This window comes from uncultured Gilvimarinus sp., assembly GCF_963975215.1.
Lineage (GTDB): Bacteria > Pseudomonadota > Gammaproteobacteria > Pseudomonadales > Cellvibrionaceae > Gilvimarinus.
The window spans coordinates 114,690-172,360 of sequence record NZ_CAXBFW010000001.1; the positions used below are offsets into that span (position 1 = coordinate 114,690).

At 53.4% G+C, this 57,671-nt stretch carries 33 protein-coding genes (1 of these 33 only partly in view); 29 read left to right on the plus strand and 4 right to left on the minus strand.

Annotated features, from left to right (window positions below; translation table 11 throughout):
* Positions 1–326 precede the first annotated feature (326 nt).
* The 16 genes from rimP to AAC019_RS00580 all read left to right on the plus strand — a co-directional run bounded on the left by rimP (position 327) and on the right by AAC019_RS00580 (position 37,789).
* A complete protein-coding gene (rimP, locus tag AAC019_RS00505) occupies positions 327–782 on the plus strand; it encodes a ribosome maturation factor RimP (protein ID WP_339896580.1) in 456 nt (151 codons plus the stop codon).
* A 42-nt stretch (positions 783–824) separates the two neighbouring features.
* Positions 825–2,306: a transcription termination factor NusA gene (gene nusA, locus AAC019_RS00510; protein ID WP_339896581.1), complete on the plus strand. Its 1,482-nt coding sequence runs from the start codon at positions 825–827 to the stop codon at positions 2,304–2,306.
* Positions 2,307–2,360: 54 nt separating this feature from the next.
* Positions 2,361–5,060 carry a translation initiation factor IF-2 gene (gene infB, locus AAC019_RS00515; protein WP_339896582.1) on the plus strand — a complete coding sequence of 900 codons (2,700 nt, stop codon included), beginning with the start codon at positions 2,361–2,363 and terminating at the stop codon, positions 5,058–5,060.
* Positions 5,061–5,216: 156 nt separating this feature from the next.
* Positions 5,217–5,600: a 30S ribosome-binding factor RbfA gene (gene rbfA, locus AAC019_RS00520; protein WP_339896583.1), complete on the plus strand. Its 384-nt coding sequence runs from the start codon at positions 5,217–5,219 to the stop codon at positions 5,598–5,600.
* On the plus strand, positions 5,600–6,547 hold the full coding sequence (truB, locus tag AAC019_RS00525; RefSeq protein WP_339896584.1) for a tRNA pseudouridine(55) synthase TruB: 948 nt from the start codon (positions 5,600–5,602) through the stop codon (positions 6,545–6,547). Before rbfA ends, truB begins: the two co-directional genes overlap by 1 nt.
* Before the next feature lie 164 nt (positions 6,548–6,711).
* Complete coding sequence (gene rpsO / locus AAC019_RS00530) at positions 6,712–6,981, plus strand: 30S ribosomal protein S15 (RefSeq protein WP_339896585.1); 270 nt, start codon at positions 6,712–6,714, stop codon at positions 6,979–6,981.
* 263 nt (positions 6,982–7,244) lie between these two features.
* On the plus strand, positions 7,245–9,392 hold the full coding sequence (gene pnp, locus AAC019_RS00535; protein ID WP_339896586.1) for a polyribonucleotide nucleotidyltransferase: 2,148 nt from the start codon (positions 7,245–7,247) through the stop codon (positions 9,390–9,392).
* Positions 9,393–9,703: 311 nt separating this feature from the next.
* Positions 9,704–11,050, plus strand: coding sequence for a sugar MFS transporter (locus AAC019_RS00540; protein WP_339896587.1), 1,347 nt, complete (start codon positions 9,704–9,706; stop codon positions 11,048–11,050).
* A gap of 271 nt (positions 11,051–11,321) precedes the next feature.
* The gene (locus AAC019_RS00545) at positions 11,322–13,046 is read left to right on the plus strand and encodes a ShlB/FhaC/HecB family hemolysin secretion/activation protein (RefSeq protein WP_339896588.1); all 1,725 of its coding nucleotides are present in this window, start codon (positions 11,322–11,324) and stop codon (positions 13,044–13,046) included.
* 11 nt (positions 13,047–13,057) lie between these two features.
* Positions 13,058–30,427, plus strand: coding sequence for a hemagglutinin repeat-containing protein (locus tag AAC019_RS00550; protein WP_339896589.1), 17,370 nt, complete (start codon positions 13,058–13,060; stop codon positions 30,425–30,427).
* 457 nt (positions 30,428–30,884) lie between these two features.
* A complete protein-coding gene (locus AAC019_RS00555) occupies positions 30,885–31,367 on the plus strand; it encodes a hypothetical protein (protein WP_339896590.1) in 483 nt (160 codons plus the stop codon).
* Positions 31,357–32,199, plus strand: coding sequence for a hypothetical protein (locus AAC019_RS00560; protein WP_339896591.1), 843 nt, complete (start codon positions 31,357–31,359; stop codon positions 32,197–32,199). The genes AAC019_RS00555 and AAC019_RS00560 overlap by 11 nt, the downstream gene beginning before the upstream one ends.
* Positions 32,200–32,403: 204 nt before the next feature.
* Positions 32,404–33,750 carry a hypothetical protein gene (locus tag AAC019_RS00565; RefSeq protein WP_339896592.1) on the plus strand — a complete coding sequence of 449 codons (1,347 nt, stop codon included), beginning with the start codon at positions 32,404–32,406 and terminating at the stop codon, positions 33,748–33,750.
* 316 nt (positions 33,751–34,066) lie between these two features.
* Positions 34,067–34,666 (plus strand): exopolysaccharide biosynthesis protein, encoded by a 600-nt coding sequence (locus AAC019_RS00570; RefSeq protein ID WP_339896593.1) that lies wholly within the window; start codon positions 34,067–34,069, stop codon positions 34,664–34,666.
* A 212-nt stretch (positions 34,667–34,878) separates the two neighbouring features.
* Positions 34,879–35,505 carry a biliverdin-producing heme oxygenase gene (locus AAC019_RS00575; RefSeq protein WP_339896594.1) on the plus strand — a complete coding sequence of 209 codons (627 nt, stop codon included), beginning with the start codon at positions 34,879–34,881 and terminating at the stop codon, positions 35,503–35,505.
* Positions 35,477–37,789 (plus strand): ATP-binding protein, encoded by a 2,313-nt coding sequence (locus AAC019_RS00580; protein ID WP_339896595.1) that lies wholly within the window; start codon positions 35,477–35,479, stop codon positions 37,787–37,789. The genes AAC019_RS00575 and AAC019_RS00580 overlap by 29 nt, the downstream gene beginning before the upstream one ends.
* Before the next feature lie 8 nt (positions 37,790–37,797).
* Here the strand turns inward: AAC019_RS00580 and AAC019_RS00585 are convergent, their stop codons facing one another.
* Positions 37,798–38,484, minus strand: coding sequence for a LexA family transcriptional regulator (locus AAC019_RS00585; protein WP_339896596.1), 687 nt, complete (start codon positions 38,482–38,484; stop codon positions 37,798–37,800).
* A gap of 218 nt (positions 38,485–38,702) precedes the next feature.
* Here AAC019_RS00585 and AAC019_RS00590 point away from each other — a divergent pair, with 218 nt between their 5' ends.
* The 3 genes from AAC019_RS00590 to AAC019_RS00600 all read left to right on the plus strand — a co-directional run bounded on the left by AAC019_RS00590 (position 38,703) and on the right by AAC019_RS00600 (position 42,323).
* On the plus strand, positions 38,703–39,143 hold the full coding sequence (locus AAC019_RS00590; RefSeq protein WP_339896597.1) for a response regulator: 441 nt from the start codon (positions 38,703–38,705) through the stop codon (positions 39,141–39,143).
* Positions 39,144–39,486: 343 nt separating this feature from the next.
* On the plus strand, positions 39,487–40,035 hold the full coding sequence (locus tag AAC019_RS00595) for a hypothetical protein (protein WP_339896598.1): 549 nt from the start codon (positions 39,487–39,489) through the stop codon (positions 40,033–40,035).
* 293 nt (positions 40,036–40,328) lie between these two features.
* Positions 40,329–42,323 carry a hypothetical protein gene (locus AAC019_RS00600; protein ID WP_339896599.1) on the plus strand — a complete coding sequence of 665 codons (1,995 nt, stop codon included), beginning with the start codon at positions 40,329–40,331 and terminating at the stop codon, positions 42,321–42,323.
* A gap of 71 nt (positions 42,324–42,394) precedes the next feature.
* On the opposite strand, the gene AAC019_RS00605 is transcribed toward AAC019_RS00600, so the two are convergent.
* Entirely contained in the window at positions 42,395–43,420 is a 1,026-nt protein-coding gene (locus AAC019_RS00605; protein ID WP_339896600.1) for a sulfite exporter TauE/SafE family protein, read from the minus strand.
* Positions 43,421–43,739: 319 nt separating this feature from the next.
* On the opposite strand from AAC019_RS00605, the gene doeB2 reads away from it, so the two are divergent.
* The 8 genes from doeB2 to AAC019_RS00645 all read left to right on the plus strand — a co-directional run bounded on the left by doeB2 (position 43,740) and on the right by AAC019_RS00645 (position 53,830).
* A complete protein-coding gene (gene doeB2 / locus AAC019_RS00610) occupies positions 43,740–44,906 on the plus strand; it encodes a N(2)-acetyl-L-2,4-diaminobutanoate deacetylase DoeB2 (protein WP_339896601.1) in 1,167 nt (388 codons plus the stop codon).
* Positions 44,907–44,971: 65 nt separating this feature from the next.
* Positions 44,972–46,246: an aspartate aminotransferase family protein gene (locus AAC019_RS00615; protein ID WP_339896602.1), complete on the plus strand. Its 1,275-nt coding sequence runs from the start codon at positions 44,972–44,974 to the stop codon at positions 46,244–46,246.
* Positions 46,243–47,538, plus strand: coding sequence for an ectoine hydrolase (gene doeA / locus AAC019_RS00620; RefSeq protein ID WP_339896603.1), 1,296 nt, complete (start codon positions 46,243–46,245; stop codon positions 47,536–47,538). The genes AAC019_RS00615 and doeA overlap by 4 nt, the downstream gene beginning before the upstream one ends.
* A 7-nt stretch (positions 47,539–47,545) precedes the next feature.
* On the plus strand, positions 47,546–48,907 hold the full coding sequence (locus tag AAC019_RS00625) for an NAD-dependent succinate-semialdehyde dehydrogenase (protein ID WP_339896604.1): 1,362 nt from the start codon (positions 47,546–47,548) through the stop codon (positions 48,905–48,907).
* Between the two features lie 81 nt (positions 48,908–48,988).
* On the plus strand, positions 48,989–50,431 hold the full coding sequence (locus AAC019_RS00630) for a diguanylate cyclase (protein WP_339896605.1): 1,443 nt from the start codon (positions 48,989–48,991) through the stop codon (positions 50,429–50,431).
* Between the two features lie 97 nt (positions 50,432–50,528).
* The gene (locus AAC019_RS00635) at positions 50,529–52,019 is read left to right on the plus strand and encodes a cellulase family glycosylhydrolase (protein WP_339896606.1); all 1,491 of its coding nucleotides are present in this window, start codon (positions 50,529–50,531) and stop codon (positions 52,017–52,019) included.
* Between the two features lie 71 nt (positions 52,020–52,090).
* Positions 52,091–52,570 carry a hypothetical protein gene (locus tag AAC019_RS00640; RefSeq protein WP_339896607.1) on the plus strand — a complete coding sequence of 160 codons (480 nt, stop codon included), beginning with the start codon at positions 52,091–52,093 and terminating at the stop codon, positions 52,568–52,570.
* A gap of 63 nt (positions 52,571–52,633) precedes the next feature.
* A complete protein-coding gene (locus AAC019_RS00645; RefSeq protein ID WP_339896608.1) occupies positions 52,634–53,830 on the plus strand; it encodes a class I SAM-dependent rRNA methyltransferase in 1,197 nt (398 codons plus the stop codon).
* Here the strand turns inward: AAC019_RS00645 and AAC019_RS00650 are convergent.
* Together AAC019_RS00650 and AAC019_RS00655 are read right to left on the minus strand one after the other, a co-directional pair.
* Positions 53,814–54,896: an imelysin family protein gene (locus tag AAC019_RS00650; RefSeq protein WP_339896609.1), complete on the minus strand. Its 1,083-nt coding sequence runs from the start codon at positions 54,894–54,896 to the stop codon at positions 53,814–53,816. The two genes, AAC019_RS00645 and AAC019_RS00650, sit on opposite strands and share 17 nt — an antisense overlap.
* Positions 54,893–55,555 (minus strand): HAD family hydrolase, encoded by a 663-nt coding sequence (locus AAC019_RS00655; RefSeq protein WP_339896610.1) that lies wholly within the window; start codon positions 55,553–55,555, stop codon positions 54,893–54,895. Before AAC019_RS00655 ends, AAC019_RS00650 begins: the two co-directional genes overlap by 4 nt.
* Before the next feature lie 214 nt (positions 55,556–55,769).
* Between AAC019_RS00655 and AAC019_RS00660 the strand changes: the two genes are divergently transcribed.
* Positions 55,770–56,267, plus strand: a complete 498-nt coding sequence (locus AAC019_RS00660) for an RNA pyrophosphohydrolase (RefSeq protein ID WP_339896611.1) — start codon at positions 55,770–55,772, stop codon at positions 56,265–56,267.
* Positions 56,268–56,352: 85 nt separating this feature from the next.
* On the plus strand, positions 56,353–57,671 hold the 5' portion of the coding sequence (gene ptsP / locus AAC019_RS00665) for a phosphoenolpyruvate--protein phosphotransferase (RefSeq protein WP_339896860.1). It continues 946 nt past the right edge of the window; the window shows 1,319 of its 2,265 coding nt (coding positions 1–1,319); the start codon lies at positions 56,353–56,355; the stop codon falls past the right edge of the window.

The following is a 57,671-nucleotide window of genomic DNA, read 5'->3' on the forward strand; positions in this document are numbered from 1 at the left end:
GGTTTGTCAGTTCTGCGATAAACGCCCAATAATCATTGCGCGAAGTGTGCGCAATCCTAAAAGCCCCTGTTTGGGGCTTTTTTGTACCTAAAAATCAGTGGCGTGCCACTGCCACTTTTTCGGTGGTGTAGATGTCAAGGTGGGCCTAGGGCCCATTTTTTGTTTCTGGGCTAAGTGCTCTCCGGCCATTATTGCCGGCGTTGATCGGTCCGGTTGGTCTACGCCTCCCGACTTGCGGGGTTGGCCCGCTGCCATTTGGGCGTCGTAGTTTGCACGCCTTGTTCATTTAAATCGTTTTGCGCAATCAGTTTTATCGGGGGCAGTGTATGGCGTCGAAAGAAGAGCAGTTGTTTGCGATGTTTGCTCCCGTGGTTGCCGCGTTGGAGTGTGAGCTCTGGGGTGTCGAGTATATGACCGGCACGCCTACTAAAGTGCTGCGAGTCTACATCGATAAAGAAGACGGTGTAGCCTTGGAAGACTGTGAAAAAGTCAGCCGCCAAATTAGCAGTTTAATGGATGTGGAAGACCCGATTGCGGGTGAGTACAACCTGGAGGTTTCTTCGCCGGGTATGGATCGTCCGCTTTACACGCTTGAGCAGTTTCAGCGTTATATTGGCGAAGTGATTGCGGTTCGTTTGCGTGTGCCCTTTGACGGGCGGCGCAAATTTAAAGGAAAAATGATCGGCATCGAAGATGAAGATGTCGTGGTGGTAGTGGATAATGAAGAGTATCTGCTGCCGGTAGACTCGATTGAAAAAGCGAATATTGTCCCCCAGTTCTAATCAGACGGTTTGATTAGCCCAGGAGTTGAACGAGGCAAACTCATGAACAAAGAAATTTTGCTTGTCGCCGACGCGGTATCTAACGAGAAAGGCGTAGAAAAGGATGTAATTTTTGAGGCGATCGAAAGCGCATTGGCTATGGCCACTAAAAAGCGCTTCGATGAGGACTCAACTATTGAAGTAAATATCGACCGCGCCACTGGGGACTACGAAACTTACCGTAGCTGGGAAGTGGTTGCCGACGATGTGTTGGCCGAGTTGGGTACCCAATTAACCACGCAAGAGGCGGCCGAGGCCGACCCCGAGCTGCAAGTGGGCGACATTCACCGCGAGAAAATCGAGAACGTTGAGTTTGGCCGTATTGCCGCGCAAATTGCCAAGCAAGTGATCGTGCAAAAAGTTCGCGAAGCCGAGCGCGCCCAAATGGTCGATGAGTATCGCGACCGTGTAGGCGAGCTGGTAAGCGGCACCGTTAAAAAAGTAACCCGCGATAGCATTATTGTCGATTTGGGCAATAACGCCGAGGCCTTGTTGCCTCGCGATCAGTTAGTGGGCCGCGAGATCTTCCGCATGGGTGATCGGGTTCGCGCTCTGCTGCAAGACGTGCGCTCTGAAGCGCGCGGGCCGCAGCTGTTTTTAAGCCGCTCGTGCTCGGAGATGCTGGTTGAGCTGTTTAAAATTGAAGTGCCCGAAATTTCGGAAGGCATTATCGAAATGAAAGGCGCCGCACGCGATCCAGGCCTTCGCGCTAAAATCGCGGTTAACACCAACGACGGTCGTATCGACCCGGTGGGTGCGTGCGTGGGTATGCGCGGTTCGCGCGTACAAGCGGTATCGAACGAGCTTGGCAATGAGCGTGTTGATATTGTGCTGTGGGACGACAACCCGGCGCAGTTTGTGATTAACGCCATGTCGCCGGCCGAGATTGAGTCTATTGTTGTTGACGAAGATGCCAACTCGATGGACGTAGCCGTTGCCGAAGAAAACTTAGCAATGGCCATTGGCCGCGGCGGTCAGAATGTGCGTTTGGCGTGCGAGCTGACCCAGTGGAACATCAATGTGATGAGCATTGCCGAGTGGGAAGAAAAACAGCAAGCCGAAACCGGCGGATACATTCAAGTGTTTATGAACGCGCTGGATGTGGATGAAGATGTGGCCGAGGTGTTGGTAGAAGAAGGCTTTACCACCATCGAAGAAGTCGCCTATGTACCACTGGAAGAAATTGCCTCGATTGAAGGCTTTGATGAAGACGTAGCTGAAGAGCTGCGGGCGCGCGCAAAAGACGCGCTGCTGACTCAAGCGCTGGCATCGGAAGAGCAACTCGAAGGAGCTGCCCCGGCCGATGACTTGCTGAACATGGAAGGCATGGATAAAGAACTGGCTGTAGTGTTAGCCAGCCGCGGCATCGTTACTATGGAAGATCTCGCCGAGCAGGCGATTGATGATCTTCTGGGTATAGAAGGGTTAGACGAAGAGCGTGCTGCGGCTTTGATTATGAAAGCCCGAGAGCCCTGGTTTGCCTAAGCGCCAGTAGCAATGAATGGTGTTGTGGGCAATATACGAAACTGAGGATACGTAATGGCAGAAGTAAAAGTTAGCGAACTCGCCAAATCAGTGGGTACTCCCGTTGAGCGACTGCTGAAGCAAATGCAGGAAGCCGGGCTGAAGCATACCGCTGAGGATGCATTGGTCTCTGATGAAGAAAAACAGCAGTTGTTGGCCTATTTAAAGACCAGCCACGGCGAATCGGCGTCAGAAGAGCCGAGCAAAATTACTCTCAAGCGTAAAACCACCACAACCCTCAAAACGGGCAGTGGCAGTGGGCGTAAGACGGTAAATGTTGAGGTGCGTAAAAAGCGCACTTACGTTAAGCGCAAGCCCGCCGACTTGCTTGAAGACGAGCAGGCCGAAGAAGTGGTAGACGCGCCGGTAGAAGCACCGGAAGCGGTCGCTGAGCCCGAGCCCGTGGTTGCCGCACCGGAGCCAGAAGTGGTGCCCGAGCCAGAGCCTGCGCCGGAACCCGCTCCCGAGCCTGAGCCGGCCCCCGCGCCTGCCTCCGAGCCGCCAGCGCGCCGATCGTTTGTCGATGATATTGAAGAAAAACGTCTGGCCGCGCTCGAGCGTCGCCGCGCCGAAGAGGCCGCGCGTGAAGCGCAGCTGCGCGCCATCGAAGACGCTAAAGCAGCCGAGAAGGCCGCCGCCGAAGCTAAGCCTGCGGCCACAAAGCCCGCGGCTAAGCCCAGCGCTCCAGAGGCCCCAGAGCCCCCGGGTGCCGGCAAGCCCGACACTAAGCACGGGCGTAAAAAGAACGAGCGCCGAGGCAACTTTGAAGACGACGAAGCGCCACGCGCCAAGCGCGCCGGTAAAGCTGGCAAGAAAGGCATGGGACCGAAAAAGTCATCCAAAGCCGATCTGTACGAGCTGGCCGATGACGATGTCGATCAGGCGTTTATGGCACGCCGTAAAGCCGGACGTGCGGCGCATAAAGCGTCCAACAAACACGGCTTTAAGAGGCCCACGCACAAAATGACTCATGAGGTAGAAGTACCCGAAACCATCATCGTCTCTGACCTTGCTCAGCGCATGAATGTTAAAGCGGGCGACGTAATCAAGCAGCTGATGAAGCTGGGCGTTATGGCTACCATCAACCAGCCGCTGGATCAAGAAACAGGCCAGTTGGTTGTTGAAGAAATGGGCCACAGCGCCAAGCTTGTGAGCGAAAACGACATCGAGATCCACCTGGAAGAAAAAATTAAGGTGGAGGGCGAAGAGCTCCCCCGCGCGCCGGTGGTTACCGTTATGGGTCACGTTGACCACGGTAAAACCTCGCTGCTCGATTACATTCGTAAAGCCAAAGTCGCCTCGGGCGAAGCCGGTGGTATTACCCAGCACATTGGTGCTTACCGGGTGCAAACCAGTCAGGGCGAAATCGCCTTTTTGGATACCCCCGGGCACGCCGCGTTTACCGCCATGCGGGCACGCGGTGCACAGTGTACCGACGTGGTAATTTTGGTTGTGGCCGCCGACGATGGCGTTATGCCGCAAACTGAAGAAGCGATTAACCACGCCCAAGCCGCTGGTGTGCCGCTGGTTGTTGCTATCAACAAATGCGACAAAGAGAGCGCCGACCCGGATCGCGTTAAAAACGAGCTGGTAGCCAAGGGCGTTGTGCCGGAAGACTGGGGTGGCGACACGCAGTTTATCCAGGTGTCTGCGCACACTGGTGCCGGTATCGATGAATTGCTAGAGGCAATTTCGCTGCAGGCCGAGCTGTTAGAGCTTAAAGCCGTTGTCGATGCTCCCGCACGTGGTGTGGTGGTTGAATCGCGGGTTGATAAAGGCCGCGGTGTGGTTGCCACCTTGTTGGTGCAGCAGGGCACCCTGAAGCACGGTGATTTAGTGCTGGCGGGGCAAAGCTATGGCCGCGTGCGCGCCGCTACTAACGAGCTGGGTCAGCAGGTAAAAGAAATCGGGCCCTCATCGCCGGTAGAGATTCTTGGCCTGGATGCCGCGCCAAGTGCCGGTGACGACTTTGTGGTACTGGACGACGAGCGCAAAGCGCGCGAAGTGGCCGAGTTCCGCGCCGAGAAAGAGCGCTCCGATCGCATGCAGCGCCAGCAAGCGGCCAAGCTTGAAAACATGTTTGCCGGTATGGACGGCGGCGAGAAGAAAGTCTTGCCAGTGGTTGTTAAAACCGATGTGCGCGGCTCGCTTGAAGCTATCCTGGCCTCATTGGCCGATATCGGTAACGATGAAGTTGAAGTGCAGGTGGTTTCGTCCGGTGTGGGTGGTATTACCGATAGCGACATCAACCTGGCGCTAACGGCCAACGCCATTGTGCTGGGCTTTAATGTTCGTGCCGGCAGCGCCACGCGCCGTATGGCCGAGCAAGAGAGTGTCGAGATTCGCTACTACAGCATTATTTACCAATTGCTGGATGAAGTGAAAAGCGCCCTGTCTGGCATGCTCGACCCAGAGCGTGTGGAAGAAATCATTGGTATTGCCGATGTACGCGAAGTGTTTAGTTCACCTAAGTTTGGCCAGGTGGCCGGCTGTATGGTGACCGAGGGCACCGTGTACCGCAACAAGCCCATCCGTGTACTGCGCGATAACGTGGTGATCTTTGAAGGCGAGCTGGAATCTCTGCGCCGCTTTAAAGACGACGTTAACGACGTGCGCAACGGTATGGAGTGTGGTATCGGCGTTAAGAACTACGACGTTAAAGTAGGCGATCAGATCGAAGTCTTTGACGTTAAGGAAGTAGCCCGCGAGCTGTAAGCCACGCGGATTACTTTGCCCCGCCAGAGTAATGTGGCGGGGCTCTAAGGGCGCCTGATTAAACGCAGGCGCCCTTCATCGTTTTATGGCGACTCACGTTTTTAGCGACTTACGCTTTTGCAGCGTAGCTGTCGCACCCATTGAGCAGGTATACCCATGCCTAGAGAATTTACCCGTTCCGACCGCGTCGGTGATGCGATTCAGCGTTATCTGGCGAATATGATTCAGCAAGAAATTCGCGATCCCCGGGTGGGGATGGTCAATATCAACGATGTAAAAGTCACCCGCGATATGGCCTACGCCAAAGTCTACGTGACCCTGGTAGGCGCCGACGAAGAGGCAAGCCTGACCAGCGTAGGCGTGCTGAATAAAGCCGCGGGCTTTTTGCGTACCATGCTGGCCAAAGAGCTCAACATGCGCACCGTGCCGCGCCTGCAGTTTTACTACGACCACACCTCGGTACGCGGCCAGGAGTTGTCCTCGCTGATCGACCGCGCCGTCGCGGCCGATAAGGCTAAATCGGGCGATGAGGACGAATAATGGCGCGTCGACGTAAAGGCCGCGCGATTGATGGCGTATTGCTGCTGGATAAGCCGTTAGGGCTTAGCTCCAACCACGCGCTGCAGCGCGCCAAGCGCTTGTTTTTTGCCGCCAAAGCCGGCCATACCGGTAGCCTCGACCCGCTGGCCACCGGTGTTTTGCCCGTGTGCTTTGGCGAGGCCACCAAATTTAGCCAGTTTTTGTTAGATGCCGATAAGCGCTACCGCGCCACTTTCGTATTGGGCGAGAAGACCGCCACCGGCGACGCCGAGGGCGAGCTGCTGGAGACCTTAAGCGCCGCGGCCGTAACGGAGCCGGCGGTACTAAAAGCCATGCAGGCGCTGAGCGGCGAGATCGATCAGATCCCGCCTATGTACTCGGCCCTTAAGCAAAATGGCCAGCCGCTGTATAAGTTGGCCCGTCAGGGAATCGAGGTCGAGCGCGAGGCGCGCCACGTCACCATTTATGAGTTTGACTTACTGGCGTTTCGCGCCGGCGAGCGGGCCGAAGTCGAGGTGGATGTGCTGTGCAGTAAAGGCACCTACATCCGCTCGCTGGCCGAGGATTTAGGCGAGGCGCTCGGTTGCGGCGGCCACGTTAGCGCCTTGCGCCGCACCGCCACGGGCCCCTTTGACGAAAGCCAGTGTGTGAGTATCGATGAGCTTAACGACGAGCGCGGCGATGGTTTGGCCGAGCTGCTGGATCATCACCTGCTGCCCACCGATACTCCGGTGGCGAGTTTGGCGGCCATCACATTACCAGAATCCAGCGCCTATTATTTCCGTTTAGGGAACCCGGTAATGGACTCGCAGGTCTACCGCACAGGCCAAGAAGGTGATATGGTGCGTGTCTTTTGTGAAAGTGGCCAATTTTTAGGCGTTGGCACCCTCGATGAGGGCCGTGTCGCCCCCAAACGCTTGGTCGCAAACACCGCCACCGCCAGTTAAGTGGGCGCGGTGACAAACCCCCAATTTGCCGTTTTGGCGGTAAATCCCCGGCCTTTGGGCCGGGGGCAATAGTTGCCAGTCTCGCACTGGTAAATGACCTTGGCCTACCTGTAAATATGCACGGGTATGGCTGTAAATCATGCATATTAAATGAGGATATGATTATGGCACTAAGTGCTGCTGAGAAGTCTGAGATTGTAAAAGAGTATCAACAAGCTGAAGGTGATACTGGTTCTCCTGAAGTACAAGTTGCGCTGTTGACCCACAACATCAACAAGCTGCAAGGTCACTTCGCAGGCCACAAACAAGATCACCACTCCCGTCGCGGTTTGATCCGCATGGTAAACCAGCGTCGTAAGCTGCTGGACTACCTCAAGGGTAAAGATACCAGCCGTTACGCTGCACTGATTCAAAAACTGGGTCTGCGCCGCTAATTGCACAGTGCCCGCTTATGCGGGCACTTTTTTGTTGTACATCATTTGGGCGTCTCTATTAATTCAGGGTTGCCTCTGACGCTCGGCGCGCGGCCTAAACCGCAAAGCGTACCCCGCTGAGTGAGCTACACTTGTGCCCTGGTGCATGAGTGTTGGAGTAGCAACGGCCGCAGGCGTGGTCGAGGGACACCCCTGAATTAATAGAGGCCCATGTTTGACCGACAAGCTGCGTAGAGCAAGCAAACGCAAAAAAGGATAGAAGAGTGAATCCGATTATTAAGAAATTCCAGTATGGTGATCAAACCGTAACCTTGGAAACCGGGCGCGTAGCGCGTCAGGCCACCGGTGCGGTTATGGTGACTATGGGCGAAACCACAGTCCTGGTGACTGTTGTTGGTGCCAAAGAAGCAAAAGCAGATCAGCCGTTCTTCCCGCTGTCTGTTCACTACATTGAGAAGGCGTACGCCGCCGGTAAGATCCCAGGCGGGTTCTTTAAGCGCGAAGGCCGTCCTACCGAAAAAGAAACCCTGACATCACGTCTGATCGACCGCCCCATTCGCCCGCTGTTCCCTAACGGCTTTATGAATGAAGTGCAGGTAGTTTGTACCGTTATGTCGACCTGCAAAACCACCGACCCGGATATTGCCGCTATGATCGGCACCTCGGCGGCTCTGGCCGTATCGGGTATTCCGTTTAGCGGCCCGATTGGCGCGGCGCGTGTGGGTTACACCACCGACGGAGGTTACCTGTTAAACCCCAACTACGAAGCCCAGAGCACCTCTGAGCTGGACATGGTTGTCGCGGGCACCAAAGACGCCGTATTGATGGTGGAATCAGAAGCCAACGAGCTGCCTGAAGACATCATGCTGGGCGCGGTATTGTACGCTCACCAAGAGATGCAAGCGGTGGTTCAAGCCTGTGCCGAGCTCGCCCGCGACGCTGGCAAGCCAACCTGGGAGTGGGCGCCTGCGCCAGAGAAGACCGATTTAGTGGCCGCGCTGGAGCGCGACTTTGCTGAGTCTATCGGTGTTGCCTACCGCATTACCGATAAAGCCAAGCGTTACGACCGCTTGGGCGAGCTGCGCAACCAGGCCGTTGCCGAGCTGGCTAAAGAAGGTTCTGAGTACAGCGAAGACGACGTTAAGAAAGTTTTTGCCAAAGTCGAAAAATCCATTGTTCGCAGCCGCATTGTTGCCGGCGAGCCACGTATTGATGGTCGCGACGCCAAAACCGTGCGCGCCATTGATGTAGAAGTGGGCGTACTGGGTAAAGCACATGGCTCGGCCCTGTTCACCCGCGGTGAAACTCAGGCGCTGGTGGTAGCAACGTTGGGCAACGCCCGCGATGCGCAAATCATCGATGCACTGGAGGGCGAGCGTAAAGACCCCTTCATGCTGCACTACAACTTCCCTCCTTACTCAGTGGGCGAAGCCGGCCGCATGGGTGGCACTGGCCGCCGCGAAATCGGTCACGGCCGTTTGGCGCGTCGCGGTATTGCCGCGGTACTGCCAGAGCTGGAGTCCTTCCCTTACACCTTGCGTGTGGTGAGCGAGATTACCGAGTCTAACGGTTCTAGCTCGATGGCCTCTGTGTGTGGCTCGTCGCTGGCACTGATGGACGCGGGTGTACCGCTTAAAGCACCGGTGGCCGGTATCGCTATGGGCCTGGTTAAAGACGACGAAAACTTCGCCGTATTAACCGACATCCTGGGCGATGAAGATCACCTGGGTGACATGGACTTTAAAGTGGCCGGTACCTCTAGCGGTATCACTGCGCTGCAAATGGACATCAAAATCGAAGGCATCACCGAGCAGATCATGGAGATCGCACTTGAGCAGGCTCTGCACGCTCGTTTGCACATCCTCGATGAGATGAACAAAGTGATCTCGGTATCACGTGACACCGTTAGTGATAATGCGCCACGCTTTGAAACCATTAAGGTTAATCCAGACAAAATCCGCGACATCATCGGTAAAGGCGGCGCCACTATCCGCTCGATCACCGAAGAGACCGGCGCGTCTGTGGATATCGATGACGATGGCACCGTTAAAATCTACGCCACCGACACCGAAGCCCTGCAAGCGGCCCTTAACAAAATCGAAGGCATTACCGCCGAAGCCGAGATTGGCGCCACCTACGAAGGTACCGTGGTTCGTATCGTCGACTTTGGTGCGTTTGTTAACTTCTTGCCAGGTAAAGATGGTTTGGTACACATCTCGCAGATCGCTGAAGAACGCGTAAACGCCGTTAGCGATTACCTGAAAGAAGGCCAGGTGGTTAAAGTTAAGTGTCTGGACGTGGATCAGCGCGGTCGTATCAAGCTGTCCATTAAAGAAGCTATCGCCGATCAGAAAGCTGAGTCAGGCGAAGCAGCCCCAGCCGCTACCGAAGAGAACTCTGAAGAGAGTTAATTCTGCAGTATGCTTTGGCTAAAAAAACCGCCTTCGGGCGGTTTTTTTATGCGCGCTGGTTTATCTGTCGCGCTGTAAATCACTCACTGCCACCGCTGCGCTTTAGCCGTTAGTATAGCTTCTCACTCAATATTACCCGCTCAGTGAGGGCTGGGCAGAAAGGTTTGACAACGTTGTCTTTAGCGGATATTGTCTGCTTAGTGAGATAAATAGTCACTATACTGAATGGCGGAAACACCGCACCTACATAATTATTACAAGAGATCTCCCGGCGCTTTGGGCGGCGGCTACTGGAATGTATAGGTAACCTTATGAGCAACGAAACTGCCGCTGCACCCAATGCAGCGCCTCAGGCGAGTAACAGTGTGATCGTCCCCATGGCGATTATCGCCGGTTTGTTTTTTATCTTTGGCTTTGTCACCTGGTTGAATGGGGCGTTAATTCCTTTTCTGCAAACCATCTGTGATCTAACCGCCTTTCAGGCGATGCTAGTTGCCTCGGCTTTTTACGCCGCTTATACCGTTATGGCGATGCCTATGGCGTATATCATTGAGCGCACCGGCTACAAAAACGGTATGGCAATCGGTTTGTTTATTGTTGCCGTGGGCGCTCTGATTTTTATCCCCGCCGCTTATGGCCGTCACTTTAGTGTGTTTTTGCTGGCGCAGTTTGTGGTGGGTACCGGCCTTACAATTTTGCAAACCGCCTCAAACCCGTACGTGGTTAAGCTGGGGCCACCAGAGTCGGCCGCCGTGCGTATTTGCGTGATGGGCCTGCTCAATAAGGGCGCGGGCGTGGTTGCACCTATTGTGTTTTCGGCGTTGGTGTTGTCCGGCATTACCGGTGTGTCCGAGGTAGAGTTAGCCGCTTTGTCCGAGGCCGCGCGCGATGTAAAACTGCACGAGTTGGCAGCGCAGCTGGTATCACCCTATGTGGGCATGGCCATTGTTTTGGCAGTGCTAGGTGTAGCCATGCTGTTTGCTCCCATCCCCGACATTGAAGACGAAGTGCTTGAGGGCCAGGAAGAGGGCGATATTCGCCTGTCGGGTGTGTTTCAGTTTCCGCACCTTGTATTGGGCGCGTTGGCGCTGTTCTTTTACGTCGGTGTAGAAGTAATCGCCGGCGATGCCATTGGCCTGTTGGGTAAGCAAGCCGGGCTTAGTGGCTCGGTTAACTCGATGCTTACCTCCTACACCATGATCTTTATGGTTATCGGTTATTTGGCCGGTGTGGTGGCCATTCCGCGTTTTATTAGCCAGCAAACCGCCCTGATGTGCTCGGCCATATTGGGTATTATTTTTACCGTTTGCGTGATGACCGGCTCGCTGCAAAGCACCGTTATGTCAGCGGCAACCTTAAGTTTATTTGGTATGCCTGAAATCCCCAATGCCGTTTACTTTGTTGCACTGCTCGGCTTTGCCAACGCTATGTGCTGGCCTGCCATTTGGCCGCTGTCGCTGCAAGGCTTAGGTAAGTACACCAGTAAGGGCGCGGCGCTGTTGATTATGGGTATTGCCGGTGGCGCTGTACTGCCTCCTATCTACGGCCACTTTGCCGATACCGGCGATGGGCAGCTGGCCTATATGGTGTCTATCCCCGCTTATTTGTACATTCTGTTTTATGCGGTAAAAGGTCATAAAATGACCAGCTGGAAATAGCTTTCGCGAAACAAAATTGACTTTAACCCGGCGTATGCCGGGTTTTTTTTGTCCTTGGTTAACCGATCTCCCTCTTTTTAATTGTCGACTTCTACGATTCGCTTGAGCCGTCTTAAAAGTGTGACGTGTGTCGCTTTTACCACTCCTTAATGTTTAAAAAAACGCCAATGCTCGGTAATATACGCGAACAAATATAAACAAAACTTTTAATTCCATTTTGTAATTAATGGGTTAATAACGAAAGCGGATTGAGTTTAAGGCAATGGACTGTATGTTCTGGCGATACCCTCTACCTTTTACCAAGGTATGTTTATTTTTCCTGTTAGTTTGGCTGCTCCCGTCAGGCTACTCCTCCGGTGCGCTTGCGCAATCCGGCGCTGGCCCTATAGACAAAATCCAGCGCGAGCACGAGCAGCTGCTTAAGCAAGATCAGCTGCGCCGCGATGACGAACTAAAGCGCAATCAACCTGAAGTCGATATATTTCTGCAAGACGATGACGACGATACCGGTTGGGTCGGGGACGATGAGTCACGCTGTTTCGATATCAGCGATATCGATGTGCAGGGCGTAACACTGTTTGAGCCCGGGCAAATCGACGCAATCACTGCGCCATACCTCAACCGTTGCCTGGGTTTGCAAGAGTTTAACCAGATTATAAAAAGTATCAGTAACCTTTATTTAGAAAAGGGATACGTTACCAGCCGCGCCTATGTCCAGCCGCAAAACTTAAAAGATGGCGTCCTCGATATTCTGGTGCTTGAGGGTAGGCTGGAGTCCATTATTTCCCCCGAAAGTAAGCTCACAGAGCGTCAGTTGCGCTGGGCTTTTCCGGCTGAGGTTGACCGGCCGCTAAATCTTCGCGATTTAGAGCAAGGTCTAGAGAACCTTAACCGCTTAAGCCAAAACCGCGCGAGTATGGACTTAGAGCCAGGCGAGCAGCCCGGCCATACTCAGCTTCGGGTTAAAAACACCTTGGGCCGTTATTTATCGGGTGGGGCCGGAGTTAATAACAGTGGCAGCGAATCAACCGGCGAGACACTGGCCAATGTGTACGCCTCGTGGGACAACCCCACCGCCTCCAACGACAACCTGTACGTATCCATTAGCGATTCAGTCGACGCTCCCAGCGGCGCGCAATCGCGCAGTTACTCGGCCAATTACAGCGTGCCTTACGGGTACAGTTTGTTTCGTGTAAGTGGCAGCTACTTTGACTACCAGCAGCGAGTGGCCGGCTCCGTGGCAGACTTTACCACCAGTGGTTCGTCCGCCAGTCAGTCGCTGAGTTTCGATTACTTAGCCTATCGCGGCCAGCGGGACAAACTAACCTTCACCTCGGCGTTGGTGCGCAAAGAGAGCAAAAACTACCTTGAGGATGTTTTTCTTGAGACGTCATCCCGCGTGTTGTACCTAACCAATGTCGGCGGGCGCTACACGCGTTACATCGGGCAGGGCGTGTTGCGCGTCACGCTTACCTGGGCCCGCAGCGAAAGCTGGTTTGACGCGACGGAAAAAATTGTTGCCGATGAAAACGAATACCAATTTGATACTTTTTCAATCGACGGCTCGTATTCCACGCCGTTTGCGTTGGCCGGCGCTGAATTTTCTTATCAAAGCAATGCATCTTTGTTTTATACCCCCGATGATGTGATTGCGTCTGAAGCTTTATCGTTGGGGGGCGAATACACCGTTCGCGGCGTAGAAAACACCGGGCTTGTTGGTTACAGCGGTGGTTATTGGCAAAACGAAATACACTTTTCTAAAAGCCTGCCTTTACTAGGCAGGCTGGATCTATTTTTGGGGCTGGATGTAGGTAACACCGACACACCTGAGTTAGAGAGTAAAGACCGGGAGTGGTTGTCCGGCGCCGTGTTTGGCACGTCTCTCGCGCATCGTCTTTATCGTTTAAGCCTCGTGTACGCGCAAACCATACATGCTCCTGATTATCTCGGTGCACAATCGCACGCTCTATACGCCTCGTTACAAGCCTATTTTTAAGAGTTAAAACTATGGACAGTAATTCTAAAAATCAACTCGTTTCTTTACCGCTTATTGTTGCCATGATTGCTAACCCTGTTTTGGCCGAGCGTTTACCTGCTGCCGCACAAGAGCCGCGCACCCCGCGAGTCATGAGTAATCAGCAGCGCTTAGCGGTAGGCCTGGCGCCGCAAACCATGGCATCGGCCATTGTTATCGACGAGAGTGTCAACCGTGAGCAGCGTCCTGGCCTTAAAGAGTCATCCAATGGCACGGTCGTTGTTGACATTGCCGCGGCGACCGCGGCAGGGGTCTCGCATAACCGTTATAGCGAATTTAATGTCACCGAGAATGGACTCATTTTAAACAACAGTCAGGCACCGGTACTCACCCAGCTCGGTGGTTGGACCGATGGCAATCGCCGGCTGGCCGGTGGCGAAGCGCGTATTATTTTAAACGAGGTAACCGGTAGCAACCGCTCTGGTTTAATGGGGCACATTGAGGTTGCAGGTCAGGCGGCCGAGTTTGTATTGGCCAACCAAAACGGTATTACTTGTGACGGTTGCGGGTTTATCAATATCCCCAAGGCAACCTTAGTCACCGGCCGTGCAAAAATGATCAACGGTGATATCGATGGCTTTACCTTGGGCGACGGTAATATTGTTCTTCAAGGTGATGGCATCAACGCCTCGAATGTTGATCGCTTTGACATCGTAACGCGAATGGCGTCCATCAACGCGAGCCTTTACGGTAAAAACGTTAACGTCTTTACCGGTAACGATTATTTTTCTTACCGCGATGGTGTTATCAGCTCGACCGAAAATTCGCAAAGCTCGCCTTATTCTGGCGTCGCTCTGGATATCGCCGCGCTGGGCGGCATGTACGCGCACAGTATTCATTTAATTGGCACCGAAAAAGGCTTGGGTGTTAACAGCGAGGGCTTAATTCAGTCGGTCGAGCAGCTGGAGATTTCGGCGGATGGTGATATTCGCATAAAAAATGCGGTTGCCAATGAAGCCTTAACCATTGCCTCCGCGTCAGAAAGTATTGTCTCCGATGGGCAGGTGTACGCACCAGCGGTGGATCTTCGTGCGAGTGAAACCATCACCAATACCGGCGTGTTAGCTGCCCGGGATTCACTCGCTTTGCAGGCTGAGCGTATTATCCAGCAGGGGGATTTGTACGCAGGGATGGCGGAAGACGGCTCGCTGCTCTCTGAAGCAAGTTTTAGTTTACGCGAAGTTAATCATCTTGAAAATTCCGGTTTTTTGTACAGCGCGGAGAGCTTGTCACTGTCGTTACAGTCTGTGAGCAATGACAACGGCCAGATGGTATCCGGCGGAGGAATTGAGCTTGAGGCCATCGGTCGTATTAGTAACCGTGCGGGTGTACTTCAGGCGCAATCAGGCAGCGTGCATTTAACGGCCGATGCACTGGACAACCACGCCGGTGAGATCTATGCGGCGGATCAATTTGAGCTTTTGATTGAAGCTGGCAGTGGCGTCGATAATTCTCAAGGCACTCTGTTTGGCGCCGAGGCTACAAGCATACAGGTGGCAGGTGGTGATATAGAAAATTTCGAGGGCCGAATAAAGAGCCAGCATATTGAGCTGGACGCGGATAAGATTACCAATGAATCCGGTTTTATTGATGCGCAAAGCCTCAACGTAAATGCCGGTACGTTTGAGAACCACCGTGGGGTTTTACTGGCAAACGATTCGGATGGCGAAGGTATTTCGCTTCGGGTTCGGGGGGGCATTGACAACGAGGAGGGAAGCATTCACTCCGCGGGAGAGTCTCTTCGTGTCTCAAGTGTTGGCCTGAACAATAGCGGGGGTACCATCAGCTCCGCTAAGGGTAGGTTGCTGGTTAGTGTCTTAAATGATGTTGATAACACACTGGGTACCATCACCGGGCAGACATTGACGCTCGACGCTGCGGACCTGACAAATACCGACGGTTTGGTGTCGGCCGATGCGTTAACCGGCCGGTTCGACGGCGTGGATAATCACGGGGGCACCATCCAGGCACAACGGTTACGCATTGAGGCAAATCAGTATCAAAGCGCCGGTGGACTGTTACTCGCGCACGGCGAACAGGCCGAACTGAACCTCAATATTGACGGCCTTATCAATAACACGGCAGGGGCCAGCATACAGGCGCAAGGAGAAAACCTTGGAATCGTAGCTGAAAGGCTGGTGAATCGCGACTCTGATATCCTGCATTATGGCAACGGAGTGCTGAATCTGGCAGCGATCAATATTGACAATATCGATGGTATTGTCAGCAGCCAGGGCGATGTTCGCATTGATGTTTCCACGCTAGATAATCGTGGTGGAGTGATCAATGGCAATGGCCTGTATTTAACCGGGCGCGAACTCATCAATGACGATGGTCGATTATCTGCGTCCAATATTACCTTGGATTCGCGAAGGATCAGCAACCGGTCTGGCCTTCTGTCAGCGTCAAACCGTTTGAATTTAAAAACCTTTGCATTGGATAACGTCGGTGGAGAAATCGCCGGCACAAATGGCGTGACTCTGTCCTTTGAAGCGAGTGATGCATTGGACAATCGCGAAGGAGCTATTTTCTCAGGTCGAGATTTACGCCTGGATGCAGAAGGGGCAGTGGATAATGCCGGTGTGCTTCAGTCGCAAGACAGCTTCAAGCTTGAGGCCGATCAGTTTGCCAACTATGGGCAACTGCTTGCCGGGAGCTTGAGCCTTGTATCAAATGATTTGAGCAATCACGGTGGCGGCTTGATCGAAGCGCAGTCGCTGAGGGTCGATGCCACAGATTTACAAAACGCTGGGGCGATTATTTCCTCTGGGGAGAGCGGCCAGAACTTTCAGCTACGTGTCGGCAGCTTTTTTAACAGCGGCTTGCTGGAAGTTTACTCTCATAATTTACAGCTAAGTGATATTGCCTATGTGGCCGACAGCGGCAGTATTATTCACCATGGTGAAGGGCAGCTTTTTGTTGCCACCGGTGAGGTGTTTGATAACCGTACAGGCGTGCTTTATACCGCAGGTAATCTCGATATAAATGCATTGGTGATCGATAACCGCGGCGGTGAGATTAGTGCGGGTAAGACATTAGGCTTAACAGTTGATGAATTTAACAATGAAGAGGGCCTGCTGCAATCGGGTGGCAGTGTTGCTTTCGAACTTTCCGAGCTAAACAATCGCGCCGGGCGTATTCATCTGTTCTCCGATGACGATTCAAGCTTTACCATCGAGAACACATTGGACGTTACTGATGGAGAGATAATCTCGTTTGGCGAAGGCGGACTATTGCTTACGGCCAATCAGGTCGCTAACACCCGCGGGGAAATCTCCTCCAATAGCGACATCGATATTCAAACCGAGACATATTTGAATCAGCAGGGTGTTCTATCCAGTGCGCTCGGCGTTAAGCTTACCGCGAGTGAAATTGACAACCTGGAAGGTGAAATAAGTGGCCAGAGTGTCACCGTAACGGCCCCAACGTTTGAAAATCACGGTGTGGTATCCGCGTTTTCGCAGCAGGGAGAGGCGTTGACCTTGTATGTGGATGAACTCATTAACCGTGGCATAGTGGAAAGTTACGGCGTGACTCTGGATTTAAGTAATGCCCGGCTCGATAACCGCGAGGGGCGCCTGCTGCACAAGGGCGAAGGAGCACTAACGCTGACCCAGCAGACACTCGATAACACCCTTGGTCAGCTTTACACCGCAGGCTCACTTAGCGTGTCGGTTGAGTCCGTCGACAACACCTCTGGGGAGATTGTCGCGCAAGGTGCAGCTAACGTAAATGCCACACAGGGCATTATCAACCACGCCGGGGTAATTCAAACGCATGGCAACCTCACGGTGCAGGCAGACGAGCTGCGCAATGAAGCCGAAGGCTATGTGATCGCGTTGGGTGAAAAAGCGAATTTCAATGTGGCGCACCTCACCAACGACGCGGTGATTCAGGTCGCACACGATGTAAGTATTAACGCCAATGAGATTAGCAATAGCGGCGACTTAACCGGCACCGGAGTCTCTTTGAGTGCAAATCAATTGCATAATACCGGATTTATCAGTGCGCAGAACCTGACGGCGCAGGCGGAGCAATTACTTAATACACAAGAGGGTATTGTTCAGGCTGGTGAGCTGAGTATGGTTGCCGATGATTTGATTAATGCTGGGACCTTGGTCGGGTATGGGCAAGACGATTCAGGTGTGTCGCTTAGCGCCGATACGCTGGCCAATACGGGCCGCATAGAAAGCCATGGTGATACCCTGTCGGTTCAGGCGCGCGTACTGACCAACTTGCAGGGGTTATTGGTCGCCTCGGGTGAAGAAAGTCACTTAGCGGTTGCAACCGAAACGTTCGATAATCGCGATGGCGTGCTCGCTTCCAGCGACACTTTAGCTATCGGCACCGATAGCTTCGTCAATACCGGCGGTGAAGTGGGCGCCGAACAGACGCTGCTATTGCAAGCCGGACAACTGGATAATACCGGCGGTGTTATTTCTTCTGGTGCCGAGCTGGATATTACCGCGACTTTACTGAATAACACGGACGACGGCTTGCTGGTAGCTGATGAACGTATTAGCGCGAATGCTACAAACTTTGATAATACCGGTGGCCGACTTGCCACCTCTGAGCTTAATCTTACCCTTGATGCACTGCTCAACCTAAATGGCTTAATCAGTGCCGATCATTTCAGTATCGCGACCGATAGCGTGGATAATACCCAAGGGCTTTTGGTCGCCACGGATTCACTCATTGGCAGCACGCTGTCGGCAACCGGCTTCCTCAATAACACCGGCGGCATCTTACAGGTGGACGGTGGTAGTTTTACCATCACAACCGGTGAGCTAACAAATGTCGAAACCGGGCAAGTGGTTCACAGTGGCGCTGGTAGGCTGGCGGTTACAGCAGGGCGCATTGAAAACGGCGCCGAGTCTATTATAGCGGGGGAATCGAAAGTTTACCTGACGGCCCATACAGACATTATCAACCAAGGAGCGATTCAAGCGGCTGGTAACGTGGTGCTCGATGCTGCCAAGCTGGAAAATAACATGGGACGGATTCTGGCCGATGGTGGTATTAGTATCCACGCTGATTCCGTCGCTAACCGCTCCGCGAATGAACAAGAGCGTGGCTGGCTGAATGCCGACTGGATCGACATTACCGCAGCGCGCTTTACTAATGATGAATTTGCACGGGTGGAAGCAACCGAGCTTTTGGTGTCAGCCTCTGAAATAGTCAACCAAGGGTTGCTGCTGGCGACCGAGGAGCAAGCCACCTCCAGGCTTGTCATCACAGCCGATACTATTTCCAACAGTGGTCATATTGAATCGTACAATGGTGCGGCCACCGTTCAGAGTGGGGTGATCGACAACAGCGGGGTGATCGCGCAAACACAAGGGCAAACCTTACAACTTGAAGTCGATACCCTGCACAATAGCGGGTCACTGGTAGGTGATGGCGAGCTGGCTGTTATTGCTAAAAGCCAGTTACTCAACCAAGGCCAAATAGCCGGCACCGGGAGCGGAGCGGTGAGTCTATCGGCCGCCGTATTGGATAATGAGCAAGGCCTGCTCAGTGCCAGCAACCTGCATATTCAAGCCGGTCAGCTTAATAACCTGGCCGGAGAGATCAACGCGGATACCCTAGACATTACCAGTCAGACATTGATAAATGATACCGCCACCATCCTCGCCTCCAATCTCTCCATTGAGGCCAGCGAAGTAATTAACCAAGCCGATGCCGGTGAGCAAAGCTACATTAGTGCCGATACTCTGGCTATTAGCGCGGATTTTCTAAGCAACAACTCCACTGTTCAGGGCGAGCAGCTGACTCTGGATGCCGATACACTGACAAACCGCCAGGGTAAAATACTTGCCACAGGTTTGCTGGGCGAAAGCCTGTGCCTGTTGTCAGAGCAGGTGGACAACTCCGGCGGGTTTATTGAGTCTCACGGCGAGCATTTGTCTGTCGGTGCGGTACTCACCAACCAGCAAGGCACTTTATTGCACGCCGGTGATGGCGTACTGACACTATCGGATATTGACAACAGTGCGGGGCAGGTGGCGACGGAAGGCTCTTTACTGCTCGAAGCCTCTGAGGTTAATAACAGCCAGGACGGATTAATTCAGGTGGCTGGCGGTGCACGGGTATCAGCAATCAATTTTGATAATCAAGACGGTACCCTCGTGACCGGGCAGGGCTTATCGCTAAGCGTGGACGAGCTGCAAAATACCGATGGCGGTTTGGTGTTATCTCAATCCACGAAGGCGGACGATTTTCTCTGGAGTGGCAACACTTGGAATAACCAAGGCGGAACTCTGGAGGTTCACTCGGTCGACCAGATCTTGCAGCTTGATGGGTTTGATAACTCCGACGGCAATCTCTACCACGCCGCTACTGGCAAGCTCACGCTTGAAACGTTAGCGGACTGGGATACTGGGGATGGTCTTATCGTCAGCGATGGTGACATTCAGGTCGAGGCTCAACAGCGCTTCACCAATAGTGGAGCGCTGGCGGCAGACGGCATTGAAATTCACGCCACCAACCTGGAAAACCAACTCGACAGCGTCATAAATGCGGTCTGGATGAGTCTGGATGCTCAGTATGCCACTAACTTTGGCACAATCCAGACCGGGCAACTCTCTTTGGCATCCGGTGTATTGCGTAACGAGGCCACGGCCACCGGCGACGATAGCTACACGGGTGGCTTGTTGATGATTACCTCTGAGGAGGACAACGCCTTCCGCCTCAATGGCAACGGCCTGGAAAATACCGCCGGAGCCCGGCTGCAGCTCCATTCCGCCAGTAATCAGATCGATGGAGAGGTAATCAATCAGGGCGTCTTGGCTGCGCTGGGTGATGGCGAGCTGTCGTTTAACGGGCTGGTTAACCACCAGGGCGTGGTGTATTCGGGTGGCTCAATCACTGTGGATCAGGCCGACTGGGATAACCGCCAGGGCGAAATGCGTGCCGATGGCGCCGTGAATGCGGTCGTGGAGATCTTGAACAATACTCAGGGGGTCGTTCAGGCAACTGCTGGTTTGAATATCAGTGCCGATAGCGTTGCGAATGTCGACGGCTCCGTGTTCTCAGAAAATGGCATTGCGCTTTCGTTGCAACAGGCGCTGGATAACACCCGCGGCGCGGTGGTAGCAGAGTCCGGAGAGGTCACCATCCAGGCTGACAGATTACTTAACGAACGCGGCTTTATCGAGCAAGCAGGCTACGGCGACTTGACCCTTGAGCTGGATAGCCTGCTGAATAACACCGGTGGTCAGATTAATACCCAAAGTCACCTGCTAATCGACGCCGCTCAGATCATCAACAATGCTTTCGTCCAGCTCGGCGATGACGACCGCGAGGCAATCATCAATGCCGCGCATATGACCCTGACAGCCGAGCAACTTAGCAATGCCGGCGGCTATGTTCAGGGGCAAGAAGCATTGTTGCTGGATATCAACCACATCGACAACCGCGCCGGTACCCTGATTGCTAACGGCGAAAGTAACGGCAGCTTTGTGCTGCAAAGCGAGCTTTTGGATAACCGCAATGGCGGTTCACTGCAGGTATTTCAGCACGATGTATCCCTTGTGGGAGTCGAGCTGGATAACCGCAGTGGGATCATCGAGCACCGTGGCGAAGGTTTGTTTGCAGCTAACAGCGCCTCTGTGCTGCGCAATGTATCGGGCGTGATTCAATCGGCCGGCGATATCACATTAAACGCCGCCAGTATTGATAACACCGATGGGGCCATTGCTGGGCGGGGTGTAACCTTGACCGCCGATAACACGATTCACAATACGGATAAAGGCTACATCACCGGTGATACCCTAAACCTTTCGGCGCAGTGGGTAGATAACACCAATCAGGGCATCGTGGCCTCCGTAGGCGAGGGCGAAGACACTCTGACGTTAAATGTTGGTGATTTTAGCAATCACTACGGCACCGTGCGAAACAGCTCCACCAACTGGGATTTTGTGTTTGGTGAAATCGACAACGAAAACGGCACCATCATTCACACCGGTAGCGGGCTGTTTAACCTAGATCACCTCGATACGCTCACCCTTACCGGTACTGTCGCCTCTACCGGGGATATCCGCGTCAGCGCCAGTGACTTGCATAGCACGGGCAACTTGCTGGCCGATGGCGACATGACACTTGATATCACCGGCGCACTGGTCAACTCCGGCCAGGCCATCATCCGCGCTGGTCAGGCATTGAACGCTACCGTGGGAGGGCAAATAGATAACTCCGGTGGTATCACCGCTTTTTCCGGTTTTGACCTTACCGCCACTGGCGCACTGGCTAACAGTGGCATTATTGTCACCGATTCAGAAGACGCCACAATAACAGCCAGCCGGCTTACCAACCGCGGCGATATCGCCCACAACGGCACGGGCACCTTCAGTCTAAACACGGCCGAGCTTGAAAACGGCCTGGTACCGGGCGCCATAGGTGTTCAGGAGGAGCGCACCGCTGAACCCGCTGGCACCCTTAAAACCGGCGGTATTTTAGCAGCCAGCGGCGTGGCGCTGAATAACAATGGCGTTATCAGTGCCAGCACCTTGCAGTGGACAGACTTTGACACCCTCGTGAACCAGAGCCTCGGTCGTATAGAGGCCGGCAGTATTCAACTGAGAGGCAACAGCGTAGACAACGCCGGGCAACTGGTCGCCACCGGCACGTCGGGTTCGCTGGAGTTGGCCGTGGCTACACTGACCAACCGGGACGGTGCCACCTTGGCCAGCAACAGCCAAAACCAATCGTTTATCGGGGATGTAATCAACGCCGGTAGCATAGTTCATGCGGGCACTGGGGTTTTAAAACTGGGCAATGCAGGTGTTATGGACATTAGCGGCGGCACAGTCTCCACCGCTGGTATTGCGCAGCTTAGCGGTAGCATTACTGGCGCGGGCACGGTCTCGGCGGCCGAGCGTATTAGTATTACCGGTGTGGGTACTTTTACTAACACAGGCAGTACCCTTTACTCCGAGGGCGATATCGACATCAGCGCTGCGGTGAATAACCAGCAAGGCGTTTTGATTGCCGATGGCGTTTTGGATATTGACACCAATGGCACCATCGAAAATAACAATGGTCACTTGCAAGGTGGCCGGGTGCAGTTAAACGCCTCGCGGCTTAATAACACCGGCGGCGGTAAAATACTGTCTACCAATGGCGGCAGCGGCTACATCAGCGTAGGAAGTCTAAATAACCGTGGCGGTAGCATTTCCGCCAATAACGCCAGCTTTTCGGTCTCCACCAGCGGCACTCTCGATAATACGGATGGCAGCATTCAACAAACCGGTGGCACCCTGACGGTTACAGCGCAATATGGGCTAAACAATACCAGCGGCAAAGTACAATCCGCTGGTACCTTGCGCTTGCGTGGTGGCGATATTGAAAACAACAATGAGGGTATACTGTCCGGGTCTGTACTGGACATAAATACCAGCGCGTTGACTAACACAAGCCTGGCTAGAATTATTGGAACCGGGTCCGGTGCCAGTGAAATTAATGTTTCCGACTTGACTAACTCTGCCACTATATCGGCAGGCGGCTCTGGTTTGAACCTGGATGTGGCCAGCATGTTTAATAACACCGGCGGCACCCTGGCTCTTACCGGTACAGGCTTGCTGGGTTTGACCTTTAACGAATACCAAAGCGATGCTGACAGTAAAATTCGCAGCAACGCCAACCTTTCCTTGCAAACCACTCAGGCCTTTAGCAATGCCGGTGAAATATCCGCAGGAGGCTTTCTCAGTATTTACGCGCAATCGTTCAGCAACGCTAGTTCGGGAGTTGTTGACAGCGGTAATATTCTTGCCATTGATACCATAGGCGGCAACTTTAGTAATGCTGGTACGGTAAGTTCGGGGGTGACACTTGAGGTAGAGACATCCGACTTTTCTAATAGCGGTACGCTCGCATCCGATAACGCGATTCGCTTGAACATGAACTCGCTAACACTGGGCGGAGGTGAAATTGCGGCCCAGGGGCTATTGGATATCGAAGTTGTGGAAAGCGTAGTTATTGGTAATGGTGATGTATTGGAAACGGAGGGCAACCTTTACTTAAAAACCCAAAACGATTTTATCAATAATGGCACTATCAGTGCTGGTGGGGCTGTGTGGTTGGAAGGGGGAAACCTTGCCAACAGCGATACTGCGAAAATTAACGCAGGGCAAGCTATCGACAATCAATTGATGCCAAATGCAGTTGACTTGCCCGATAGTTCATACCTTAACTTTTCGCAATCCATCGTAAACGGTGGTGTTTTAAGCAGTAGTGCGGGACTAGTTCTGAATTCTTCCAGTGTTTCAAATACTGGAAATTTTATCAGTGGTGGCCGATTGGCAGTTTTTGCCGATGATCTTTCAAACAGTAGCAGCGGCGTTATATTTTCCAACGAGGACATGTACTTGGGTGTCAGTGACTCCTTAACTAATGAGGGGGCGGATATTGTCGCGTTTACGAATATGGTGATTGATGGCCGTTCTTATTCCGAGTATTCCAACGGAGGCTGGGCGGCAACCGGATTCTCTTCTACTCAGGCCATTCAAAATATTGGTGCACGCATTGAGTCTTTTGGCAATATGTACCTGACGGCTTCATCTATTACTAACCGTCGCGATGGTATCTCGTTGATTGAGGGGGAGCGGACGATTGAAGATACGTTGTTGCGATCTGGTGGTGGCGGTACTTATCTGGCAGGTGAAGGTGAGGCAACAGTAATTGATGGGCCTACTCCTTCTCCAACTAGAGAAAATAAGAACAATGAAAGGTACAGCGCGAAGAAGATAGAAAGAACGACCACACAATATTACGAGGTTGAAAATCAAGGAAGCCGAGACGCCATTATCTCATCGGGTGGAGACCTTAGGGTAGAAGACGGGGTGTTTGTCAACGACCACGGCACAATTAATATCGGCAATAATCTTTTCTGGTATGGGGATGACTATGTTTCCATAAGCTCAGGTGATTATGCAGAGCAAGAAGTCAAAGAGGTTGATGAGTTTGAGTGGTATCACGAAGGGTGCGGTAACAACGGTGGACAATTCTGCACTTTCGCGATTATTGAGTACGAAGGACAGACAACGTTAATCGACGGCGAGGAAATATTTGGGACGATCAGTATTGGCGGTGGCCTATACGGTGAAGCGGATGATGACTTTACGCTTCAAACACAGCGTTACTCAGGCGGAAGTGATACCAAGAAAGATGTTGGCTTTGGTGTATTTGGCACTGAAAGAACAGGGCTAGCTAACGCTACGCGGGAGTCAGCGACAGTTTCTGGCGACGAGGGTGAGGATGGTGAAACGATAGCGGAAACAACGCTAGAAAATAAATATTCTGGCTATCGAAGCGGGTCGGACGCTCAGGCCGATGCCGGCGGCGAAGAGACGATTGGTATCAACATTATTTCGCGGCAGGCTGAAGATAGCACGGTCAAGCAGGTTCAGGCCCAGCAAGTGGCTGTCTCTACGGCGCGGCCCACGGAAGAACGTGCCGAAGCGGGCGATGACTTTGTACAAAACCAATTGCAAGACTTAATTGCTCGCTATACACCAAAACCAGAAGTTTCCGCTGCTGAGCAGGCCCAAGGTGGTGATGCGGGTGTGGACGGCACCGGCGCCCAGCAACAAGCACTGGCAGATGGCGAATCCAGCCCGGTCGCCGGTACCCAGGTAGACGGTAATTCCGAGGTGGTGGCTAGCAACACAAATACTGAAGGCGGCAACCAGACGCTACCGGCGGAGAATACAGATCAGCTGGCCGAGTTTAAAAGCCGTGCTGCCGAACAGGGTAAAGAGGTGGTGCTAACGCCGGGTGGTCAGTACGTGATGGTGGAATCGAAAAACCCAGACGCCTCGGGGGCGCAAAGCCCCACGGGCATTGAAATTTCTACCGCCCCGGACAACTACAACCCCGATAATCTGGGCGGCCTTTACGTGGAAAACACCGCTCCCGAAGGGCAATACCTGGTAGAGACTCGCCCGGAATACACTGAGTACGGTAATTTCCTCGGTTCGGACTATTTGCTGGACGCCATTGGCTACAACCCGGATAAGACCCACAAGCGACTGGGTGATGCATTCTATGAGAATCAGATTATCCGGGATGCGCTAATGGATCAGGCTACCACTCGCTACCTCGGGCAAAACACCTCAGACTATGATCAAATGAAAAGACTCATGGATAACGCAATTGCGGCCAATCGATCCATGGAGTTGGCTGCCGGAGTTGCACTCACTCCAGAGCAAGCCGCAAGTCTGACGCAAGATATTGTGTGGATGGTGGAAGAAGAGGTCAACGGCGAGACCGTTCTCGTTCCCCGGCTTTATCTGGCCAGCATGAGCGAAAGCGATCTTCTGTCTACTGACAGCGCCCTGCGTGTTGGTGGCGATATTAACCTGTCTGTCGGTGGCGATGCCATCTTTGGCGCTGATATCAGCAGCCGAGGTAATATGATTTTTCACGCAGGAGGAGATGTTCAACAAAATGCGGATTTAGATTCTACACAGGGGGTCTGGCTGGATGCGTCCGGCGAGCTAGTAAACAACGGCTCAGCAAACGCTGATATGCTTGAGCTAACAGCCGGTGGAAGCGTGAAAAATTTGGGATCCTTGGTGTCAGATCGAGGGCTTTGGATAAACGCTGGTGACAGTGTATTAAATCAAAGTGTTGGGGAGATGGTGTCAGGAGGCGTTCTTAGTGTACATGCCAAAAACGATATCATAAATGCTCAGGGTTATATTGAAGGGCGTGATGTCTCTCTAACGGCTGAGCGCGGCGACATTATAAACCGCACCGAGTTTGAGCAGATCACCGGGAACACTCGCAGCGGTGGTTCTTATATCAGTACTACTGTGGGCGAGGACTCCATCATCGTATCCCACAACAGCCTGATGATGGACGCGGGCAACAATATCGACCTGCAGGGCAGCAGCTTTGCCGCCGACGGCACTATTAGCCTGAATGCCGGTAACGATGTATTACTCGGGGCGGTGGAAGATAAAACCGCCCACCAGTTTGATCTGGGCAGCTTCAGCGGCTCTCGCGAGCGCACCACCTATCGAGTGGTTAATATCGATGCGGGTGAACATCTGCTGATTAACGCCGGGCGCGATATTGTCGGCGAGGGTAGCCAGTTGAGTGCCGGTGGCAGTGCTATGCTGAATGCCGAGCGCGATATCCACTTAAGTGCCGTGGCCAATGTGGATCATAGCGCCTTTGACCGCAAGGACTATGAGCGCAGCGGCACCATTATCACCCACACACAAGCTACTGTTAACGCTGATGGCGATGCCAGCTTGCACGCGGGGCAAGACATAAACCTTACCGGCGCCAATATCATCGCCGATCGCAACATCAGCCTGCACGCCGAGCGCGACACTAATATTCTTGCGGTCACCGACTCCGAGCACCACTACCTGTATGAGCGCGATGACAAGAGTTTTGGGCGCAGTGAAACTACGGAAGTGGAGACTCTCAGTAGCACCAATGTAGGAAGTGTCATACAGGCTGGTGGTAATATCACGGTCAATACCTTGTTGGATGAAGGCGGCGATGTGCACCTCCAAAACAGCCGAAATGTCACCATACAAGGCAGTTTACTGGATGCGGGAAGTGATATTGCGGTAAGCGCATTGGAAAATGTCACTATGACTACGGGCCAGGAAACCTATCTGGATTATAGTCACCGTAGTTCATCAGGGCTGGGTGGCCTAACAAGAAGATCACAGTCTGATACCGCTGCCGATGTGGTTCAAGTCGGTAGTATGTTGAATTCAGGCAATGATGTTGTAGTGATGGCCGGCAACGATGTGGGCATTGCCGGTAGTGTTGTTAGTCCAAATAACGATGTCGAACTTTATGCAGGATTGATTAACGATGAGGGTGATATCAATATTGAGTCCGTGAGCCATGAACGCTTCCGGGCCTCAGAGAGCAGCCGAACGTCGGTCAGTCTGGATGTTGGCAGCGATTCCGTGTCAGTCAGCGAAGAAAAAACAGTCAAACAGGATAATACAAGCACTGCAAATGCGGCCAGCTATATACTGGCCGGAGGAGAAATATATGGAGATGCGTCTCGTGATATAAACGTCACAGGTAGCGTGCTAAGCGCAAATGGCACTGTTCAGTTGGATGCAGGTCGTCATGTCACCATTCAATCTGGAGCCAGTGAGCGCTCTGCTGGAGACGAAGATAAAAAACGTCGTTACGGGGCCAGTTGGGATACCACGAGCAATGATGTCAGCGCCTTTGTGGGAAGCGAAACTAACGCCATACGTCACCAGCAGGATTACGAAGGTGTGGTTGGTAGCTACATTGGTGGGCAACAGATTAACGTAAATTCTGGCGAAGATATTAATGTCATTGGCAGTGACCTTGATGCGGGGGGAAGTCTTATTCTCGACGCAGGGAACGATGTGAATATCCTGTCCAGTGAAGAGGCATTAACCACAAGTACTCGCACAAGTTTTACCCAGGACGGGTTAACCATGGCATTCAGCCATAATGTAGGGCAAGCGGTTGATGCAATCGGCGATCTTGGCAGTGGAGGTGATGCAGCCAGCGATGCCAGCGGGGTGATGAAAGCTATGGATGCTATGGATAGTGTGGCTCCAAGTGCCAGTATCTTCCTAGGGCAAACAACAACCAGTCAGACGGAAAGTGACACCTCTACTTTTGCTCGCGGGAGCAATTTAAACGCCGGAGATGATGTTGTAATCAGAGCCGGAAATAATGCCACAGTCTCAGGAAGCCAAGTTAATGCTGATCGCAATATTCAGGTGGATGCAAACGATATTACAATTTCATCAGCCGAGAATACTACTCAGCTAAACAGTATCCATAACTATGATCAGGTCGGTTTGACCTTGGCGGGAGGTCAAGGCAATGTCAGTCTAACGGCGGGCTTTGCAACCTCGGAGTCTGATTACCGACAAGAGATGTTTACTACAGTCGGCAGTAGTTTGAATGCGGGGCAAGATATTAACCTCAATGCGCGGAATGATTTTACCACAGAGGGCAGTGACATCAACGCCGAGCGCAATATTGATTTACGTGCCGGCAATAATGTAGCCATTATTGCCGGGGAGGGATATGTACGCAGCACTCTAGATGAGGAGCATTTAAGTGGTGGTGGCGGTGTCAATCTGGGGTCTGATGGCTTTGGCTACACTGCTTATGTGGCTGCAGGAGAAAATGATCTCGACCGGCAGAACATTACGAACCGTAACAGCACAGTCAGTGCGGGAGAAGGACTAACCATCACCAGTGGTGCAGATGCCGATATCAGTGGTGCTAACCTGACGGCGGCGGATGTGAATATGGACATTGGCGGTGACCTCACCGTTGCTTCGGTGCAGGACACTGGTAGTGTCTCTGGTCGTCGATGGGATGCCAGTTTAAGCGTCACCGTTGGGGCAGGGGTCAGTGCCAGTGCGAGTGTGGGTTATGGTGAAACCGAGGGCTCCAGTGCCTGGGTAAGTAATCAGACCAGTATAACCGGCAGCAGCTCGGTTAACATCAATGTAGGTGGCCATACTCAGGTAGATGGCGCGCTGATTGCCAATATCCAGGAAGATGGCACGGACGGCGGAAACTTAAACCTGTCTACCGAAACCTTTGGCTATACCAATCTCGAGGATCACCATGAAGAAACCAGCTCTTACCTGAGCGTGGGCTTTGGAAATGATGCGGCTACGGGAGACACGGGCTGGAGCGTATCTGGCAACTATTCTGATGTAGATCAACAGCAAACCACCTATGCGACACTGGGCAATGGGGCAATCACCGTTAGAGGTGATTCGGAAACCGGAGCTGATAGCACGGCGGGGATTAATCGAGACACTGATGAGGCTCAGGAAATAACACGCGATAAGGAAATAGACCTTGAGGTCTATGTGACCAGCAACTCTATCGAATCTTTTAGCGGTTTGTTCACCGCAGATAATCCTGATACGCCAGAAATAGAAAATACATTTTCACGCTGGCAAAGCAATATTGAGAATCTTGGCCGGAATACGGTGCTAGTTTATGAGGGGATAGATGACTTCACCGAGCATGAGGATGTGCCACAATTTGCACGAAATATTGCCGGGGCCATGGTGGATATGGCGGATACAGCTGGATACCTGACTTTGGGTATTGCGCCAAGTGTTAAGAACCATGGGGGGCTTGCAGGACAAGCGGGGACATTGGTAGTAGGAGATCAATTTTTCTACCATGTTACAGCCCAAACAAGCTATAACCCTGAAACCATGAATGTAGATTTAGAAGGATATGAAGTTGTAGAAGTGGATAAGCCTTTAGAGGGTTATACTGTTTCTACTAATGGTATGAACAATACACTTGATGATTCAATCCGCAATGGAGTAATGCAAACTGGCAGCGATAAATTCATCCAAGCTTATAATCCTCAGCACGGATTTTTGGGCGATGTTTTGGAGTCTTTTTGGGATAAAAATATTGGGGGTGTGGTATCCACAGGGAACGCACGCCAATTAAATGATTTCTACCAAACTGGCATTGATCATAACACCAGTTTCAATATTGCAGCCCATAGCCAAGGGACATTAATTAATCAGCGTGCTATAGAAGGGTTGGATTTTACTAATGGTGGTACGATCCAGCCAGGAAGTGTCCAGTTCTCTGGCTCACCGATTGGCTTCGATGCTTTCATTGAAGTAACAACGCAGGCGGGATTTCCGACATATGTAGAAAATCAAAGCAGGGGCTTGGAACCTAATTTAATTTTCCAAACAAACCGACCGGAAGGTGAGACATCGCTGTTTGGCTTTCCTTTGGTGGATTCGGTTTCAGATGCGCCAGTGTTCTTGGGAGGCAATTTTAACCAGGGTCAAGGAGGTTCGCTGGGTGGCAGTATTTTCTCCTTGCCCGAACTTTTTGCTGATCACAGCCCCCATAGCAACTATATTTGTCAGACCCCAGCATGTACAGAAAGCTCTGAATCTATACCCTCTGCTGTGCAGACTTTCCGGGATAATCTCCGTACGCCGGACACGGGTGGTGGAGGGTATATACGCCCTGAAATTATTTATCCACCCAGGCCTGCTCTAGATGAGCCAGCTAATCAATTCCAGTTAAGTCAAACGCCAGTTATAACAAACGAATTATCAGGTGCTGCCCTAACACCTAATTCGTATCCAGAGTTGGAGCGGTCACCCTTGGTTCAGCAGCCATATCAGTACCCAGAGCATAATGTTGAGTCGGAACATAGGCCAAGCAGTCAATCAATTGACCTTACATTGCATCTTGTGCCCAAAGGTGACGGGCAAACTAGCGATCAAGAGCGCGAAAGACGGCAGATAACTCTTCCAGAAATAGTGAACGAGGCTGTGAAGAATCATGGGGAAATCGCCGGTGAGTAGACAGTACAGTGCTCTATTTCAGATTCTGGGTGTAACAATAATTTCTATAATATGTACGGGCTGCTCTTTAGACCCTAATTACGTTAATCGAGACGCGTTAGCAAAATTCCGATCGTTTACTTTATGCGCAATGGACGGAGGGAAGGATACATTATATGGTATGAGATTTAGTTTTAAACCCCCCAAAAGGTACTTTCTCCCTCATTGTAATGCATCCAGGGTCCAGTACTATCCAGGGGAGGATAAACTTTGGATTCATACGCATGGTCCTGGGCTTTGGGTCAAAGGATTGGTGAGCGGTCATTATGCTTTTTATAATATGGATATAGACACAGCCTACCAATGGCTGGAAAACCTCCGAAATCATTCTACTCTTGGACGATATGGCGTAAAGAGCATGGGGGGCTTAGTCAGGGTCAAGCGGAATAATATGGAGTGTTTGAGGCACGTTAGCATAATGGGGACATATAAATCCAAGGCGTTGCTGCAAAACCGACGTACAATCTATCAAGAGTACCACCGGGCATTAACTTATTATTGCTGGCCTGGTGGTTCACCTAGACACCCCATATCGATTTCTTCCTCCACGATGGCGACGTATGAAATCCCGATTGAAGATCGCGACATCTATTACCAATATTACGCCCTGCCAGTCAACGATAGTCGACGCTCCTGGTTTTGGAGTGAGGAGGACAAGTACCGGGATGTGGAACCTGAGTTTTATACCGATTTGGACAAAGAGATATTTGAGCCGGCATTTGAAACACTGGCGGTACGGAAAATTCCCGAGGAGATTCGAGCGCAGGCTCAGGAAAAACTTCATAGAGAGTGGCGAGAGTCCTGCGCGGCAGGATGGCCCGAGTATACAATACCCGGTGCTATGACCAAGTTGCCTGAGAACGTAGAACTGTATTTAAAGAATTGCGCTTATGAGCAATAACATTGATGGAGTATTTCTTCGATTTAGCCCCCTGCTAGGGTTCTTTGTCGTATTGTTTTTGGGACTGGTCATTACCGGTTGTGCGACCCCTTTGCCTGAGCATCATCGTTATTATGATAGAGATAATCTCTTTGTGTCTTCTGATCAGATTTATTATTACGAAGATGTTATTTCCTCAGAAGAGGCTGTTACCCTGTATTTTCAGGCACGACAAAATAAAAGTGATCCAGATGCAGAAATATCCATGCTGACGGTGGACTATTTCGACGGTCTCAAGTTGCCCCCAAGGCCCATTTCGACCCGGTGGCTGTATTTGGGTGATTATTATGGCTATCAATGTGAGTGGGAAGATATAAGTGAGTCATTTCGCCAACAGTGCAAAAAGGTTCACGCGCTGATCGATAAAGACCGACCCTATATGGATATTGGTTTTACGAAACGTTCACAACACCAATTCAGGGGGCAGCAGGCAGTTCGTGCCGTACCCGGTGTTTACAGCTTTCGGGTCGTTTACCACCGAAGATGGGCCATGGGATTTGGCAACGCGTATTATTTTTTTAAAGAGGTACCCTTATTAGAGCCAGGTTCGTACCGGGTAAGATTCGACTCTGGCTCTACATCCTCTGTGTCAGGCAACTTGCGTTTATGGATAGAAAAAGAGAGCGATGGAAAAGTCATAGCCGAATTGCAGCCCAGTGAGAAAATCTCTAGTACCAAACCCTATATTACGAGAATACTGGATCCGTGGCCACATAGAGTGATTCAGCCTGGAGGAATGCGCAACTTCCCCGGTCACAACCCAGCGCCACCGCCCTCTGGCCCAGCGCAATGACAGGTGACGAAGGCTCTCCCCGCGGAGAACGAAGACCAATTGGCCGAGCTTAAAGAGCGCGCCGCCGAGTAGGGCAAATAGAGGTGATGATATCTTAGAGTAGCGAGATGTTTATGTAGTACATGCTTGTAGGATTATGCGGTGTTTTGTAAACCGTGTTATAAATGCGAGTTCGGATTCATAATAAAAACATGGAGTATGTATATGATTTTACGCAAAAGGTTCCTTTCTTTTCTGGTTGTGGTGTTATCACTCAGTTTTGCGGAAAGCAGCTATTCAAGCTCGCCTAAACTGACATTGAATAACCAGTATTATATTGAGAGCGTCCGGGTTGATTTGGCGCAATGCTGTGTGTTTGGTCTGTACCTGAGCGAGGCGCAGTTTACGCGCCTGGTGCAAGAGACGATCGAGCACAAGTTAAAAGAAGCGGGCGTTACCCTTGCCAGTCAGCCTGCTGAAGGGACGATTAGTCTCGATTTTAGGCTAGACTACCGTCGAAATTTTGTGGGTGATGGCACGCCGTTTCCTATCAGAAATCTTCGAACCCCCGATTATTATTTCTATTTAACCGCTTCTCAGGGCGGTCAGTCGGTTTATTCGTTTGAATCGAGAAAGTTGACGCAAAACCCAATTGCAGTCTCTGGTGCAGGGCTCTCCAAAGAGCAGGAAAAGGATTATGGGCACGGGATAAACGTCGGCGCACTTATGGCGAAACAGCTTATAAGCGTTATTGATGGTGCTAGCTTTAATAAGAAGGTTCTCGCCGGTGAATATATACCTATTGTTGAGAGTGTGCAAAGCGCGGTTGCGAGCGAGGCGGCGGGCTCTCAAGATTATATTCCGGAGTCAGTTATTGCAGGGTATCTGCGGGTGCTTGAAGGCTCCGCTCAAGACGCACGCACAGATGCCTACCAGGAGATTCGCAGAGGCTGGTTTAATTCTTCTCGCTTGTTTTCGGCAATAGCGGCTAACATTGAGTCCGGTTATAGGGCTCAGGATCGTTCCGATATCAAGGAGATGCGTGAGGCGATGAACGCTCTGGCAAGCTCTGGTGATGAAGCCTACAATGCGCTGTTTGAAAAAATAGGCGCCGATGAGGCTGCCAGCCGTAAAGTCCGTGCGGAAGCCGGTGACAGCATGAAAATATTACAAAAGCGCGCCGCATTGGCCGGGGCTGTACATGACACCGCAACGATGGATGCTAGTCAGCCCTGGTATATCAATCAGCTAGCCAATCGCGCCAGAAGCCCAGACCCTAAGACAGCTGTGTACGCGTTAAAAGAGATTTACCGGGATTACCGTGATAACCCCTATCTTTTAACGGCATTGGCTACCATGCTAGAAAATGAAGCGATGATTAATAGTTATAAGTCCGGTGCTAAAACAGATGTTTACGCTTGGGCCATACGAATTGTCGGGTTAAGTGGCGATGCTCAGTATCTAGAGCTTCTTAAAACCCTCGAAAATGATTCTCCTTTTGATAAGGTCGAAGATTATGCCGAGGAATATTACGACGAACTTGAAGATTTGGTAGAAGACCAGGCAAGCTAGCCAAAAGCGTCTGGCTCTGAACGACTGAGTCGTCAGGGCCAGGCGTCATTACTGGTGATAGTCGCGTTGGGTGTCGATTCATTGACCGTTTATAAATATTAACGTCTTGTGATGTAACAGTTCTCGCCCTCTGTATGATGAGGCTTGCAAGCTACGCCTCCAAGGCTACGTTAAACGATACCGCCCACTTTGCGCTGCTAGTCAGCAGCACTACCGCTATAACCTATCCCCATCAAAATCGTTTAAATCCTCAGCCGGCAATATAAAACGTGTATGATAACCGGCAGGTTATTAGCTCGCGCGGAGGTTTACGTAAGTGAATGCACAAAGCCAGGTGGACAACCTTGAGGCGGTAATGGATCGCGTTGTCGAGACAGCCCATGGGCGCGATACGGTGTCGCTAGACGATATTCTCGATGCCGTGGGCCAGCGCTCGTTTGGCCCGGTGTTGCTGCTGGTGGGGCTGATTGTACTTGCCCCGCTTATCGGTGATATTCCCGGTGTACCGACCCTTTGTGCGCTTGTGGTGCTGCTGTTCTCTGTGCAGTTACTCTTGCAACGGGAGCATTTTTGGTTGCCCAAATGGCTGCTTAACCGTTCGGTTAAAAGCAGCAGTTTGAACAAGGCGGTCGAGCTCTCGCGCAAGCCAGCACGCTTTGTTGACCGGTTGGTTAAGCCCCGGCTAACGTTTCTTATTCGCGGCTATATCCCCGCACGCCTTGTGGCCCTTTGCAGTATCGGCATCGCCTTGATGATGCCCGCCATGGAGTTTATCCCTTTCAGTGCCAACCTCGCGGGAGCGGTGCTGACCTTTTTGGGGCTCGCTTTGGTCGCCCGCGATGGTGTGCTCGCGCTTTTGGCTTTTGCCTTAACGTTCGCCTGTGCGGGGGTGGTGGTGTACGGTATTTGGGGGTAGCCGTGTCGTACGCTATTTACAGCAACGTGGCTCTTTTGGGGCGGGCCGGTCGCAACGGTCGTCGTTTGGCCAGACCGTGCACTGAATCTCAGTGGCGACGAGCGCATTTTTAAGCGGCTGCATTAACACAAGGGCGCGGCGATTATCGTGTTGATATGGTATCGTTAGAATTTTAAATGGCGCGCCAGCGTTAGCAGAATCAACGGTACAGAATGACTCTAGAGGCGTTAAAGACTCACACCCAGCCCAGCCACACTCAGGTGGAACAGGTATTCTCCCGGTTATTGTTTAGCCGCTCGCTTACGCCTGCAGGTTACCTGGGCATATTACGCTGTATGGCTAGGTTAACGGGTGAACTTGAGGAGGCTTTTGCGGGCGACGCGCTAACCGCCGAGCTGTACAAAGGGCGCGTCAAGCAGGCGTGGCTGAAGGCTGATATACACGATGTATGCAATGATTTTGCTCTGCGTGATATGCCCCCGCCGGTGTTCTCTGCCCCGGTCGGGCCGGGCACGCTTAACCGTCACCAGTTGGTGGGGGCGATGTATGTGCTAGAGGGCTCGACATTGGGCGGGCGCATTATTGCCCGGCACATGGTGCAAGCCCACCCCTGGATGCAGCCTGAGCGACATTTGCGTTACTTTCAAAGTTATGGAGCCGGGCGAGACCAGCGCTGGAGCGATTTTAAGGCCTCGTTAAATGCGCATTTACAGCGCTACCCGCAGTGCTTTGCCGAGATCGAACAAGGCGCTACGGCCACTTTTACCCAATACCAACACCTATTAAGACAGCTTGAATCTGGACCTGCCAATGACACAGCCCCCCGTAACCCTCGATAACTGTCACGAAGAGCCCATTCATATTCCAGGCTCTATCCAGCCCCATGGCTACCTTCTGGTGATTGACGAAACCAACCATGCCATTGTCCATGCCAGTGAGAACTGCTCGGTGTTGTTTGATTGTCCGGCAGAGCATCTTATCGGCAAACCGGTAGGCGATTACCTGGGACAGGCATTCTCGGATGCGGTGAACGATTGTGACGGTTACTACCATAGCGTTAACCCCTATTCGGCCGAGTTTGGCGAGGGGCAACATTACGATGTAATCGTACGGGACGGCGAGGGCCAACTGCTGCTTGATATTGAATGCCGCGACGCTAAGCCAAGCAAAAGTTTTGAGGCGCATTTTCATAGTTTGCAGAGTTTTTTAAACTCTATCTTGCAGATCGACTCAGTCCGTGAGGTGTTTCAGCGGGCGGCCGTCGAGGTGCGTGCCATTACGGGCTTTGACCGGGTGATGGTGTATCAGTTTGATGAGGACTATAACGGTGAAGTGATTGCCGAGGAAAAAGTTGACTCGTTAAACTCTTTTTACGGGCAGCATTTTCCAGAGTCTGATATTCCTGCTCAGGCGCGCCTGCTTTATTTAAAAAACCGTATCCGGTTGCTCGCGGATGTCGATGCTACGCCATCACCGATCGTGCCGAGCAGGCCCGTGGTGGATTTAAGCTTTAGTAGCTTGCGCAGTGTCTCGCCGATTCATTGCCAGTATTTGCGCAATATGGGCGTGGCGGCGTCAATGTCTATTAGCATTACCATTGGCGATAAGCTGTGGGGGCTGATTGCTTGCCATCACTACAGCCCTAAAGTCGTCCCCTTTAGAACGCGTGAGACTGCGGCCTACCTGGGGTTGACCTTGTCGCACTTTATCTCAGTTAAAGAGCGACAAGAGCACAGCCAGATGGAGGCAAAATCCCAGCGATTGTTGAATAATTTGTTGGACGTTGTGAATAGCGATGTCGATTTTTTTAACGGCCTAAAAACCTCTGTGGCAGAGCTTATGGCACTGGTCGGTGCTGATGGCGTGGCCTACTGCCTGGATGGATCAATAGAGACCTACGGCGATACACCAGGTGTTGAAGGTATTGAGGCTGTGTATGCCTGCCTGTCGGATCAGAAAGACTTGGATCACGGGGTGTTCTCGAGTAAACACTTGTCGGGACTCAACCCGGATTTTGCGCGTTTTCAAAGTGAAGCCAGTGGCGCGCTACTGTTGTGTGTGGATACGGCTGAGCGACAGTTTATTATCTGGTTTAAAAAAGAGATTATCCAAACCAAAAACTGGGGCGGCAAGCCAGAGAAACACATTGAGTTTACCGATGATGGCAGTCACCGGTTAATGCCCCGTACCTCGTTTGCGCTGTGGCAAGAAAATGTTAGAGGCCACTGTTATTCGTGGCAGTTGAACGATAAAAATAGTGCCATTAAGCTGCGTAACGCGATTTTATCTCATATGATGCGGCGTGCTCATGAAATTAAAACGCTTAATCAAACGTTATCGAGCTTGGTGGCCGAGCGAACTGTTGAGCTGCGCGAGGAGATTGCCGCACGCGAGAGCGCCCAGATCGATTTAACCCGAGCGCTGGCCGAGGCGACCGAATCGAACGCCCAGCTGGAGCAGTTTGCTTACGTCGCATCCCATGACCTGCAAGAGCCGCTGCGCAAAATTCAGTCGTTTGGCAGCCGTGTGTTGGCAATCTCAAAAGACCAGGGCGATCAGGATTTGCAGCTGTATACCGAGCGCATGGTGTCGTCTGCCGGGCGTATGCAAACACTGATTAAAGATGTGCTGAATTTATCGCGCATACACCGCTCGACGAATCCGCGCGAAAAAATTGACCTGAATAGTATGCTTGACAGTGTGTTGTCGGATTTAAACCTGCTGGTTGAAGAGACGCAGGCGAGCATTGAGGCGAGTGAGCTGGGAACGATTGAGGGCGAACCCAATCAGGTTTACCGGTTGTTGCAAAACCTAATACAAAACGCCATTAAGTTTCATCGCCCCGGTGTGGCGCCGGTGGTAAGGATTACCAAAGAGTTTGATGATCCAGCCTCGGTGACCTATAAAGTGCAGGATAACGGGATTGGTTTTGATATGGATTACAAAGATAAGGTGTTTGATCTTTTTGAGCGTTTAAACCCGCGCGGAAATTATAAAGGCACGGGGTTGGGCCTGGCGATTTGTAAGCGCATTATGGATAATCACTCGGGCGCTATTTGGGCTGTAAGCCAGGAGGGGCAGGGCACCAGCATCTTTTTTAGGTTTGATCGGGTGCCTTTATAACCTAACCGTTATAGCGGGTCTGAGCCATTAAAGTGATGGGTAATCTTGGACTTTATCAGCCAGATCTGACTTATGGCCTGCTGTTTTAGTGTGTATGACGTGTAGGCGGGGTTATCGCTTGTTAGCGTCAGGTTATCCTTTGGGCCGGCGTAAATGCGTTTTACAACGATGCCGTCTTCGGCGATGACCACGGCAAGCGACCCGTCGATAAACGTATTGCCGGTGTTCAGGTATTCGGCAACCACTATCTCACCGGCGTAAATGGCAGGTTCCATACTGTCGCCCTCGGTTTCAAACAGTCGATACTGCCCGCCTTCAAACCCGGGAATTTTGTAAACGTCCAGTGTTTTAATAAAATCGGGGTCGTTGCACTGCTCAATGTAGCCGGCGTGCGCGTCCATGTTGACCATGGGGATCAACGAGTTTAAACGTCTGGAGTCGTCCGAGGTAGACATGTTGCCGGCGGCGTCGACCAGAAAAATTTTACCTTCGCCCGAGACCAGCCAATTGCAATTGACGTTAAAGACGCGGTGAATGGCGTTGATGGTCGACATGGACAGCTTGGACTTTCGCGTCTCGAGCTGAGACAAGGCGCCCTGAGTGATACCGATATGGTCTGAAAACTCGCTCTGTGAGAGGCCGAGTATATCCCGCAGCTGACTAATGCGTTCGTTGGCTAATAAATTCGTGTTCATAAGGGCCATACAAAATTAAAGGGTGGCTATTGCAACCACTATATTAGCTTGCTAATATCGGCGGCCAGAGCGATTTGAGAATAAAAAATCGCCATTGCGCTTGCTCGGTAAGAGCAATGACCAATCCCAAGCATGCAAGGATCGATGCTTAACTTCATCCACAGGTGTGGCTACTCACTCCCTCGATGTACTCGCCGGGCGACTACTGGACCCTATTTATGAGCACAACAACATTGGCATGGCGGCAAAACCGTGGGTTGATCATAGCCGAAGATGATGTCGACGACCAACTACTTATACGGGATGCGCTGGAAGAAAACGGTGTACTTGCCGGTGATGTACTGTTTGTGGACGATGGCCAAGCCTTAATGGACCGACTCAAAGCGCCAGACCTGGTGCCAGGTTTGATCCTGCTCGATTTAAACATGCCTCGTATGGATGGCCGGGAAGCGCTGCGCCAGATCAAGCAGGATGATACCTTAAAGCATATCCCGATTGTAGTGTTCACCACCTCCAGCAGCCTGCAGGATGTTAAAAACACCTACCAGCTGGGCGGGAATACCTTTTTTACCAAGCCGACAAGCTTTGACGAGCTGGTAAGAGTCATGTCTTTGATTAAATCTTACTGGCTGGAAACCGCCTTACTGGCAAAAGACTAACACCCCTGATAACCCTGGCGTCGTTATTCAATGAGCGCTCGCCAGTGTGTGGCATTACCGTTTACCCCTGCGTATAAACCTCTCCGGCTGAGCTGTGCTTAAAGGGGTATTTTGAGCACTGCGTCACGCCGGCTGCGTGACATTGTTGGCGCCCAGTGGCAAAATGCCCGGGCCAAAACAGGAGGCAGCACGAAAGGGATTTTTAGATTTTCTCACCAAAGTCGGCATCATTCCCCTTCCTCGATTTTAGTAGCCTGCGCTAACGTTGTTATGCGTTAGGGCGTTGCTGCACGCCTGTGTTTTACGGTGATACTTATTATTAAAAATCAAAATGGAGCTTGTTATGCTTTTACGGAACTCAATGATCTTGGTAACACTGGCCGGAACGGCTTTACTTAGCGCCTGTGGTGGCGGGGGTGGCTCGTCCGACTCGGGTAGCCCGGCGCCCACGGCTGAACCTGTGAACTCGGATACGCCTGCGGCAACCAGCGATGCCTACGATACCATTAAGGGCTTGTACGATACTAAGGCCGGGGATAACGAACAGTACTACTATATTGGCGCGGATGGCGTTTTTACGGCTTATAACTACTTGGGTGATGCGGTAGATGCCGGCGATAACTGTTATCGCGAGTCTACCGGCGATGAAGCAAACGCAAAACTTAATGGCGAGACATTAGAGGCCCTCAGCTCAGGTGACTTTGTGCTTGATGTGGGCGGTACCGACGTGACGTTTACGATGGATGGTAGTGACGTAAGCAAAATTGAAGGTGGCGGTATCAATGTAAGAGGCACAATGGCGCTATCGTTTAACGGTATAAACATTCGTTTAACCACACAACGTGCAACCGCAATCGCGATTGACGACGTTGAGAGCATGCTGTGTGAGTAACGCCGGTGCTTTGATCGAGTAACGCCTGCGCCACACCCGTATTTTACGGTGTGGCGCATTGGCTTTTAAGCTTGCGCTTTGCGGCCAGTATCGGCCGCGCCGTGTTACCTGTTTTTGCGGTAACCCCTCCTTTAATTAAAATGTAAACTTGGCAAAACCCACTCCTGTTTTTCTAATTCTCGCTCGCCATTTTTTCTTAACAGCCTCCAAGCTGTTGAAAAATATAATTATTTTTTGGTGGCACGTTATCTGCTTAAGCTCCTCCAGACTACAAAAATATAGGAGCAAACGGAATGAACACAAAAATGGCCGCACACCTTGGGGCAATGAAATTTACCGCACTCGCTGCAGCGATAGCCTTAGCAGGCTGCGGCGGTAGTGACGACAACGACTCTGGCCCGGTAGCCAGTAGCTCTTCCAGCTCAAGTTCAGTTGCCAGTAGCTCTAGCAGCTCGGTGCCAGCGGGCAACAGCGCTCCGGTGGTAGAGGCGGGTGAATCCGTTACCGTCAATGCTGGCGAGCAAGTGCAGTTAGCTGCAACGGCCAGCGACAGCGATGGCGAGGTACAGAGCATTATTTGGCGTCAGGTGTCCGGCCCGCGCGTTCCATTTGATGTAATTGACGGCAGTGCCGGCGCGATTACTTTTAGGGCGCCAAGCACTGGCAGCGCGGCCACCGCAGAGATGGTCTTTGAAGCTACGGCCAAGGATGATGGCGGTGCGTCGGTAAGCGATAATGCGACTGTGGTGGTTAATCGCGTTAATCGGGCGCCGGTCGTCGAGCTTAGTGGGCTTCGCTCATTAAGTCACGTGCAATCGGTGGACTTAACCGCGACTACTTACGACCCGGATGGCGAAATAGAAAGCTATTTGTGGGAGCAGGTAGGCGGCGAGTCGGTTGCCATTGAGGGCAGCGCTGAGCCGTCGGCGAGCTTTACGGTTCCGGCCTTTGAGCAGGAGGCCCGGCTGGAATTTATGTTAACCGTTACGGATAACGACGGCGCCCAAAGCTCTGATATAACAACGGTGGTGTTAACCAATGAAGATGCTCCCGTTGTGCAGGTGGATTTCCCTCCGACTAAGGCGCTGACCAGCCAAAACAGTATGACGGTGTTTGGTACTGCGATGGCTTCGGAGGCGTCTGATTTAACCGAGGTGGTGGTGGATGCCGGTGTAGCTTCGGTGACGGCATCGCTTGATGATGATGGCAGTTGGCGCGCTGAGAATGTGCTGTTGCCTGAGGGGGTTGCCGAGGCAAAGGTCACCGTTACCGCGTACGATTCTGAGGGGCGTGCCGGCTACGCTCAATCCGAGTTGGTGTTTAATGCCAATGGCAAAGTAGGGTCGGGTGAAAGCTGGGTGCAGTCTACAGCCATTGAATTAGCGCCTGATAACCGCTCGGCGTGGGTATTGACTGCGGGCGATTTAGCCACCGATGTTAAAGTTGTAAGCGTGGATTTACGTCGCGGTACACGCGAATCAGCCGTGACAGATTTTAGCGACCAGTCTCAGGGCGATGTTGCACAAAAGTACGACGACATGGTGTTTGATGAGGCGCGGGGCCAGTTCTACCTTGCGTCGCGGACAGTGCCAGAGCCGGATGAAAATGGCGAGCGTCCTAACCCGGTGGGCTCTATATACGAGGTAGCACTTGATTCGGGTATGCGGGTGTCTATGCCATTGACTGGACTGCCGGAAGACGCGCCCCTGACGATTCCAAGCAGCTTATACCTGCACTCGGATAACAATCTTTATGTGACCGACCCGGGCACTAACTCACTGTTAAGCATTAACCCCGATTCTAATGAGGCGAGTAATGTACTACGTAATGAGGCGCCCAGCACTGATTTTGCGGGGCCCGCGAGAGTCAATTATGACGCGACGTTTGATCGCTTTTTGGTGGCACTGAATCAGGTGGATGCGGTTGACCTGGTGGGTGTGGGCACTGGAGAGTCCCCCGAGCTGATGGGTATATCGGAGGGCACCGATGTATCATTTGGCCCGACACCTTTGGAAACTGCCAGGGGGTTGGTCGTGGATCAGTCTGCAGGGCTGGCCTATGTGATGACCAATATCGAGAACGATTTAATTCGGGTTAATTTGGCTGATGGTACGAGTACCCTCTTAATCGATAATGTATTCAATAAAACCAACAGCGCCAAGGATATGGTTTACAGCGAAGAAACCGGCATTATCTATGTGGTGGGCGGTCAGAAGTTTCGCCAGCAGCTAATTGCTATCGATGCCAAGAGCGGCGATAAAGTTGTGATAAGCAGCAGTAGCTTTTAACTGAGTAGATTTGGCTGTGTCGACAGCCTTGTTCAGCATTATAAAAAACGGCGGCTCACAGCCGCCGTTTTTTATGGTTTATCTGATTCGCTTGATGCGCGCGATTCACCCACCAACACTGCGCCCCAGGCACGCAGCCTCTCAAAACCCAGCAGGCACACGCCAACAGCGGCAATAGCGCCCATGACGCCAAGCGCGCCAAGCGCGCGGTACTCTGAAAAACAGGTCCAAATAAACTGCCCGACACACAGTGCGGCAACGACTAACAGTGTGGGTTTGCGGCCGATCAGCCCGACGATAAACACGCCCAGTGGGGCGCCTAAGGCTACCACGGGTGCGGCGGCTAGCCAGTTTTCGTAAACCCCCTCTTGCCAGCTGCCCAATGCACTTTTAATGATTACGCCGTACACAGAGTTCATCGCCATAATCACCACCGAGGTGGGGATGGCAATTTTTAAGTCGGCGCGGCACAGCAGTACCAGGGCGGCGTAAATCACCATGTCGATACCGACGCCTGTCACCGAGACGGCTAAAGCGCTGGACAGCAGCCCGAGCACAAGCCCCAGGCGGATGTCCCAGCGCTCGTTAAAGTCTGTCATGCCGCTGTGGCCGGCGATCTCATCAATGCGGTAAAGGTGTAGCAGGCCAAAGCTGCCCCAGATGACGGCAAAGATGATTTTAATCCAGAGGTCGGCTACGAGCGGGGCAATAAACACAATGCCAATGGGGGTGCCGATCAGTGCGCCTAGCATGGCGCCTTTTAATATGGGCCAAGCCAGAGGTTGGCGCCGGGCGAAGATAAAGATACTGGCACTCACCATACCAATGGATTGCACCGCAAAACTAAAGTCGCGCCCGAGGCTGGCCGGTAAATCAAACAGTAATACCAGTACCGGAAAGCCCACGGTGCCGCCGCCCATGGGGGTGGAGCCGGCGGCGTAGCTGCCAATAGCCATAGCCAGTGCGATGGGCCAGTGACCTTTTGCCGCCTCCCAGGCGCCGGTGGCCTGAATTAAGTATAGCCACACACCGTAAAAAGCAGCGAGCCACAACAGCCAGACCCACAAGTGGCGGCGCGGTTTGGGTTGGAGGGACATGGTTAACTCGGTACTCCGGCAGTCATGTTAAGAGGTTGTCGCTATGGCGGGCTATGATACGTGAACTTGCCGCGGTAGGCACCCAGAGCGGGTTGCTCTTTGTCAGATTTACACGCTTTGGGTGGCTGCATGTAGTTTGTGCCTGCTTTTTCGTGCGCAGGCGGCACCAAGTGGTTTGGTCTGGTTGGAACAACCTTTGCGTAGCAACTAGTATGACAGAGGGCGTGAGTTTAGCGCTTGAATCTGCGTAACGCGTGCACATTTGTGTGCGTGCAATCGCCCGGTTGCCTTAAATCGGGCAGGTTTCAACGGGAGGCCTATGTCAACCTATTGGCAGCAGACTCTGACATTTGCGCAGCAATTGCGCCACGAGTTGCATACCCAGCCAGAGCTTGGCTGGCAAGAGTACAACACCGCCCAGCGCATTCGCGCGGAGCTAGACCGGCTGGGCGTCCACTGGCGCGACTGCGCTGGTACCGGCACGGTGGCGTCGTTAAATGCCGGGGCTAAAAAAGCCGGTGCGCCGTCGGTGGCTTTGCGCGGGGATATCGATGCGCTGCCGATTCACGAGCAAACCTCGCTCGACTGGCAGTCTCAGGTGCCGGGATGTATGCACGCCTGTGGCCACGATGGCCATACAGCCGCCTTGTTGGCCACGGCGGCCTGGTTAAAGCATGTCGAGCCGCAGTTGCCCGGCCCGGTAACCCTGCTGTTTCAGCCCGCCGAAGAGGGCGGCCACGGCGCTCGCCAAATGATTGCCGACGGTGCGCTTGAAGGGGTCGACTGTATTTATGGGTGGCACAATTGGCCGGCCATCGAGTATGGCAAGCTGGTGTGCCCCGATGGCATTGTAATGTGTGGTAACGGCACCTTTAACATTACGGTTAAGGGCAAAGGGGGGCACGCGAGCCAGCCCGAGTTATGCCGTGACCCGGTGTTGGCGGCCAGCGCTATTACCCTGGCGTTGCAGCAAGTGGTGAGCCGCCGTTTGGCACCACAACAGACGTGCGTGGTGAGCGTTACCTCTATCGATGCTCGCGCCGCGGCCACCGTTATTCCACAAACAGCGGTTATCGGCGGCAGTATTCGCGTATCGGATACCGCCGCGCGCGATACGGTTAACCAGCTGATTACCGAGATCGCGCAACACACAGCGGCGAGCTACGGTGTCGAGTGTGAGGTAGAAATAACCCCGCGTTACAACCCCACTATTAATCATGCGGGAGCCGCGCAAGCGGTGCGCGATAGTTGGTGTGAGCTGCATGGCGACGAGGCGCTCGATACCCGTACCCGGCTGCCTATTATGGCCTCGGAAGATTTTAGTTATTACCTGCAAGAAATTCCCGGTGCGTTTGCCTTAATTGGCGCCGATGACGGAATGGGTCACGCCGACCCTTGTCACAGTCCTCACTATGATTTTAATGATCGCTTGCTGGAGCCCGTGGTGCGTTTGTACTCGACATTAGTGGGAGCGCCGCTGCCGTAAGTGAGTTTTACTATCGCCGGTAAAAGGCCGGCATGTTGTGCTAAGGCACTGTTAAGGAGACGAGTATGAGCATATTTGAACAGCGCGAATCCGAAATAAGAGGCTACTGCCGTGTATACCCAGTGGTGTTTGATACGGCCAGTAATGCACGACAGACGGATGATCAGGGCAATGAGTACATCGACTTTTTTGCCGGTGCTGGGGTATTAAATTTTGGCCACAACAACGAGCGCATGAAAAAAGCGGTGATAGATTATATTAGCGCCGATGGTGTGACTCACAGCCTGGATATGCACAGTACGGCCAAGCGGCGGTTTATGGAGCGCTTTACCAAAACCATTTTAGAGCCGCGCGGCATGAACCACAAAATGCAGTTTATGGGCCCGACCGGCACTAACTCGGTAGAGGCGGCCCTGAAGATTGCCCGCCGGGCCACTGGTCGCACCGACATCGTAGCATTTACTCACGGGTTTCACGGCATGACGCTGGGCGCGTTGGCGTGCACGGCGAATCAGGCATTCCGCGGCGCCGCAGGCGTACCGCTTAATCATGTGGCGCACTATCCGTTTGGCGCCGATAAGCATACCGCCGACAATCCCTTGAGCGGCGGCGCCGGTGTGATTGATGAGCTGCGCGCGCTGTATCGCGATGGCTCTAGCGGCATTTTACCGCCGGCTGCTTTTTTGGTGGAGACTATTCAGGCCGAAGGCGGCGTGAATGTCGCCGATAAAAAATGGCTGCAAGATCTGGCGGCGTTAGCCAAAGAGGTCGGTGCGCTGCTGATTGTGGATGACATACAAGTGGGCTGTGGCCGTACCGGAAGCTTCTTCAGCTTTGATAGCCTGGACATCGACCCGGATATTGTGTGCCTTGCCAAAGGCATCGGTGGCTGGGGTACGCCAATGGCGATGAACTTAGTCAAACCCGACGTCGACAAACACTGGAAGCCCGGTGAGCATACCGGCACCTTTCGCGGTCAGGGCTTGAGTTTTGTTGCCGGCGCCGAGGCGTTAAGTTACTTCGAAGACGACAGCTTTATGCAAGAGGTGGTGGCCAAGGGTAAAGTCATGCATGAGGCCATTGCGCCACTGGAGAAAACCTTTGCCGACGTCCAGGTGCGTGGCACCGGAATGATTTACGGCGTTGATGTGGGTAATGGCGAGCGAGCCAAAGCGATAGTCGCCGCCTGCTTTGCCGATGGTTTACTGGTGTCGGCCTGTGGCTCTGGCGGGCGCGTGGTGAAGTTAATTCCGCCGTTGACGATTCCGGATGACGATCTGCAAGCCGGGCTGGACACACTGGTGGCGCACACCAAAAAAGTCATGGAGGTTGCCGCATGAGACAGCGCGATGACATGACGTTTCCGTTTGAGGAGTACGAGCGCCGCTTAGGCGAGTTACGCACACGTATTCAGCAGCGCCACTTAGATGCGGTGGTGATTACCGACCCTGAAAATATTATGTACTTAACCGATTATCAAACAACCGGTTATTCATTTTTTCAGGCGTTGGTCGTGCCCCTCGAGGACGAACCTTTTATGATTACCCGGGCCATGGAAGAGTCCAACATTATTGCCCGGACCTGGGTCGAACGTACCCGGCCTTATCCTGATACGGGTGATGCCATTCAGATGCTGGTGGATGCCCTGCGCTCGTTTGGCTTGGCCGATAAACGCATTGGCTATGAGCGCAACAGTTATTTCTTTCCGGCCTATCAACAAGACTGCATTCACACCACCTTAACTGACGGCAAGCTGCTTGACTGTTTTGGCATTGTCGAGCAGGGGCGCATTTGTAAATCACCGGTCGAAATTGAGTTGATGCGCCGCGCGGCGACCGCCACCGAGGCGGGTATGCAAGCGGGTATTGCCGCCTGTGAAGCCGGCGCGACCGAAAACGAAATTGGCGCAGCGATTAGTGCCGGTATGTTTCGCGCCGGGGGCGAGCCGCCGGCTGTTATGCCTTATGTTACGTCCGGGCCGCGCTCTATGATTGGTCACGCTACCTGGGAGGGCCGCACCGTGCAGCCCGGCGAGCACGTATTTTTGGAGGTGGGCGGGTGTTATCGCCGCTACCACACCGCCATGATGCGCACGGTTGTGATGGGTAACTTGTCTGATTCTATGTACAAAGCGCAAGAGCGAATGAAGCAGGCACTGAATGCGGTGCACGATTACTTCCAGCCGGGCATGACGGTCTCGGATGCTGACAATATTGTGCGCAATATTATTTCTGACAACGACATTGGCGCGCGGCTGATTACCCGTTCAGGTTACTCCATTGGTATCGCGTTTCCGCCCAGCTGGGATGAAGGCTACATCGTCAGCTTAAAACAAGGCGAGTCCGCCATCCTGCAAGAGGGTATGACCTTTCATATTATCCCCTGGATGTGGGGCGTCGATGGCGATAAAACCTGTGGCATTTCAGACACTATTCATATTACCTCCGAGGGGTGTGAATCGTTTTTTAGTATGGATCAGGATTTTACGGTAAAGCCTGAACATGGTGCCGGGTCGGTGGCGCAACTGTCGAGCTCCCGAAAAAGTAAAAACTCATCGACGCCCGAACAAGAAAAAGCGGCGACGACTGAAAAGCACAGCGCCACAGACACTGTTAAACAAGACAAGCCGTGAGGTATTTATGCTGACAGCAACAAACCCCTACACCGGAGAAAAAATTGCCGACTACCCGGCTCTTGATGTGGCGGCGATGCAGGAGCGAATTGGTGATGCCAGTGCCGCGTTTGCCTCGTGGCAGGCTACCAGCTATGCCGAACGCGCCGACGTGCTGCGCACTGTGGCAAAAAAGCTGCGCGAGCAAAAAGCCGCCATTGCCAAACTGATGGCCGACGAAATGGGTAAGCCCGTTAAAGAGGGCGGCCCCGAGGTAGAGAAAGCGGCAACCTGTGCCGAATTTTACGCCGATAACGCCGAAGCATTTTTAGCCGCCGAGACGTTGGCGTCCGACGCCAGTCACAGCTATGTGCGCTATCAGCCACTGGGTACCTTGCTGGGCATTTTGCCCTGGAACGCGCCCCTGTGGTTGGCGTTTCGCTACCTGGCGCCGGCTCTTATGGCAGGCAATACCTGTGTGATGAAGCACGATCCGAATGTGCCTGCCAGCGCCCAAGCCATTGCCGATGCCTTTGCCGCCGCCGGTGCACCCGCCAATATCATGGTTAATTTGCCGGTCGAGACGCCGCAAGTTGAAGCGGCTATTCGCGACCCGCGCATAGCCGCGGTATCGTTTACCGGCTCGGCCGGTGCCGGCGCTAAAGTGGCGGCGATAGCCGGCAGTGAGATTAAGCCCTCGGTGTTAGAGCTGGGAGGCTCGGACCCGTGCATCGTGATGGCCGATGCCGATCTGGAGCGAGCGGCGGATGTCGCGGTGTTATCGCGCATTATTAATGCCGGGCAGTCGTGTATTGCCGCCAAGCGTATTTTGGTCGAGCAAAGTATCTATACCGAGTTTACCGAGATGTTACGCACCCGGCTGGCGGCCTTGACCCTGGGGGACCCGAACCTGGAGACCACGGATGTCGGCCCCATTGCCCGCGATGACTTGCGGCAAAACCTGCACCGGCAGGTGAGCGAAACCGTAAGCGCGGGAGCCCGCTGTTTACTGGGCGGTGAACTGCCCGCCGGCGAGGGCTACTTTTACCCGGTGACGCTATTAGCCGACGTAACGCCTGAGATGTGTGCCTTTCGGGAGGAGACCTTTGGCCCGGTGATGGCGGTGGCGCCGGTGGCCGATTTGGAACAGGCGGTTGCCATTGCCAATGACACCGAGTACGGCCTGGGGGCGGCGCTATGGATGGCCGACACCGATACCGCCCAACAGGCGGCCGGGCAACTCAACGCCGGTCAGGTGGCCATCAATGGCATTGTTAAAACCGACCCACGGCTGCCCAGCGGGGGCATCAAGCGCTCGGGGTACGGCCGCGAGCTGGGCCCCCACGGCATTCGGGAGTTTGTTAACGCGAAGCAGGTGTGGGTGGCGTAACCGGCGTCTTTGAGGGTGGGTGACTGTGGTATCATTTGTTGTTTTTAATGCCACGGTTGCCCCCTGATTCGGACCCCTTTGATGGTACAACGCAAATTATTTTTTGTTTCGGCTCTTTGCTTGCTACTGCTTGCCGGTTTTTTAGCAACGAGCCTGGTGAGTTACTTTGTGGCCAAAGATTCGGTGGCCACACAGCTGCAAGAACAAATGTTGCCTTTGACCAGCGACAATATCTATTCCGAAATCCAGCGTGATTTGTTGCAGCCTTTACTGATCTCATCACTCATGGCGCACGATACGTTTGTTATTCGCTGGGTGAGTGAGGGTGAGCAGAACCCGCAAAAGATCGCCGAGTACCTTGAGCGTATCCAGCAAAAGTACAACACCATTACCGCGTTTTTTGTCTCGGAAGCCACCCGCAATTACTACCACCCGCGAGGCGTGTTGAGGCAGGTGGATGCTGCCAATCCCGACGATGCCTGGTATTTTCGCAGCCGTAAAATCCCCGCCGAATACGAAGTGAATGTCGATTACGACACCGCCGATCGCTCCCGCTTGAGCATTTTTGTTAACTACCGGGTGCTCAATGAGCAGGGTGAGCTGCTGGGCGTTACCGGTGTGGGCTTGTCTGTGGCGTCGGTGATGGAGCTGATAGAGAACTATCAAGAGCGTTATGGACGCAAAGTTTACTTTGTCGATCGCGAAGGAGAAGTAACATTACACGGCAGCGGTTTTAACGATGCTATGCGCCTAAAAAATAAGGCCGGGCTCGACCGGCTGTTTGTGCGTATTTTGACCAGCCCGAGTGCATCGGTCAGTTATAACACCGACGATGGCAATAAAATTTATCTCAACAGCCGGTTGGTGCCCGAGTTTGACTGGTACCTGATAGTTGAGCAGGTTAATGATCCGGCGGCGCAGCGCATCGAGCGGGCACTGGTGATCAATGTGCTGGTGTCGCTTGTGATTACGGTTATTGTGTTGCTGACGGCTTATTTTACCCTGCGAGGTTATCAGCGCAGGCTAGAGCAAATGGCGACACAAGATAAGCTGACCGGGGCGGCCAGCCGGCAGGTGTTTGATATTATTTTTAGCCGGGCGGTAAAAAGCGCGCGCCGGCGCCAAACAAGCGTGGCTTTGGCGAGCCTGGATTTGGACCACTTTAAAAATATAAACGACACCTACGGCCACCAGAGTGGTGACGAGGTGATACGCACTGTGTCGGCCATTGTGCTGGCCTGTGTGCGTGATACCGACACCCTGTGCCGCTGGGGCGGCGAGGAGTTTTTGCTGCTATTGGAGGATTGTGACCTTGAGCGAGCGGCCAGGGTGGCCGAGGCGATTCGGGCGGCGGTCGAGGCGCACGAGTTTCGTTTTGGTCGCGATCTGGTGCGCACCAGTGTCAGCCTGGGGGTGACGGTGCAGCACCCCGAAGAGTCCCTGAACACGCTGGTCGACCGGGTGGACCGGGCCTTGTATAGCGCCAAGCGCGATGGCCGCAACCGGGTGTGCACGTTGCTATAGTTAAGAATGTTGAATAAACGCAAAAGCAGCATGTAACGGGTTACATGTTGGCCGGTAGCTGCTAAGCTTGCGCCAATTATAATCGTTAGGAGTTGCCATGACCTTGCTGCCGCATGCGCTGTTGCGCTTATTGTTACCCGCCTTGCTCGGCTTTGTTGCCCTTCCGGGGTACGCCTTTGACGAGTTTATTACGCGCGATGGGCACCGCCTGCTGGAGGGCTCGCAGGAGTTTCGGTTTGCCGGTATTCACGCCCCCGAGTTGCACCGCATAGAGGATGATGCTCGCGGCACCTGCGCGGCGGATCCGCGCGGCTGGGGGCAGTACTTTCGCTGGCCCACAGCCGACGAGCAAACCAACTGGATTAAATCGCTGGTAAAAAGCGGCCACCGGGCTATGCGGGTGTATGTGTTGTCGGTGGCAACCCCCTCCGATGCCGAGTGCGGCCGCGAGACCCACATATTGCCGCCCGCCGAACCGGGCGCTATGCCCCGTTTAAACGAGGCGGCGATGGTGCATTATGACCGCATGATTGCGCTCTCTGAGCAGTATGGGTTGCGGTTAATCCTGCCCTTTATCGACCACTGGAAGTGGTGGGGCGGGCGCGAGCAGTTGGCGGCATTTTATAACGAAAGTGCCGATGATTTTTACGATACCAACAGCAAAACTTACGCGGCTTACCAGGATATTATCCGGCAGGTAATTAATCGTACTAACACCATTACCGGCCGCGCTTATAAAGATGAAAAAGCCATTATGGCGTGGGAAACTGGTAACGAGTTAAAAGCCTCCACCGAGCCTTTTGTGCGCAAAACCGCCGCACTGATAAAACAGCTTGATAGCAATCACCTGGTGATTGACGGCACCTATTTAAAGGTTAATAAGTTTGCGCTGGATGACCCCAACGTCGATATTATCTCTAACCATTTTTATACCACCAATGACAACAATAACCCCGAGCAGGTGCTGCAAGATCTACAGGCCATTGACGGTAAAAAAGTGTACTTAATTGGCGAGTTTGGTTTGCGCGATGCCGACGGTTTAAATGCAATTATGCAGGCCGCTGTACACACCGAACATAATGGTGCCCGTGCCGCCGGGGCGTTTATTTGGGGGTTTCGCGGGCATCGCCACAACGGCGGTTTTTATTGGCACAAAGAGTACACCGGGCACTACAGTTATCATATTCCGGGCTTCCCCGAGGGGGAGCCAAACGAAGAGCGTAAAGTGGTTGATTTGGTGCGCAAGGCGCAGGCACAAATGGCGGGGCTCGATAGCGCTTTGCCTTTGCCGGCCCCCGAGCCGCCGGTGCTGCGCGCTATTGCCGATCCGCGTGTGCGCATCGACTTTATGGGCGCACCTCTGGGGCGTCGCTATCGCATTGAGCGGGCGACCAATATGGCCGGCCCCTGGAAAGTGATTGGCGACAATATCTCCGACGGTTTGCAAGAGTATCGTCCTTACGAGCAGGCACTGTTTCGCGACACCGGCGCACTGGTGCCGGGACAGATGTATTATTACCGGGTGATTGCCATAAACGAGAGCGGCGAGTCCGACCCGTCTAATATTGCCCAGGTGGTGCTGCCTTAGTGGCTTAGAGTCTTGTTGCCTGCATTAAAATGGCTTAGGGTACCAACTGTTCATCACATCCTAAGCCGTTTATGCACATCAAAACTACCACGATTACTTTACCCCATAGCACCTTGGCCCAAGGGTGCGCTGGCCGCTGGCGCCGCGCATTGTTGTGGCTGCTGTTTGCTCCGCCGTTGGCGGGGCTTGCCGGCTGCTCGTCGGTGCCCTCCTACGGCACTATGCCACAGGTTTTAAGCATTCAGGTTTTGCCGAACCAAAGTAAGCAGTTTATGTATCGCGTGGGGCAGGCGGCGCAGATAGCGCCCGGCACGCTAGTACGCGCGCCACGCTATGTGCCCGACCGGCGCGATTACGAAAAACTGCAGCGGCGCACGGCGTATGTGGTGGCCGCTACCGGTTATTGCCGCAACGGTTATATGGAGCTGGATTTTCGCCTGAATATGCAGCAGCAGTGGTTGCGCGGCGAGTGCAAAGAGAGTGCGACAGAGTCGGACATCGCCGCTTTTGCCGGCCGTGCGAGCCTGCCATTGGATAATCTCGAAGAGTAGGCTTTAACGGCGGGCGTGAGTATACTGGCGCGGTTTCTGTCCCCCCTGATCCCGGAGATCGCCATGAGCCTGCCAAGTCTTTACCTCAAGCCTCAAACCGACCGACGTTTGCGTCGCGGCCATTTGTGGATCTACAGCAACGAGGTGGATGTTCAGCGCAGCCCACTAAAAGCGTTTAGCCCCGGCCAGCAAGTACGCGTGCTAAGTAAGCGCGAAGAGCTGTTGGGGGTTGCCGTTATTAACCCCGCCAGTTTAATTTGCGCCCGCCTGATTAGCCGCGATGAGACTCAGCTGGATGCGGCGCTACTGCACTCGCGTTTTAGCAACGCTTTATCGCTGCGCGAGCAGGCGTTTGATCAGCCCTATTACCGGTTAATTTTTGGCGACAGTGATTTGCTGCCGGGCTTAGTGGTGGACCGCTTTGGTGATTATTTGGTGGTGCAAATAGCCTCGGCGGGGATGGAGGCGGTGCGCGAGCTAGTGGTCGAGCAGCTGGTGGCCTTGTTGCAACCAACCGGCGTACTCTTGGCAAACGATCACAGCGCCCGCGAGCTGGAGGGTTTAACCCGCTATACCGAAGTGGCCTATGGCGAGGTGTCCGATGAGGTTGAGCTGATTGAAAACGACACCAAGTTTGTGGCGCCGGTGGCGTCGGGGCAAAAGACCGGCTGGTTTTTTGATCACCGTGTCGGCCGGGCGCAGATGCGTCAGTGGGTTGCGGGTAAGCGCGTGCTGGATGTGTTTTCTTATATCGGCGGCTGGGGTGTGCAGGCGGCCACCGCCGGTGCCGCGCAAGTGGTGTGTGTCGATGCCTCGGCCAAAGCCATCGCCGGTGTTGAGGCCAACGCCCGGCTAAACGGTGTGCAAGATCGCGTGAGTGGCCGGCAAGGTAAAGCCATCGATGTGATGAAGGCGCTGTTGGCGGAGGGCGCTAAATTTGACGTGGTGGTGCTCGATCCGCCGGCGTTTATTAAGCGGCGCAAAGATCAAAAAGCCGGCGAGGCCGCTTACCGCCATATTAACGAGTTGGGGTTAAAGCTGCTGGCCGATGGCGGGCTGCTGGTGTCGGCCTCGTGCTCGATGCATCTGGCGGCCGATACCTTGACGGACATTGTCCGCGCCTGCGCGCAAAAAGCCGGGCGCGATGCCCGCCTGATTCACTTTAGCGGCCAGGGCCCGGACCATCCGGTGCACCCGGCCATTATCGAAACCAACTACCTCAAAGCGGTGTTTACCCGGGTGTTCAATCGCGACCATTAATGGCTTGGTTCAGCTCGGCGATGGCCTGTTGGCTGAGTTGGTCGTTGCGCGGCTCGCTGGCAAGCGCCTGTTGTAATTTTGTTACGCCGCTTTGCCACGCGGCACGCTGATTGGCGGGCAGTGCCGGTACCGCCGGTTCGGCGCGCCCGATAAATGCGAGCAAGCCGCGGTAGCGCCAGCGAATGTCACAGCCTTTGGGGGCAAAGTCGCAGTGGTGTGCGGCGCGCGGCTTGTGCAGTGCCTGAAGCTCGGCCTGAAGCGCTGTTTGCCACAGTTGCAAGCGGGCTTCTGGGGTGAGGGCAAAGTAGGGGACGGCTATCGCTGATTGGTGCTCGCGCCACTGCTCGGTAAGTTGCTCGCTGTCATCACACAGTAGCTTAGTGGTAAGTGCTAAATAATCCCGCCGCCGGTTTTGTGGCCGGTTAAGGCTGGCAAGCTCGGGGGTACTGGTTGTTTGACGCACGAAGTCCCCGGCGCTGCGCTGGCCTGTCTCGGCAAATAACATAAACTCCAGTGGGTGCAGCCCCAGGCTGGCTTCATTGTCGGCGGTGAGCCCGTGTTGCTGGCGCACGTTGCTGTGGTTGATGTCTAGGGTAATGTCGTTGACCAGCCCGCTGTTGGGGTAGCCTGCCACGCTGTCGAGATAGCCGGCGGCGATTGGCTGCTGATCGATGTTCGCCAGGCTCTGTGCCAGCGGAGAAAACAGCCCGGGGTTGGTGGCGGCAAGTGATGTGGCGATGGCTAGGGTGCGCAGCTCACCGTGCAGTTGCCGCCACTGTTGCTGTGCGGTTAGCAGGGTTTCATCGGTGGGGGTTTCCAGCAATTGCCCGATGCTTGTTTCAAATTGCCGGCAGTTGCGCGATAGCTGTTCCAGCTGCGAGCCGGTTGCGTCCCACAGTCGGGTACTTTGAGTCTCAAGCGCTTCGCTATCGGCTCGGTTACCTGGTTGATGGGCGCTTTGAATGGCGGTGACAGGCTCTGGGGTGCGGTTGTCAGAGACGGCTGTGTCGCGCCCGCAGCTGCAAAGACTGGCCAGCAGAGTCAATACTACCCCTACGCGGATCATAGTGAGTCGCGCAAATCCATGACCGGCCAGCTGCGCTCGGCGGCAATGGCACTCAGGCGTTCGTCAGGGTTAACGGCGACAGGGTGTCCCACTTGCTCCAGCAGCGGTAAATCGTTGATTGAATCGCTGTAGAAGTAGCTTTCGTCCAAGGGGTACGGGTGCTGCTCTAGCCAGCACTGTAGGTTGGTGACCTTGCCGGCGCCAAAGCAGGGCGTGCCCAGATAATTCCCGGTATAGCGTCCGTCTTTTAGCTCGGGGTCTGTTGCCAGAATGTCGTCCACACCTAAGTGCCTGGCAATGGGGCGGGTGATAAAACCGTTGGTGGCGGTAATAATCAGCAGGTAGTCTCCCTGAGCGCGGTGTTCATCCAGAAGCTGTTTTGCCTTGGGTAGCATAATGGGCTCGATGCACTCGCGCATAAATCTTGCGTGCCACTGGCTGAGCTCGGCGGAGCTGTACTGTGTGAGTGGCGCCATGGCAAAACGCAAGTAGGCATCAATGTCTAGGCTGGCGTTTTGATAGTCTTGGTAAAATTGGTCGTTTTGGCGGCGATAAGCCTGTTCGTCAACGAGTTTATGGGTCAGTAGAAACTCGCCCCAGCTGTGGTCGCTATCGCCGTTAATAAGAGTGTTATCTAGATCGAAAATGGCCAGTGCCACGAGGAATCCTTAAAATTGTCGGTCTTTGGCGCGCTAGCATAGCGCCGCTGAGCGCGCCGCTCAAGCGTGTCGGTGGGGCCAGGTTTGGTATTCGCCGTCGGTTTGTGTAACCTCAATTGCTGAGGTAGGTCTTTTTGTGGAACAATGCCAAAGTTTCACTGCGCCAAAGTTTCACCGCCATGCAATAAGAAGACGGATACGACAGGAATTTAATGTGATAGACGCCGACGGCTTTCGCCCCAATGTTGGGATTATTTTAAGCAACGATCAGGGCCAGGTGCTTTGGGCGCGGCGCGTGGGGGGGCAAGATGCCTGGCAGTTCCCCCAGGGCGGTATACATCAAGATGAGACCCCCGAGCAGGCGCTGTTTCGCGAGCTGGGCGAAGAGGTGGGACTAACTGAGGCCGATGTTGAGGTGCTGGCCTGCACCCGGGGCTGGTTGCGCTATCGTTTGCCGCACCGCCTGATTCGGCAAAATGCCCAACCTTTGTGTATCGGTCAGAAACAAAAGTGGTTTTTACTGAAGATTAAGAGCGATGATACCCGGGTGTGTCTGGAAAACGGTGGCCGCGCCGAGTTTGATGACTGGCGCTGGGTTAGCTACTGGTACCCTCTGGGGCAGGTAGTGGCCTTTAAACGCGATGTCTACCGCCGGGCGCTAAAAGAATTGTCGCCGGTGCATAGCCAGCTCGAGCGCCTTGTTGTGGGGTAGATGGCGCCCGGTTAGGATGACCGGTTGATTTTTGTCCGAAAATACGCACCTATGACTGACTATAACTGAGAAATAAATGGATTCTATGCTGAACTCGTTGCGCAGTATTGTTCAAGAGGTGAATGCTGCCCGCGACCTTCCCAAGGCGCTGGCCATTATTGTCTCGCGCGTTAAACGAGCTATGCAGACGCAAGTGTGTTCGGTGTACTTGCGTGGCCCCAACGACGAGTACGTGCTGATGGCCACCGAGGGCTTGCAGCAGCAAGCCGTGGGTCGGGTGCGTATGGCGCCAGGGCAGGGGCTGGTCGGGCGTGTTGTTACGCGTGAAGAGCCGGTCAACCTGGAAGATGCCGAAACCCATCCCGCTTACCAATATTTTCCCGAGACCGGAGAGGAGCGATTTAGTTCGTTTTTGGGGGTGCCCATTATTCACCACCGCCAGGTGCTGGGGGTGCTGGTGGTGCAGCAGTCCGAGCGGCGCCGTTTTGACGAGGGTGACGAAGCGTTTTTAGTGACGATGTCGGCGCAGTTGGCCGGCGTCATTGCGCACGCCGAGGCGACCGGCACTATGGTGGCGGTGGGTGCTGCGGCCTCTCAGGCTCGCTTTGTCGGGGTGTCGGGCGCGCCTGGCATTGCCATTGGCGAATCTGTGGTGGTGGCACCACTGGCCGATTTGAAAGGCGTGCCCTACCAGCCGTGCGAGGATATCGAGGCCGAGCTGGCATTTTTTCAGCGCTGCTTAAACTCTGTGCGCGATGATATTAAAGATCTGGGGGCGCAACTGGAAGAGCGCCTCAACCGCGAAGAGCGAGCCCTGTTTGACGCGTATCTGGCGATGCTGGACGACGCCTCGCTGGGCGGTGAGGTGATCACCAAAATCCGCGAGGGGACTTGCGCGCCCTACGCCTGGAGTGAGGTTATTCTTGAGCACGAGAATAATTTTGCCGGCATGACCGATGCCTATTTGCGCGAACGCGCCACCGACGTGCGCGATTTGGGGCGCCGGGTGTTGGCCTACCTGCAAGAGTCAAATCAAAGCTGCAAGATCTACCCGGATAACACCATCTTAATTGGCGATGAATTAACGGCCTCTATGTTGGGTGAGGTGCCAGAGCATAAATTGGCCGGTCTGGTGTCGGTGCAGGGCTCGGGCAACTCCCATGTGGCGATTTTGGCCCGTGCTATGGGGATTCCCACGGTAATGGGGGCGGTGGATTTACCTTATACCCGTATGGATGGCCGGCCGGTCATCGTCGATGGCTATAAAGGGGTGGTTTACAGCGACCCTAGCGAGCCGTTGCGCAAGCAGTATCGCGCCATTGCCGAAGAAGAGCAGGAGCTGGTTAAGGGGCTGGAGGCACTGAAAGATCTGCCCTGTGAGACTCTGGATAAATATCGCTTACC

Bases quoted from the DNA above. Each gene is read 5' to 3' on its own strand.
- rimP (WP_339896580.1), top strand. From the start codon at position 327: ATGGCGTCGAAAGAAGAGCAGTTGTTTGCGATGTTTGCTCCCGTGGTT.
- nusA (WP_339896581.1), top strand. From the start codon at position 825: ATGAACAAAGAAATTTTGCTTGTCGCCGACGCGGTATCTAACGAGAAA.
- infB (WP_339896582.1), top strand. From the start codon at position 2,361: ATGGCAGAAGTAAAAGTTAGCGAACTCGCCAAATCAGTGGGTACTCCC.
- rbfA (WP_339896583.1), top strand. From the start codon at position 5,217: ATGCCTAGAGAATTTACCCGTTCCGACCGCGTCGGTGATGCGATTCAG.
- truB (WP_339896584.1), top strand. From the start codon at position 5,600: ATGGCGCGTCGACGTAAAGGCCGCGCGATTGATGGCGTATTGCTGCTG.
- rpsO (WP_339896585.1), top strand. From the start codon at position 6,712: ATGGCACTAAGTGCTGCTGAGAAGTCTGAGATTGTAAAAGAGTATCAA.
- AAC019_RS00540 (WP_339896587.1), top strand. From the start codon at position 9,704: ATGAGCAACGAAACTGCCGCTGCACCCAATGCAGCGCCTCAGGCGAGT.
- AAC019_RS00545 (WP_339896588.1), top strand. From the start codon at position 11,322: ATGTTCTGGCGATACCCTCTACCTTTTACCAAGGTATGTTTATTTTTC.
- AAC019_RS00550 (WP_339896589.1), top strand. From the start codon at position 13,058: ATGGACAGTAATTCTAAAAATCAACTCGTTTCTTTACCGCTTATTGTT.
- AAC019_RS00555 (WP_339896590.1), top strand. From the start codon at position 30,885: ATGGGGACATATAAATCCAAGGCGTTGCTGCAAAACCGACGTACAATC.
- AAC019_RS00560 (WP_339896591.1), top strand. From the start codon at position 31,357: ATGAGCAATAACATTGATGGAGTATTTCTTCGATTTAGCCCCCTGCTA.
- AAC019_RS00565 (WP_339896592.1), top strand. From the start codon at position 32,404: ATGATTTTACGCAAAAGGTTCCTTTCTTTTCTGGTTGTGGTGTTATCA.
- AAC019_RS00575 (WP_339896594.1), top strand. From the start codon at position 34,879: ATGACTCTAGAGGCGTTAAAGACTCACACCCAGCCCAGCCACACTCAG.
- AAC019_RS00580 (WP_339896595.1), top strand. From the start codon at position 35,477: ATGACACAGCCCCCCGTAACCCTCGATAACTGTCACGAAGAGCCCATT.
- AAC019_RS00585 (WP_339896596.1), bottom strand. From the start codon at position 38,484: ATGAACACGAATTTATTAGCCAACGAACGCATTAGTCAGCTGCGGGAT.
- AAC019_RS00590 (WP_339896597.1), top strand. From the start codon at position 38,703: ATGAGCACAACAACATTGGCATGGCGGCAAAACCGTGGGTTGATCATA.
- AAC019_RS00595 (WP_339896598.1), top strand. From the start codon at position 39,487: ATGCTTTTACGGAACTCAATGATCTTGGTAACACTGGCCGGAACGGCT.
- AAC019_RS00600 (WP_339896599.1), top strand. From the start codon at position 40,329: ATGAACACAAAAATGGCCGCACACCTTGGGGCAATGAAATTTACCGCA.
- AAC019_RS00605 (WP_339896600.1), bottom strand. From the start codon at position 43,420: ATGTCCCTCCAACCCAAACCGCGCCGCCACTTGTGGGTCTGGCTGTTG.
- doeB2 (WP_339896601.1), top strand. From the start codon at position 43,740: ATGTCAACCTATTGGCAGCAGACTCTGACATTTGCGCAGCAATTGCGC.
- AAC019_RS00615 (WP_339896602.1), top strand. From the start codon at position 44,972: ATGAGCATATTTGAACAGCGCGAATCCGAAATAAGAGGCTACTGCCGT.
- doeA (WP_339896603.1), top strand. From the start codon at position 46,243: ATGAGACAGCGCGATGACATGACGTTTCCGTTTGAGGAGTACGAGCGC.
- AAC019_RS00625 (WP_339896604.1), top strand. From the start codon at position 47,546: ATGCTGACAGCAACAAACCCCTACACCGGAGAAAAAATTGCCGACTAC.
- AAC019_RS00630 (WP_339896605.1), top strand. From the start codon at position 48,989: ATGGTACAACGCAAATTATTTTTTGTTTCGGCTCTTTGCTTGCTACTG.
- AAC019_RS00635 (WP_339896606.1), top strand. From the start codon at position 50,529: ATGACCTTGCTGCCGCATGCGCTGTTGCGCTTATTGTTACCCGCCTTG.
- AAC019_RS00640 (WP_339896607.1), top strand. From the start codon at position 52,091: ATGCACATCAAAACTACCACGATTACTTTACCCCATAGCACCTTGGCC.
- AAC019_RS00645 (WP_339896608.1), top strand. From the start codon at position 52,634: ATGAGCCTGCCAAGTCTTTACCTCAAGCCTCAAACCGACCGACGTTTG.
- AAC019_RS00650 (WP_339896609.1), bottom strand. From the start codon at position 54,896: ATGATCCGCGTAGGGGTAGTATTGACTCTGCTGGCCAGTCTTTGCAGC.